A 40,824-nucleotide genomic window follows, 5' to 3' on the forward strand; every position below is an offset into this window, starting at 1 on the left:
ACAGCAGCTTCAACAAGTTGCCTAACCTTTTTCAAAATGTCCTTTACAAAGGGTACACTTTAAAAGTACCCTGTCTTTTAAAAATCAACATGTTTCAAAATTAAAATCATTTGCCTCCAATTTCTATAATAATTTTGATTAAAATAGTTAACATGATATCATCCCTCCTTTTCATTCTATTAATAGCTTTGTAGCTCTTTCATTTTATACAAAATATTCATTAATGACTAATAATTTTAAAATATAATCAGCCTTCTTGCAATTACTTATTATTTATTACGTTATTATCATCTATCAACTCGATTATTTCACACTATCCACTGCTTGTTTAACACTCCCAAACGTACGGAAAGAGGTAAAGTCTATGCCTGCACGCACAACTTCCATTGAAAGATTAGGGCGAATTCCAGTAAACATTACGTGGATCCCAAGCAGCTGAAGTACACTATTAAGTATAAAAACCTGTTCCGCTACTTCAGAATCTATAGTCAAGATACCACTAAAATCAATGATCAAATGCTCTATCGAACGATTCGGTATGGAAGGTACTACATCATTTATTATGTACTGAAAACGGTATGCATCAATGATACCGATTAAAGGCAATACAAAAATGCCCTTTTGGATGGGTACAATTGGTGCAGACAATTCGTTTATCTCTTTTTGTCTTTCTTCCATTAGTGAATCTCGATATGCTTCATATGCGGAAATAGTTTCAATCATACTGATATCTATTAAATAGCTAATCCGATTATTTATTTTCATTATATCTTCAATTGATAATCCATGCTCTATCGAGATTTGTGTGATGTATTCTAAATACAGTAATCGATTTTTAGCAATAGGTTTAATTATCGTAGAAAATTGACTAAACATAGCTGCTTGTTGTTCACCAATTTGTTTACTCCATTTGATTAGTTCGCGTGCAGCAGCTTCCTCTGTTTCCTCTAATGATTCTGCTAGAAGCACTAAAAATTCCATATTATGCTGAATCGACTTCTCCAACATCTCATCCGAAACTGGAAATTCTACGTTATTTATTGCCTTATGGGTAATATCTCTAGTTATTTTTTCCGCATGATCAATTAAATATTGGCCTACTTTTAGTACGTCTTTCATCTAAACTCACCGTCCTCTATAAAGATATAAGCGCTTTTGTCAATTCTTTTTTAGTAATCTTCCAATGAGAAGCACTCCAAACAGCTTCCCCATCTGCTATTAATAGTACTTGTGGCGACTCATGACGTACCCCTAAATCACTTTCTATCTCATTAGATACCGTACGATTCTCAATCACTTTCACTAAGTAAGTTTCCACAGGTGAATCAAACGAAGTAAACTCTTTATAAGCATGTGCGCTCACTGGACAAGTCGTACTATGCTTAAATACTAAAACCGCTTTCTTTTTAGTCTGTTCCCAAATATCTTTCCATTGATCTATCAAAACTATCTCTGTATGTTTTATCATCTAAATCATCCCTTCTAATCGTTTCCATCGAAGTCTTTTATACTATTATACAAGATTTCAACCGTCAAACCTCCTTTTTATTAAAAAAATGCCTACCTTCAAAACTCCTATACTCCTCAATATTAATTTACTATCACTCTTGCTTTTGTTTAATATGAATACTTTTAGGTTATTTACTATATATATACCCAATCATCTTGAGAGGAGCATGGACATGCAAGCAAAAAAACATTTTTTACTTACATCAGCTTTATGTACATCTGTACTTCTTCTTGGGGCTTGCGGAAATAATAATGATGAGCCTGAGGAAAACGGACCTAATGGGACAGCATTCGAGAAAGAACAAGAGAAGACAGTTGACGAATCCATAACACAAGAAAATCCAGATAACGATTTTGGCTTCCGTTATTTCAATCTAAATATTAATATTCCTGACAATAAAGATGCCATACTAGCGGAATACTATGGAAACTCATCAAGAGCTGAAGCACTTTACAAAAATATGCGTGCTGCAGCCGACGTACAAGGAGATGCGGCATTTACATTATTAGAACAAGTTTTTACGGATTTACATTTAACACAGGACATGACCAAAGAAGAAGTGATTGAGAGAGTAGCCATGGCTTTTGATGCGACGGATTATACAAAATTTGAGCTTGAAATTGAATACGAAGATGGCGAAACGATCACCTACTCAGACAGCGACAAATAACGGATACCAAGTCGGAAAGACAGCAATGACTTCGTTATAGCAGATTACCTTGCCGATTCAACGGTACGGAAGCTATCTATAAAAATATTCAAGCTAACACAAATTTACAAGGAGATGCTGACTACCCTATAATAAAAAGCCAAGTCGGAATCCAACACCGACTTGGCTTTTCTTATAAACTTAATCCTCTAGCTTCGCACATACAATTCCAAATATAGTTCCTAAAATTGCACCAGCCATTACTTCCACTGGTTGATGTCCAAGCAATTCATTTAATTCTTCTTCTCGTTTTACATATTCAAAACTTGGAAAATCACCCGATAATGTAATCACTTTGTCTTCCAAATCATTTACAAGCTGTGCAATCTCTCCAGTATGTCTTCTAATTCCTTGTGCATCGTACATAACGATTGCACCAAATACTACCGCAATTGCAGTTTCAGTATGTCTTGCTCCTTTATTGGCAGCTACATAAGATGCAAGGGCAGCCACTCCTGCCGAATGCGAACTAGGCATCCCACCTGTTGTGAAAGCTTGTTTAAAATCCCATTTTCCCGTTAATTTTCTATTCGTAAATAGTTTTAAACCTTGCGCTAGACCAATTGCAGATAACGCAGTGATAATTCCCCGGTTCATCTTTGTCATTGTATTCCTCCAACTTGTTGGTATCTTACTTTTACACTTCCCAACTTAGGCGGAAATAATCGTGAAAGTATATTTTTATTCGTCCATACGTATAATTAAATACCAATTTCTACATAATAGAATTATTAAAGGAGTTATATGACAATTGAAAGGAATTTATTATTAGTGAAAGAAAAATTGTACGACACCCCTTATAATAAACCGCTCATTTATGCATCCTTATTATTATTACTAGCTATTTTTGATTCCCTATTTACCGATTATGGTATTAGAAATGGACATATCTCTGAGGCAAATCCCATAATGCGCTTTATATATGAACGTAATATTTACTCTTTTTACTTGATTAAAATTATTCTTCCTCTTCTATTTATGTATGTTATTGCACAATTTAAACCAAAAAAATATTTACAAATACTAATTGGTGCAACCCTTTTGCTCTACACTTTCGTTTTATTTCAGCATCTTTTTTGGATCTCATTATTAATATAAAATCCAGCAACTTGGAAGCTGCTGGATTAAATCTATTTGTTTTTCTTGCTTTTTTCTTCTTGTTCCCATCGTTTTAAGGAAGGAAAAGGATCATATGCCCATTCTACTCGTCCATTGTATTTATACATGCCGTAATGTAAGTGAGGAGGGAATTTTCCAGATGTTCCTTCCTTCCCATACCCCGAGCTTCCAACATAGCCAATAACATCACCCGGAGCCAGTATATCTCCTTCTTTAATCCCCTTTTCATAACCAGATAAATGGGCATAATAGTGATACGTATTATTTACATCCCTAATACCGACACGCCAGCCACCATAGTCATTCCAGCCCATTGTTTCGACTTTTCCGAAAGTCGTGGATTTTACTGGAACACTGTACGAAGCAAACAAATCCGTTCCCTCGTGCATTCGTCTGCCGCCCCAGCCTCTGGAATCCCCCCATGTGCTTCGATAGCTATAATTATGTTGAATCGCAAGAGGAAATGCACGATCATCTAAATCTAACGTTTCAAACTGTTTATAAATCTCTACATTTGTCATAATTTGTTTGACGGTTTCATCGCGTTGATAATATTCCTTTAATGCCGTTTCAAAATCTTTCTCAGAAACCCCAAACTGATTTAAATATCCTGTTAACGTAGTCATCACATCATCGTCATTTTGCCTATCCGCTATACCATCTTGATTTCCATCCAATCCATGTCCATTAAAAAAGGCAATCGAAGTTAAGTTCGTATCATCAGGCAAAGGATTCAGTAAGCCTGTCCAATAATCATCTGAAAATTGAATAGCAACCACACCATCTCGCTTCGGAATATCATTGCGAACTTCTTGGATATTCCGTTCAAATTGATCGATGGCAGCCAAGTAATACCAAGGCAATATATCGCTTGAATATTTAATATAGTAGTCCATACGCTTTGCTAAAACTTCCTTCCTCGATTGGTTTTCCGCTGCCAAAACAGTCGAAGAAAAACTGAAGACAAAAACACATACAAAAAATGAAAGTTTAGTCCAGCTAATCAAAATCTACCTACCTCCTTTTTCTATATGGAATAGCTTTCCCTCTAAAAGACATTTCATGAATGAATAAAACGAGTATTTTTAACAAATAATGTATTAGGGCAATCACTATCTTTGGGAGAAATTATTCTCTCCACAAAAGTAACTAAAAAAACGACCGTCAAAAACAGTCGTTTAACAAGCATCGATAAAACTTTTAAAAATTTCAATTGAAATCATATCATCTTTTTGTAGCAAGCTCTCTGGATGCCATTGTATTCCCATAATAAATAAATGATTTTTACTTTCAAATGCCTCTATAATCCCATCACTCGCAAGTCCACTTACCATAAATCCATTTGGAATTTTGCGCACTGCCTGATGGTGAAAACTATTCACCTTGAATTTTTCCACCCCAGCAATATTTTGTAAAATGGAACCCTCCATTACATGGACAAAATGAGATGCATGCCAATTTGGTGCTAGCTGATCATGTTGCAAAAGCTGCTCTGTGGATTGCCTATAAATGTCTTGATACATATCTCCACCAGCAGCGATACTTAAAATTTGAGCACCTCTACAAATTCCTAGAACCGGCTTATTCTTCTCCAACATTTTTTTCACAAGCTCGATCTCAAAGATATCGCGCTCAGGAACAATTCTTCCTAAATGTGTATGAGGTTCCTCCCCAAATAAAGTCGGATCAATATCTCCACCACCGGTCAGAAGAAGTCCATCAATCATCTCAACAATCGAATCGATTATATCCTCCTCTAAATTAGGTAGAACGATGGGAATCCCTCCAAACCTTGCAACTGCATGAATATTATCCGTTGATACCGAAAGTACCTTCTCCATCAAATTCGACGAAACACCAATGACTGGTTTCATACAAATCCCTCCAAACCCTTTCCTCCATCATACTCTAAAACCCTTTAGTAAAGTACAACCATCTTACTAAACCGACCAAATTATGTAACACAAAAAAGCCAAGAACTGGTTGGTTTTTTCATCCATGTTCTTGGCTTTATCTCTTACCAATTTATTTATGCATTGCGCATTTCATCTAGTACTCGGTTTACACGTTTTTCCAACATTTTCATGCCGCTTCCGCCCGCTTGGAAATGTCGTAGCTGGCCATCTTTGTCGAATACGTAGTAAGCTGGGACGTATTGGTTTTCAAATGCGTCCGTTAGCTTCATTTCGCTATCTACAAAGATAGGTTGTGTAATATCATGTTCTGCAGCTACTTTTTTGATTTCCTCTAGGTCCACATCTTTTTCTGAACGTGGCATATGAACAGCGATAACATTCAATTCATCTTTATACTGATCACGGAAGTCGTTCACATTTGGCATAGCTTCTTTACATAATCCACAGCTAATTGACCAAAAGTGGATTAAAGTTGGTTTTTCTCCAACTAATTCACTAGTAGAGACTTCTCCATTTAACCATGCAGTAGCTCCTGTTAATTCAGGCATTGGTGTACGTAATTTCATTTGAGGTTCCTCCTTCTACACATGTAAAAAGTTCTCCATGAACGATTCGATACATGGAGAACCATTTTTTATTCATATCAGATTTGCCTTGGGCTTAAAGTGTTTTTTGACCTGGACGCCAGTTTGCCGGGCAAAGACCGCCCGTTTGTAATGCTTGAAGCACGCGAAGTGTTTCATCTACGTCACGACCGATGTTGTTATGGAATACTGTTTGGTATTGCATTTCACCTTCTGGATTGATGATGAATAATCCGCGAAGAGCGATACCTTCTTCTTCTATTAACACACCATAATCACGAGCGACTGCGTGGTTCGTATCTGCTGCTAGTGGGTATTTTAATTCCCCTAAACCATTGTCCTCACGTGCTGTGTTGATCCATGCTAAATGCGTGTGAATAGTGTCAGTAGAGACCCCAATAACTTCCGCATCTAGATCTTCGAACTCGTCGTAACGATCAGACATCGCTGTGATTTCAGTTGGACATACAAAAGTGAAATCCATTGGATAGAAAAATAATACTGTCCATTTATCTTCTTTCATAATATCTTCTAAGTTTACTTTACCGAAAGACTTATCTGCTAATACTGCATCCATCGTAAATCGTGGTGCTTGCTTGCCTACCATACGTTCTGCCATGTAATAAAACCCTCCAAATACTTATTTATATTAATTGCTCACGTTTTCAAGAATACCAAAACTGCCATTACAAATCAATTTTCCACACTCGTATATTGTCGAAAAATACAGTTACTTGTCGTTTTTGTGTCGAATCAAAAGAGAAAAATGTTATTCCCCAAGGATATTCATCCAAGTGGAATAACATCTTTTACCCATTAAACAAGCGATCCGCCTGTTTTACTGTATTTTAGAATCGCTTCTGAACATTTATAAGCTAGAGCCCCGACTGTTGCTGTCGGATTATAGCCACCGTTATGCGCAAAGTTTCCTGCCCCTACTACAAATAGGTTTTCCGCATCCCAATGCTGCAAGAACGGATTTACAACGCTATTATCAGGACTTGCACCCATAATGGTTCCACCAGTATTATGAGTAGTTTGATAACCAACAATATCATAGTCGGTAATCGGGTTTTTACCTTCCACTGTTTTGGCACCCATTTCCTTCATGATATTTTCCGTTACTCCCGTTATATATTTATGCAAAGCTCTATCTTGATCGGTAAAATTATAAGTCATTTGAAGAAGGGGAATTCCATATGCATCTTTATAATTACTATCTAAAGAAAGGAAATTTTCTTTATGTGGCATTGACGCCCCTTGTGTCCCTACAGCTAAGGTGCGAGTAAAATTATAAATAGAGTTCTTTTTAAATTCTGCTCCCCATGTAGGTGTATCACGAGGTATTGGATTTGTTTCAATCGGTCTAGATCCTGTTTGTGTAATCGAAATACTTCCACCATGAATAAAATCTAAATCACTATGATCAAAATTATCTCCATTAAAATCATCGATTGTCATACCTAGCGCCCCTGCACCCATAAACGTATTCATCTGATCATCAAAATAACCGACCGAGCCTGGAAGGATTTGATAGCAATAGTTTTTACCTAATGTTCCTTTCCCTGTAGCAGGGTCATACTGTTCACCTATTTTAGATACCATTAAGAGTTTAGCGTTATTCATCACATAACTCGTTAATACAACCACTTCGGCAGGTTGGATAAATTCCTCACCCGATAATGTATCTAAATATTTTACACCTGTAACTTTATTACCGTTTTTAATAACTTCTACTACATTTGCTCGGAAACGCATCTCAAAGTTTCCAGTCTTCTCTGCTGTTGGTATTACCGTTATTTCAGGAGAACTCTTTGCACCATATTCACAACCGAATCGCTCACAGAAACCACAATATTGACAAGCATTTATCGTTGCACCATCCGGATTAGTATATGGTTCTGATAAATTTGCGGAAGGTAACATGAAAGGGTTATAGCCTAGTTTTTTTGTTGCACTTTCAAATTTCTTTAAGATCGGTGTCTTTTTCATCGGCGGCGTTGGATATGCTTGTGCTCGTTTTCCCCAAAAAGGATTTGTATCATCGCCGGAAATACCGAGTGTTTGTTCATATTTATAAAAATAAGGTTCTAACTCATCGTAAGTAACTCCCCAATCCTGGAGCAAATAATCTTTCGATAATTTATTGGGCCCATACTTTTCATCTGTCATCGTTTTAATTTGAAAATCATACGGCAGGAATCTCCATGAATGACCGTTCCAGTGTGTTCCCGAACCACCAAGTCCTTCACCTAGCAAAAAAGAGCTTAACTGGCGCATAGGTAAAGCAGGCATTTTACGATTATTTCGAATCGTGATTGTCTCTTTCGATAAGTTTTGCATTAGTTCGTATCGAACAGCATATCGATATTCGTCATGAATTTTCAAATAGTCCTCTGTATTTCGAGCTTCCCCTCTTTCCAGACCGACAACCTTCAATCCTGCTTTTGAACATTCAGCAGCAATTATACCACCCGTCCATCCTAATCCAACTGTCACAACATCTACTTTTGGTAATGTAGTAGCCATTCGTAGTACCCCTTTCTCCTCTTACATGCTGCCAAGCGACTTTGGCTCCATTTTTTGAAATTTTTCGTCTTCAATTACACTAATATAGGCCATTTGGTGACCAGGGAATCCTTTCATTTTCCAAGCGTCCATATTATTATTCCCGCCATACATTGGATCTGAATAAGCACCTTCTAATGTTGCAGATCGAAGCATTTTAAAAAAGAAAGCAGCGGTTGTACCAGACATTTTTACTTCATCCTTCGAAAAAGCAGTTAGAATTTCATCCATTTGCTCTCCTTCCAGACTAGAAAATCCATTCTGAAATCTTTTATTTGCCTCTGCTTCTAACTTCTCAATCCCTTGCTTAAAAACTTCGGCACGTGTCAAACGGCTTTGATATCCTTGCGTGGGAGCTCCTACTGCAAAAGGTCCATGCATGTACTCTCTTGAGTTACTTCCATACTGCCCGGCTAATTGTCGGTCGATGAAATAAGGGACCCCTAACTCGATTGCTCCTGGCCCTAAATCATCTTTAGGAAAAATACGCTCAGTCGCATTGGAAAGCACCTCGAAATCACGAGTATTCTTGAAAAACTGGAAACCGGCATTCGCATGCTGTGTATGATCACTTGGACTTGTTCCTTTTGGGGCAGTAGACGTTTTAGTGTCATTGACGTTATAACCAACCAATCCACCGATTAATCCACCACCAATCAAAGCACCAGCGGCAACTCCTGACGTTTTTAAAAAGTCTCTTCTTGTTGTAAGATTTTTATTTTCCTCTGACATACTCATAGTCTCCTTAAAAAATATTTTTCAAAAACTATCTTCTCCAAAAAAGCATTGACAAAAACAACTAAACTCAATCACCTAAATAAATATTTTTCCAAGTTTTTTCTAATAAAATTACAACAACATCAACCAAAAGTGACTAATACATTGTCCTTCTGTATCGGTCGTTGGAAAAATTGTTATACTTTCACTAGAAATTACATCACATCCACATATACCCCATTATCTATGCATTAAACTAATAAGTTTTATTTCTTTTCAAAATCGGTTGTTTTTTCATAATATTAGCGTCAAAAAAAGCCAAGCCATGAACTTAATCATGACTTGGCTTATATTCATTTCATGTAGTGTTAAGATAGTTTAAATCGAGTAACTACTTCTTGGAGCTCTTGAGCTATCTTATTCATGTGGTTGACAGAATCAGCTACTCTTTCTAATTCCGCTTGTTGATCCGCTGCGGAAGCACTTACCTCTTCTGCTGAAGCCGCTGTCTCTTCGGAAATAGCTGAAATACTTTGCACGGACATCATAGCTTGATTTTTATGTTCTAGCATATCGGAAAGTTCCATGACTAATTTGCTAATAGCGGATGCAATAGCATTGGATAAATCGTTATTGTCTTTAAATGCAGTTTCTGTGCTATGAACAGATGCATTTTGTGCATGCATCAATTCTACATTCGAATGAATAACAGCAACTGTTTGTTTGGAACCTTCCATAATTTCCTGTACTGTTCGCTTAATAATTTCTGTTTCACTTTTAGACTGCTCGGCGAGTTTTCTTACTTCTTCAGCTACTACTGCAAAGCCTTTACCATGCTCACCAGCACGAGCGGCTTCAATACTTGCATTTAGTGCGAGCAAGTTTGTTTGTTCCGTGATACTTTGGATAGAAGTAATTACTTGACTAATATTCGCTATGTTCGATGTTAATGATTCTATTTGGTTTCGTACTTTTTCGTTCATTTCATTCGTTTTTTTATTATTTTCACGCAAAGCAACGACTTCATTCATTCCTTCTTCAGTAGTTACTTTTGTTTTATTAGACAACTCATCCATTTGATTGGACAAAGCTGTCAATTCATCTATTTGATTGGATAAGTCGATCATTCGGTAGTTCGTTTCTTCCGTATCTTCCGATTGCTTGGAAGCACCTTGGGCAATTTCAGTTGTTGCCAGCGAAACTTCTTGACTAGATGCAACAATTTCGTCAAAAGCTTCATGCACATCATGTGATGATTTATTTAAGAGTGTCGAAGAATTAAATACAGTTTGAATGGCATCGTTCGTTTTTGCCAGCATATTATTATACGCTAATGCGACAGCACCAATTTCATCGGATTTAATAAGCTTTTCATCTACTTTTTTAGTTAAGTCTCCCTCGGCTGCTGTCTCAATAGACTCCCGTAAAAATTTCAAAGGTTTTAATTGTAGGAATATAAACCATACCGTAGCAATCGTCATTAAAATGACCATTATAATAGCCGAAACAATTGTAAATAACAAAATGTGATTGTACGTTTCTAAAATTTTAGATTTTGGCAACACTAGTTGAACGGACCAAGTATCATCAATTCCATCAAGAACCATTGGTGCGAATGCATTAAAGGCCTGTTCTCCTAGTTGTTTTGAATCCACATATAAGCTATCATGTTTCCCACTATCCAAGTTATTTTTAACCGATTTCCAGTCTATGGCGTCTGCCATATTTGTTCCATCTAGTTTTTTGTTAATACTATTGACTGTCAGCGTTCCATTATCGGTAATAATACTTGCATATCCACCCTCTGGCTTAATGGAATCAACTAAACCACCTAAAAAGTCAATAGATAGATCCGAAGTAATAACACCAAAAAACTTTCCATTAGAAGTAACTAAAGGAACTGATATCGTCGTCATTGAAATGGATGCTCCATTGATTTCATAATCATACGGTTCTGTTAAAACTGCTCTTTCCTCTTTTTTAGGGACTAAATACCAATCTCCCTCTCCTTCTATTTCATATCCCCCTACTTGACTTGTGGATATTTTATCTCCTTCTTTATTTAAATAGGGAACGAACCGATTCTCACTGTCAAAAAGAGTATTAGGGGTACTTGCATCGGCTTTCACCATTCCGCTTTCCAACACTGCCGCAACCCCTATTAAATCTTCATTGTTTGCTAAGTTATTTTCGATTACATCCAATACTTCTTCTGTAGTAAGGTTTCCACTTGCTTGCAGCGTCTCAAAAATATGTTTGGTAGTTTGTAACATATCGTTCGTTTTCTTAAAACGGTCACTCATTTCCAAAGCAGAAAACCGTGCATTTTGAAGCGTTAAATTCTCCGCATCTTGCAAACTTTGATTATATAAAGTTGCGCTTGTTACCACCGTATAAGTGACAAACAAGATTAAAAACAATCCAATGATGAGTGCCGATAATTTCCACGCAATACTCTTTGTCTTTTTCAACTCTTAATCTCCCCTAATTTAATAAGTTTTTATAATAATCAGTGATACATCAAAAAGAATCCAATCATCCTAGGTTTAAATGACCAATCCACCTTCGATTAAAGCATTCTCCTTGTGACTATTTTACTTTCTTTTAACAAAAAATTCAATCGACGTTTGTATTAAAAAGGGGATTTTAAAAACTTATTGTTTGTTATACTTCAATATGGGACGGTAGGATTATACTTCCTTCTGCGACGTTAAGATATCTCCCACAAGGACTGGTAACCACTCTTCTAAATCGGAAAATGGAAAACCTAAACTAGTAGCCTGCTCGTTACTAATTAGCCAAGTGTGAGAAATATTGAAAGGAGAAACATTTATTTCATTTGGCTTAGAAGTTATGATTGCAGAAGTTTTAGTTTTCTCTTCTATCATATCAATCATGTCACGCAATTTTACTTTCCCATTAGAAGTTGCATTTATTGGTCCAGAGAAGTTTGAGAGGCCAATCCATGCTAGGAATCTTCCAGCTTCATCCTCAGTAATAAAATCTATAGCCGCTTCTGGATTTATGAGATGGATCTCCTGATGATCTAGTATTTTTTCTATATGAAAATGGAGACGCTTAGTGTAGTCGTTCAACCCCAATACGATTGGAAATCTAACCGCTACAACTGGAAATGGTGCTTTTTGAAAAAGTGCAGCTTCTGCTTGTCGTTTTCCCTCATTGTACGAAAAGTCCTTTTTTGATCCTTGAATAAGAGGGTATTTAAATGGATTAAAATCTTCCTCCACGAAACCTCTTTCTCCACTCTCATCATTGTAAACAGACTTAGAAGAAGTAAAAACATATTTCTTCGTTTTCCCTCTAAACACTTCAATTGCATCCATTGCTTCTTGCGATGAATAACAAATTTGATCAAAAACAATATCCCAAGTCTCACTTCCGCATTGTCTCTTAAACTCCTCAAAATTCAAACGATCGAAAATGATTCTCTTCACCCTAGTTGAAAAAGAATCTTGCGTGTTTCCTCTCGTCGCAATAGTCACCTCAAAACCTTCTGAAAGTAATGATTCTACTAAATGCACACCAAAAAATCTCGTTCCCCCTAATACCAATGCCTTTCTCATTTGTTCATCCCCTTTGTTTTATAATGAATAAGCTATAAATAATGTGTAGAAGAATACTAGAATCATTTCTAATTATTCAATGAATTCTTTCCACAAATCCATAGGATTCACAGTTCCATCTTCAAGTCTCATATGCAACATCCCTAGTGTTTCTTGTGGTTTTTGTAAATCTTCATAGATTATTGCCGATTTTCCAAGACCTACTGTTTTCGCTTCATCAAGCGTTGCACAATAATAAATCTTTTCTATTCCGGCAAACTTCATTGCCGCAAAGCACATCGGACAAGGAAATCCGCTAGCATACATCGTATAACCGGATAAATCATTTGTCTGTAATAGCTCCTGGGCTCGACGAATGGCAAGAAGCTCAGCATGTCCGCTAATATCATGCTTCATATGCAACTCGTTCACACCTTCAGCGATTATTTCGTCGCGCTTCACAAGTACAGCCCCAAAAGGTTGCCCTCCATTTTCCACATTGTCAATCGCCAATTCTACCGCTCTTTTCATATACCTATTCATCATCAGCATCCTCTCTATGAACACATAGTAGCATAACTCGTTATAAACTATCTTCTTTTACTAAGCAAGATTATGACAGGTGCCTGGCTCACCCATAATAAAAGAAAATTTAAAGTTTCATAATCTAATGAATGGGACCAGCTCTCTTTGTTTTCTAACCATATGTTATGTTATGCCAATCTATTGGCAAATTAATATAAAAGGAGGTGAATTTATATGGCTCTTGCAACACAGGCTTTTACAACTCCCGCTAATACTGTAGTAACAGCAGATACTGCAGCTCCTCCTGGGTCACTTCCAACACCTGCTGTACCAACCGCACCAGGAATGATATCTCCTTTGGTGGATGATAGCAGTGCTTATATTTGGTCTCCAAACGCAGCTGCAAATCAAACAGTTACGTTTGTAAGCACATTTGACTTAGGAGCACTACCAATTTTGTCACTTGCACTACCGGTCACTGCATATTTTGCTTATGCAGCTAATGGCACTGCAACGGTTACCGCTACTTTGGAAGTAGTAAATCTACTAGGAATCGTGACCCTTTCAGTTCCTTTATTCAATGATTCAAACACTGGAGATTCTCAAGATGTGGCGACTGCTTCAGGTGATGCCCTAATTTCCGCTGGCCTATTAGGTACTGCACGTGTTGTAGTTTCTACAACGGTTACTTCCCCTACCTCTGAAGGCAGATATCTTGGACAACTAACAGTCCGTGATTTCTTGCTATAAGCATGTGTAGTGGAACACAAATCTATAAAAAGGAGGTGATTTATATGGTTTTAGTATTACAAGAGTTTACAACTCCAGCAAATACAGTTGTCATCGCAGACACGGCAGCAGCCCCAGGAACTCTTCCAACTCCTGCGGTCCCAACACTACCAGCAATGATTTCTCCACTGATTGATGGAAGCAGCGCCTATATTTGGTCTCCGAATTCTACATCTGACCAAACTGTCACATTTCGCAGTACTTTTGACATTGGTACTTTACCACTTCTAAGTGTTGGTTTACCTGTTAGTGTATTTTACGCTTATGCTGCTAATGAGACCGCTACAGTTACGGCTACTTTAGAAGTAGTGAATCTTTTAGGAATCGTTATATTATCAGTTCCTTTATTCACCGATGCGAATGCAGGAAATCCTCAAAACGTTGCAATTGCATCTGCCGATACCCTACTAGCACTGGGCGTATTAGGTAATGTTGGTCGCATAATAGTGGACACAACAGTAACCTCCCCAACAGTAGTAGCTTATTCTACAAACCCTGGAAGATATCTAGGTCAAATAACAGTTCGAGAAATCGTAGCTCTATAACAAAGATTATTACAGGTGCCTGGCACCCGTCATAGTTTCGTAACAATCTTTAAAAACAAGAAAGGGGCTGTCCCAAAGCCGATTTTTTATCAACTTTGGAGACAGCCCCTACATAATTTTCTTAGAAGTATTCACCGAATGCTCCGTACCCGAAATACACAGTTAACAACGACAAAGCAGCAAAAACTACATATTCTACGGTTCCTCCCGTTCTCGTAGTAATCGGAAGCCGTACTGTCACTTTAAAGGGATAAAGCAATTTAATGCCGTTTTTCGTTGCCATATCCAATATGTAATGGCTGATCATGCCAACCAAAATTCCCACGGTGATTGATTCATTCATGACAAACGAATTTAGAATAATGCCAATAAGAACGAGAAACAATAAACTATGGGTAAATGTACGATGTCCAAATAAGGCTTGAAAAATTTTAGAAACTAACGGAAATGTTCGCCCAATTTTACTACCACCATGGCAGATATCCGGTAAAAGTGCACCAATGATGCCAGCTCCAAGTATCAGAGCAGGTTCATAATTCGAAATTTGAGCAAAAGCAAGACTTGCTGTCATACCGCCAACGATGTGTGTCTTTCCTGTCATGCTAGTAATTCTCCTTTATTTCATGAGTCAAACTATTATTTTACACTATTTAGGTAAACTTTTCATGATACGCAAAGAATACCCGAAAGCCTATGAATGGTAATTCGCATGTTCGCATTCGCCCTTTTGTTACTGGATCCAGCCACCAATAACACTATTTTAAACTTTATAAAAAAGTTCCTTGCAGTAAAACTTCCCCTTGCATGTTTGGTGATTATGAAAAAAGGGTATTATTATAACAATTCATCGAGGGAGTGATAATGATGTTAAATAAAACTAAATATGCCTTATTAGTCGGAGGAATTGCCGCTTTATCTTATGCATATTTCACTAAATTAGAAAATAGAGAACAAGTAAAGACAACATTAAAAAATACAAAAACAAAAATGGCATCCTATGCTGATACTAAAAAACATAAGCCTACTCAAATGAACAAAGCCGGATTCTCAGATCCTCATGATCCAGACGATAATCGTATGGTCGAAGAAGGCGCAATGACAAGTGTTCAATATTTCAATGAAAAAGTGCAAGAACCAGATTCTAAATCGGAAGCTAAAAATGCATTTCCTAAATCCCAACAGAAAAAACTTCCTAAAAAAGCAGAATCTTTACATGATGCTAATAACCAATCACCAGCGAAACAACAAAATACAGACCATAACGCTGAAAATTAGAAGAAAGCAGCTGAGGAAAAAACTCAGCTGCTTTCTTCTGTTTATAATAATCTATTTACTCAATCCCTATAACTTGCACATCGTCAGTTTCCGTAGTTTTCTGCAAAAGCGCTAACTTTGTTTTAGAAGGGGTCTCGTAACGAATAGCGTTACTTTTTTGAACGAACCCGCTTCCTCCTAAACCATAAAGGCCATTCTGCTGTCCTTTATAGCTGTATACACGGTATTCTTCTCCCTTTTTCAAGGTTCGCAAAGTTGTCAGTGATCCATCGTTTTCAATCTTCATCAGCAGTGTATCCTTTAGAATGGTTACTTTGCCAATTTGCCCAATTTTAAGCTCCGTTTTTCCCCACATTACTTTAGAAGTGGCAGCATCCGCAGATACTACGCTTGAAATTGCAAATGTTACGGTGAGTATTAGTAGGAAACTTGCTTTAAATATTTTTGCAAACATGATTTACCTCCTGCAATTCTATTGAAATGTTATCGCAAAATTAATGTCCATTTCAGTTCCGTTATTTATGGTTAAAGGAAGAGTGATTGTTTTTCCCTTCAAATCAGCCAATGTTTTCACTTCCGAAGGGAAGACTTTTTTCAAATCTGCAATCGCTGCCACAGATAGTGGATCTTTGCCATTAACCTTTGATATTCCTAAGTTACTAATAAACGGGGTATAAAATCCTTGTCCTAAAAACTCTACAATACTAATGTCTTCCTTAATAGTAAGCACTAAAGAATTTGCTGCTGTAGATGAAGCTGTTAGATATTTACCTTGCGACGCATTGAGCGCATCCACTAGAGCTTCCACTTTCCGATCCGATAATGCGTGTAATAGAGGATCTACTAATGCTCTTACCTGCTCTACTTCCTCTAATAATACCGCAGTATACATATTTGGACCAGCTTTCGATAAGCTATCTACCAAAGTTGTGATTTCTTCGAAGGCTTGTAAAGCTTTATCCTTTTTACCTGCATTATATAGATCGGTAATTATAGCTAATTTCATGTAAATCGTTACGGGTAACATTAGTTCATCACGTTTTACATCGGCAGGTTTTTTATACTTCTCTAACAATAAATCCCGTGCTGCTTTACCCGAGAAACGATATAAAATAGCCGTTCTATCCTTTAATTGATAAGATAACTTATGGTAACCTTTTTCCACTGCCGCAAAATCAGCTCTTTCTTCTGCTTCTCTAATTTCAGTTAAAATAGGATCTAAATACTTCGTCGCATAGTTATACGCATCAATATAAGAAACTAAACCTTTAGTAATTTTCTCTTGATATAAAACGTCAATCTCATTCAATTTACTTTCTTTTTCTTTGACAGATAGCTTAGATAAAACGATTGAATTTCTAGTAGTTTCATAACTTTTCTTTGCATTATTTAAAGTAATATTCAATGAACCGCTTGATGCAAGCTTTCCTTCTAATGATGGATTTATATATTGCGTAGCTGCTTTATGCAATTCAATCTTCAATGAATGAATAGATTGGTCCACCACATTGTCTGATGTCGCAAAAACATTAGGTGCGAATACTAAAATAGAACTTGATAATAATGCTGCTACTACCGTACTTTTCAATAGTTTTTTCTTCAAAAATTTTCCCCCTAGATGAGTTTATTTGACTTTAAAGTTCATTAATACTTTTGTCTTAAGCGAATTTCCTTCCGTATCAACTAAATCATTCGTTATCATTAACTGATAAGAACCCTTCTTATAACCTTGTTTAGGTGGTGTCACGATAATTTGACGTGGATTATCTTTTGCAACTGCTTTTTCCACAGGAATAAGCTCGGATCCATTTTTCACTACATAAATTGCTCCTGCAACACTTGTTGGATTCGCATTCTTATTTAACGTAACTGTCCATACTTTATTAGATGCAACAGGGTGGGCTTTATCAAATTGCTTGTCCCAAGTGCCAGTCAAGCTTGGAAAAGAACCATTCACGGGAATCGTGTAATTTAGAAAAAATTGTTCTGCCAAAACTTGATAACCTGCTTCATTAGGGTGAATATCTTTTGGATTTTCCAAAAAAGAAGCTCCCTTTTTATCAAAAGCAGATGCTACTTCCACAAAATGTATCCCTTCACTTTTGGCAATTGTCGCTAACCGGTTATTCATGATGTTAAAAGCAAGTTGCAACTGTTGTTTAGATGACCCGTCTTCTAAATGTGGCAATGGAAAAAAGTAACCAAATAAATAAATGTCTGCTTCTGGACTTAATGACTTTACTTGCTGAATAGCGGAAGTCAAATTGCCCTCCACCTTATTTAACAATGTAGTAGCTTTCGTCAAATCTGTGTTAATACTTTCATCCAAGGGGTTATACATCTCATCTATAAAGTCGTTGGCACCACTAATGATCGTCACAAGCTCTGCCCCTTTTAAAGATTGCTGAACCTCGGACCGTTTTAATGTTTCCAACAAACCAGCACTAGTTTCACCGGACATCGCATAATCTTTTGTAAAAGATGCTAATCTATCTTTCTTGGCGAGCTCTTCACTAATAATATCGGTGAACCCCCTACCAACCTTCTCTCCATACGGCGTGTGTCCCGATGCCAACGAATCCCCCAACGCTACATAATCGATTTTCCTATCCTGTGCCTGTGCTGTAGAAATGCCCACACTGAAGACAACAAGTGTAACAACTAAGACAAACGATAATATTTTCCTCAACTTTATTTCCTCCTTCATCCATCCTATACTATGCATGTATAACCAGATCAATTCTAAAAACTGAACTGAGATTTGTTTTAATACTAGCTTTTCTCTTTCATAGATACAACTTTATTTTAGAATAAAAATAAATAATAGAAACCGAAAAAAAGCCTATCAACAGTATTAATTAGCTGTCGATAGACTAGGTGTAATCATTTTAAGTAACCTTTCTCTTTATAATACTTTTCAGCACCAGGGTGTAATGGAGCTGTAAGATTGGAAAGAGCATTTTGTGGATCATAAACGGATAGGGAAGCATGAATATTGATTAACTTATCAGTATTTTCATTAATAGTTTTAGTAATTTTATAAACAGTTTCCTCATCTAAGTCGCTATTTACTGTTAATACATTTCCCATAGAGGCAGTTTGGATTTCCTCATCACCATTTACCACGTCTTTGTAAGTACCGGCTGGAATAGTATTTTTGTCCAAACCAAATTGTTCTAAATAGGAGATTAGCTCTTCAGACATAGGTAAAATTTTAATTTTTTTACTTACTGCAGCTTCAGTAATGGAAGCAGCTGGTAAAGACAGTTGAGAAAAGACAGAATCGATATTTCCATTCCTTAATGCATCTGTTTGTTCCTGATAGCTACCATGAATAATTTTCCCTCCAGCAGCTTTAATACCATCATAGTCGGTATTATAAAACTCCAAAACTTTTCTAAACACCCACTCATCTGAATTATTTACAGGTGTTACTGCAATACTTACATTTTTCAAATCTTCAAATACTTCATCAATCGAATTAAAGGGTGACTTTTCATTGATTACAAAATGGAAATGATTCGTTCCAAAGCCGTTACCAATAATCGATACTTTATCATATTTCTTATCAAAAGGCTCAGTGCCCTCAATACCAGCTTTGATAAATGGAGGCTGCATCCAAGCTAATTGAGCCTCATTTTTAGATATAAAAGGCATATTTTGGAGCGAACCTCCAGGAATAGTACTAATATTAATCCCATCTTTCTCTTTAATTAGAGAACTAATCCCCCCAGCCATCGTATACCATCCGCCGCCTTGTGCACCCGACGCCCATGTCAAACTCTTGCCTCCACTAGACTCTGCACTTTCACTATTACATGCAGTCAAAATAACCGAAAACACAAAAAGTATTAAGATTAATAATTTACTTTTCATCCTTGCTCCCCCTTCCAAGATTACGCTTTTATTAAACTACTTTCTTTAAGTTCCAGACTTGACTCTCTCTTACTTTTCAAGAAGTTGAAGATGAATATACAAATAAGTAAAACGATGCTAAATACACTTACGTATACATTTGGTGTGATACTAACTAAAGCAACAAATGCGGTTAGTAACCTTAATGGCATAGATAATTTTACGAAGAATACCCCGATAATACTGGAGGCCAATGCAATAACACTTAAAGCTGCAATTAGGAATATCCAAGCACTTTCCCAAAAAGTAAATCCATCTTTTAATAGTAATGCGGGATTATAAACGAAAATAAAAGGTACTAAAAAACCAGCGAAAGCATACTTCACAGAATATAAAGCGGTTTTCATAGGTGGAGAGTTAGCAACATTAGCGGCTGAAAAAGCTGTTACACCTACTGGAGGAGTAATATCCGCTAAAATGGCAAAGTAAAAAATAAATAAATGTACTGTCGTCAGCTCAATACCAAATCCGGTAAGCGCTGTAGCTGAAACTGTTGCTGTAATTACATATGCCGCAGTTGTAGGGATACCAGCACCCAATATAATTGTAGCAATCATTACAAGAATAAGAGCTAACCACATATAACCCATCGAAAACTGTGTAATTATTCCTCCAAGAGTCAAGGCTAGTCCAGACTGGTTTATTACTGTTACAATGATACTGGCTCCTGCCAAAGCAGAAATAATAACTGTACCCATTTGAACTGCATATATAAAACTTTCTATTAACTTTTTAAAATTCAATCTATTCACCTTTGTCAAGGACCATAGTATCAGCATCGAAACTAAACCATACGCAGCACTATTTGAAGGTGAGGCTCCATTAAATAAGAAATAGATCAATACGACAAATGGAATTATATAAGGTAACTGGATTAATACTGACTTAACAGTAGTAGATTTATCTGTAGAAGGCTTTAAATTCATAGAAACAGCTTCAAAATGGACCATAGCGAGCACACCTATGTAATAGATCAATGCTGCTAAAATTGCCATCTTTATGATTTCTGTATATGGAGTAGCCGTCATTTCAGCCATAATAAATGCCCCTGCCCCCATGACTGGTGGTAACATCGGCCCTCCGGCACTTGATACCGCTTCAATTGCACCAGCTTTTACTGGTGAATAGCCTATTTTCTTCATTAAAGGAATGGAGAAACTTCCAGTTGCATAAATATCGGATACAGAGCTTCCACTTATACTTCCAAATAACGCACTTGAAAAAACAGTGATTTTTGCAGGTCCCCCTCTATAACGACCAGCGAGTAAAACGGAAACATCCATAAAGAAATTTCCTACGCCAGAATAAACCATAATGGCTGCAAAAATAATAAATATAAAGATAATGTTACTAGAAATACCAGTAAGAAATCCATATATGCCATCATGAGAAGACAAATACATGATCTCGACAATACGTTCTAATCCTAGTGAACGTGTTGTAAATGAACCAGGTAAAAAAGGTCCGATAAATAAGTAACTAAGCAATACGCTAACTACAATAGCAAAGGATAAAGAGACTGCTCGTCTACTAGCTTCGATAACAAGCACGATTAATGATAAGCCTAAAATAAACTCAGCCGTTGTTAATTCTGTTACTTGCTCAATTCTATTAGATATCCTCTCATTATTTAAAATTAAGTATAGACTTGGAAAAAGAGATATTACAGAAAATATCCAATCTAGTATACTAGGATTGGTACTAGAATTTTTCTTATTAGCAGGAAACACTAAAAATACTAATGGCAACAATAGTAAAACATGTACAGAACGTTGTAGTCTAGGTTCTAGGGTTCCAAAAACAGCAGTATAAACGTGAAAAAAAACAGTAACAGATGCCCACAAAGCAATTAAAATTATTATCTTCCCTCGTAATTCACGCATAGCATACCCCCCTTTTCTTATATCTGTCTATATTTTTATAGGCTGAATAAATTAAGGACTACCAATCATGAAAGTTCTATAGATAATTCATTTCCTTAAGATTGGTAGCCAATAATTTAAGTTGTTGCACTACACTGATAATTCCCGAGAAACAATTGGATATTTATATTAAGAACTTGAGACGCTTAGTTTAGTTGCTACCTGCTCTAAATCCGTAATTAGATTCAAAGTAATTGCTCCTGCTGATTTTAAAATTTCTTGTTTCTTACTAGCAGTCTCGCTCTCATTACTAATAATCGCGCCGGCATGTCCCATTCGCTTATCTTGAGGGGCATACATTCCAGCTATAAAAGAAAAGACTGGTTTAGTCATTTGCTTGATAACTGAAGCGGATTCAAGCTCATCATTTCCACCAATTTCACCAACATACACAACAGCTTTAGTATCTGGATCATTTTCAAATAACCTTAATACGTCTGCATGTTGCATACCAACCACAGGATCGCCACCTAAACAAGCTACAGTGCTTGTTCCTAATCCATTTTCTTTCAACATTTCGATAACCTCATAGGTCAAAGTTCCACTTCTTGAAACAATACCTATATTCCCAGGTTTTAGAATGGAATCATGTATATCACTTATATTAGTCATGCCAGCTGTAACGACCCCTGCGGAATTTGGTCCAAAAACCATCGTTCCATGAAGTTTCGCATATTGAACAAATTCCATACTATCGTGTACAGGAACTCCTTCTGAGTATATAACGATTACTTTTATGCCCGCATCCACAGCCTCCAAAACTGCTTGTTTAACTAATTTAGGCTGCACACTGATAAATGACGTGTCTGCCCCCGTAAGATTCACTGCTTTCTGTACACTGTCATATACGGGAACTCCAAAAACAACCTGTCCTTCTTTTCCTGGCGTAACACCACCCACTAACGGAGTGTTATAAAATAGCATACGTTCAGCGAAAGATTGACCAACTTTTCCTGTAATACCTTGGATAATTACTTTTGAATTAGAATCTACAATTATCGCCATTGGTTTTAACCTACCTTTATGTCCAGTAGTTTTTTAGCTTCAGGTAAAGATTTAGTTACTAAAATATTGTTATATTGTTCCAAAACCTTGCGAGCACTTTCATAATCCCTTCCGTTCATACGTATAACTATTTCTGCTTGCTCATTTCCTAGTTCTTTTGCTATTGCATTAGCTAAAACACTACAGCTAGCAACCTGAAAATAGAAGTTGAAAAAATAACGACGGGGTTTAAGCTTCTTTAACTCACCTAATAATCCTTGTGCCCCAATTTCATCATGAATGACATGGCCTCCTAAATCGACCAAAGCGAGAATATCATGCCCACTTTCACTCAGCATATCAAAAGTAGCCATCCCTAGTCCTGCACCACTAGTAATTACTGCCGTATCTCCTTCTAATAAGACACCTACAGTATTTAGTGCAAGACACTTTCCTTCGAACTCATTCATACTTCTTTCCAACAATCTGAGATCAGACACGTTTACCTCATTGTCTAGTATAATTTTAGCATCACCTGCTATAAAATCACCATTCGACATTAAAAACAACGGATTAATTTCCACTAAGCTCGCTTCTCGCTCTTTGAATACTTTCCATACTTTAGTTAAAAGGTCCGACAGTTTTGAATCATTCAATCCAGTGAATAGCGCCGCCTGTTTTAACATATATGGTTGCAATCCTATTAATGGATTAATCGGAAGCAATAAAAGATTTTCTTTATTTACTACTTCGATATCCACTCCGCCAAATTTGCTTATTAATAGTACCGGTATTTTGCGGTTTCTATCTATTGATAGAGAAACATAGATTTCACTTTCAAAATCCACTGGTGTCTCCATATACACTTCAGCCACATTTTCCCCTTTTAGAGTCATAGATTGTAATTTATCAACTGTATTTTCATATTGAGATGGTTCATCGACTTTAACGATACCACCTAATTTTCCTCTCCCACCAGTAAGAACTTGAACCTTAGCTATTAAAGGATATTGAATATCAACAGGTAATTCTTTACTTAAAAAGCCTTCTGGGACGGGTATTCCGTATTTACGCAAAAGTTGCTTACCTTCATATTCAAATAATTTCATATTTTAAGACCCCTGTTTCACTTTTCTTTTTTCAAAGAATTCAATCATCTTAGCTTGCGGTTCCCCTGAACTATAACCAATTGTGTGTGCTTCCACAGCATAATTCATACAAGTATTAAACTCATGTTCACTTAACTGATTGAATCTACGTTTATTAATTGCAATTGCAGTTGGTGGTTTATCTGCTAATTCTTTCGCTAAATTTCTACTAGCATTTGTTAAATCAGCGGCTGGTACAATTCTTGTAATTAGCCCATAGCGTTCTGCTTCTATTGCTTCTAATAGACGTCCTGTTAATATTAAATCAATAGTTCTAGATTTACCCATGACTTCCCAAAACATTGTACTTCCAATGACACAAGGTAATCCTACATTTACTTCTGTCATTCCGTATTTAGCTGTATCAGAGGAAATACGAATATCTGCCAACAAAGCGAGTTGCAATCCAGAACCAGTTGCAAAGCCATTTACAGCAGCAATAATAGGTTTTTTTACTTTGCGAATGACTCTATATAAATTATCAAATTCATTGATCCAATTTTCTGCCTCTTCTTCATTTAATTCTTGGCTTTCTGACAAATCTTGACCAGAGCAGAATGATTTACTTCCAGCTCCCGTAATAATAATTACCTTCGTATCTTTATCCAAATCAGCATTTTGAAAAGCTTGTGCGATTTCAACTTTTGTATTAGTACTTAAAGAATTGTAAGTATTTTCTCTGTTAATTGTGATTGTAAAAATACCGTCCTCAAGATTGCATAAAATGTTTTCGAACATAATTTTATTCTCCCCTTGTATATGATATTATAAGTTTGACAACTTATGATACTTATAATAACAAGTTAAAATACGATAAGTCAATATTTTTAGAAAATTTTAATAATGGAGTGATGTTTATGAGAAAGATATCCGCTCATCAAAGGATATACGAAGCAATAATTGAAGATATTAATTTAAATAAGTATTTAAGTGGGGATGTTTTACCCTCCGAAAGTGAAATGGAAAAGTTATTCGCAGTAAGTCGAACTCCAATTAGACAGGCCTTGAAACAACTTGAAAACGACGGATATATATATAAACAGCAAGGAAAAGGATCTATAGTAGCGGATCGCAAACCTCAAGAGGATTGGATTAATATGAGTGGCTTTAGAGAAAGTTATAATTTAGAATGGGGTAAAATATCTGCTAAAACTATCGATTTACAAATAAAACACTCTAGTGAGTATTCATCGCTTTTCAATACAACATCAAATGATGTAATTTATTTACAAAGAATAAGATACTTAGACGAAAAACCTATCTTTTATATGGAGCATTATATTAGTATAGATATACCTTATAGTATATTCGAGGAAAACCTTCACTTTAGTTCTATTCAGCAACTATTAGTAGAGCAAACTAGTATTCGATTGATAACAGCGGAAGATACAATTGAAGCTGTTATTGCAGATGAATTTTTGAGTGAGCAGTTACAAGTTACAAAAGGAACCCCATTATTAAGAGGGTCTCGAATATCCCAAAGTGACACACAAAGAGTTTTTAATGTAGATATATTTTATACGTTAACAGATAAATGGAAATACAAATCAACATACAGTTACAATTAATCATAACGTTGCTTTTAAAAAAACTAGAGTTGGTGCAAAAGTTGTCTCCTGCATCTCCTCTAGTTTTTTGGGTTTTCGGAACTATTTATTACTTACTCTTCTAGTTTTTATTCATCTCACTAGTCCCGGTAATCTCAATTCCATTCAATGCCTGCGTAGCCAATCGATCCGCTTCAGCATTTGCTTTCCTAGGTACCAATTCATACTCCGGCTGAATGCCTAAGTCGTTCATCTTCGCTTCGATCCTGTCTGCCCAACTAGAAAGATCCTTCTCGACCACTGGCCATTCTTCATTCAAATGGTTAATAACAACCTGGGAATCACCAACGAAACGTACCGGTAGATGATGAACTCCTAGCAGTTCAAGCTCCTGCAAACCCAAATAGAACGAGGCATATTCAGCTTCATTATTCGACACAAGACCAGTTGCGAATGCATTCCGTCTTAGTCTGAATGACTTTCCACTCTGCTCATAATAAATAACACAGCCTAGGCCAGAGTTGTAAGTTGCGCGGTCAAAACCGCCATCAAAATAGACAGTTACATTATGCGGCTCAGTTTCGATTCCTTTCAAATACCCCTTCAACTCTTTTAGCGTCCAGGAACTATCGAAACGATCAATGAAAATTATACTTTTTGCTCGACCTGTTTTCTCCAAGTCCTCTCCAACCAATACAGCTTGAGTGGCCGCCATCTCTTCCGAGCGAAAAGTTGTTTCCACACCCTTTGGTGTCCTATAAATCCATTCGATTAAAACGTTCATCAGCAAACCTCCAAACTAAATATAGCTTACCCAATCCAATTCATTTTTTAAACAAACACAAAACAGACAGGAAAAAAGCGCAATCCTAAAAGGACTACGCTTTCTTCTTTCCCCTAAATGGGAATACACTCGGAAAATTTGTTCATATTGCTTCGTTAACCGTTACTGACAATTTAATCATACATCTCGTCAGTGCAGTTCACTTCGTCTGATATGAAACCATCAGACATCAAGGTGCACTTCCACAAAAAACTTTTCTTACACTTGCAGTAAATCACGCTGGATCAGAACCTAAATATATCGGTTCCCGACGAGAGTGCCTTTCGCCAGTAAAGCAAATTTTCCGCCAAGGCTGTGCAAATCATCCTTTGGAGTTCCTTGTAAACTCATAGTTTACCAGTCCTTTCCTTCGGTAGTTCCGCCTTGTACTATTTATATACCCCGCTTAAAAATAGATAAACATCTTTTTATAAAATTTTTTAAAAATCTGTTCCGCTACTTTCTGACACCGATTCTGACATTTATTAATAAATTAGAAAGAGCACTTTATGTAAATAAACATCAAAGGAGAAAATGTCATTAATCGATATAAAAAAAGTATAATTGGGCTTCTTTGCCTTCTAACCGCAGGGTACTCTCAAGCTTCGTTAGTTAGTGCCACTGAAATAACATCGTATATACCTACAGAAGAAGGGGTTCAAATAGGTATCAGTGCTCCAGAAATTACTTCAGCAAAAGTATCTGAACAACCAAATGCTATCTATCAATTATCAAATGATAAAAAATCTATCTCTTTTAGCACATCGCTTTATAGCTCGATCATGGAACTTTCCTTTAAATTTCAGCATGAAGAGTCTATTTCACTTTATGAGGACGCATTGAAGAAAACGCATAACGCAGGAAATATTTATAACAAAAATCATAAGTCTACTGGAATATTTTTTATAGAAGACGTTAAAAAAAATGGAAGTATTACATCAAAAATAAAAGATAACAATACCCTGCTAGTAAATATAGAACCAAATAGTATTTCAGAACCTGTTCTAGTCCATGTAGAAATTACTGCCTCCACACTTTCCAACTACTTTTCGGACACCGCGTTTATCAATAGAAGTGGAATAGATACGCTTAGCTTAATCCCTAAGTCATCCCTTACTCTCACAGATAATCTTGCTATTGCAAACGTGAAAAAAATAGATGCTTGGGATAAAATATTCACAACTTACTCAAACAATGAGAAATGGGCAAACACAGAAAGTCTAGAAAATCAATTTGCTTGCCATTATGACTTTGCCAAAAAGAAAGATTCATGGAATTTAGAGCCGTATAGACCGAATGTCGGCTACTTTGCCACCGTCCTGGCAGCATGTAATCCTTGAAACTGGTCCTCTACCTGTAACACACGAATCAGGACCTCCTCTTTCTATGTCCAATCTCTCTAGTAACAAAACCACATAAATAATAAGCAATAATAATTCCAACCAAATCTATCCCCACATCAAACAATCTGCCATTGCGATTAAAGTATAATTGGAGAATCTCGGTAAAAATAGCAAACAGACTAGTGACTAAAAACGCAATACCTGCTCTCTTCCACCAATAAAAATATAATGAGTACAATAAAGCAAAGGTAAGCATGTGACCCGTCTTTTGTATAATATAAAATTGACTTGTTAACTCGATATCACTCGTAATAAGTAAATCCATGAAATTAGGGGATGCCTCAAAACTAAACTGTACAACTTGTTCATACCAAAAAACATAGGCGTCTGAAGTAGTGGTTGCAATTAATATCCAAACACTCAACGAAAAAATAAGCAAAGGATACAACAGGAGAACCACCCTTTCTTTTTAAATATGCTATTCCCATCCCTTATTTTGATTTAATTATCCATTTGTGCATAACCTACAGATTAGTTGGTAGTATTTTAGTATATTTTATATGTACAAAGTATTTAAAGAAGATTTTCTCTAAGTATTTTAGTCATAGTTACATCCATCTGGATGCGAATGAAAGGAAGGATAAAGTAATTTAGCAATAGAGAATTTATACTAATCGAAAACCCTATCAAAACTGTTTTAAGTACTGTTTTTTATTTTCTTGTATCGCGTTAATGTAAAAAGGAAGTTCAAGGAATTCAAAAATAAACAAAGCTTGCATGTAAACTTCTTGGATATTTTTAAAAGGAGCATTTTTCTTTTCCAAGCATTGCCCTTTATAGTACAAAAATTGTCCAGCTAAAATGAAAAAGCATGTCTCTTTCGATTTTTGTATACCTTGATTGGCTGTTTCAAGTGCGGCATCAATATCATTTAATTCATACTGAACTTTACATTTATTAAATAACACAGTAATAAGCGTTTCATAAATTTTTGAATCACTATAACTTTTATTTAAATGTTCTTTTAAGATTTTATTGTAGTAATATAAGCTTTTTTGGCTCTCGCCATTCGCGCCGTAGATATTTGCAATTGCATTATTAATTTTGATGTGTAAAAAACGAAACTGGATAGTAGTTTGATTGGAAAAGTTCAATATCCTTTTCAAGTTTGTTATGCATTCTTCGGCAGAGATAATTTTTAATTCATAGTGAGCTGTATGTAATAAGTATTCTAAATAAAGGTTCAACCAAATATTTTCTGAATCCTTTTCATTTCTATTTATGATTGCAATAACTTCTTTATAATTATGCACTTTCAAGTGAAATTCTATTTTTTTAATTAAGCTTTCACTTTCAAACACATTTTTATGAAATAACATTTCAATAAAATATTCGATAGGGACTTGTAACTTTAAAGCGATTTTTAATAAAGTATCTATTGCTGGATAAACTTCTCCTGCTTCAATTCGACTAATCGTCGACTGTGTACAAATATTTTTGGCAAGTTCATTTTGGGACATGCCCAGTTCAGTTCTAAGCTTACTAATTTCTAGGCCAAGGTATTTCATTTCCAAAAAAATCACCTCATATTATTATGAAAAAGGAAGGTATAAACAATGAAAAAATTAAAAAAGGTATTAGTTGTTCTTTTCGTTTTATCTGTAGTTCTTTACACAAATTTAGGTAATCAGACAGTTCAGCCTAATGTAGAAGGTACAGTTAAAGCTTTAGATTTACCATTCATCTATTAATTTTATTAGATTTTTCAAATAGTTCAAGAAAAACATATTTCCCACTTAAAGAAAGCTAGTTGATCTATCTTTTATAAAAAATAGATCAACTAGAATTTCAATGTATAAGGCTCCAGACTAAAACATATAAGGAGAAATAACATGGAAACTAAACCTACTCTTCGTCAGAATAACCCATCAACGCTTGGACAAAGCACTAATATCAACCATTCCCTCCCATTATCTAAATCTCTATCATTGGAGTCTAGTCTTCCCTATGCAATCGAGCAAAACCAATTAGAATTGTATTATCAACCAAAGATTTATGCAAAAACAAACCAAATTATTGGTGCGGAGGCTCTTATTCGATGGAATCATCCGATATGGGGTATAATTTCGCCCAACGAATTTATTCCGTTGGCAGAAAAGACGGGGTTTATAAATGAGATAGGAAGATGGGTGAAACACGAGGCATGTACGCAAAACAAAGCATGGCAAGTAGCGAAACTTCCGATGATTCCTCTTTCGATTAATTTATCTGCTTCCCGTTTTTTAGACAGAGATTTAATCTCGAATATAGAAAAAACATTGAAAGAAACAAATCTGGAGGCCGGGTACTTGGAAATTGAAATAACAGAAACGTCTCTGTTAGAAAATGAAGAAGTGGTTTTTTCTGTGTTAGATGGGTTGAGAGATTTGGGAGTTAAAATTGCATTGGACGACTTTGGTACTGGGTACTCCTCTCTTTCTTATTTAAATCGCTTTAAAGGTAAGTTAGATATCCTAAAAATCGATCGCTCCTTTATTCGTGATTTAAGTGGTTCACATGAAGAGGATTCAAATTTTATCGTAAATATGATTATCCAGTTATCACATCAGTTGAAGATGGATGTGATTGCAGAAGGTGTAGAAACAATGGAACAACTTAAGGCACTCCAAAAGTATAATTGCAACACGATTCAAGGATACTTGTTCTCTAAGCCCCTGCCTGCGAAAGAATTTGCAAAACTTCTTCAGCAAGCTAGACTAGAGCCAAATATGTAAGTGTCAGATACAAGTAAAATTGCATCTGACACAAGGTCATATCTTATTCAAAACGTAGCGCTTCACTCGGATTCATCCTTGCTGCTTTCAAAGCGGGGTAAATACCAAATAGGCTGCCAATTCCAAAGGACGTATACAAAGCAAGCTTTACTGCCCATATCGGTAGTACGAGTGTAAATATTTCTATGTTGTTGTTCCACACTTCAATAAATGCGTATCCCAGTCCCATTCCGACTATCCCACCAATCAAACAAAGAAGCAGGGTTTCAAAGAAAAACTGACCCATTATTTCAAATGTAGTGGCACCTAGCGCTTTTCGAATACCGATTTCCCTCGTACGTTCCCTTACAGACATTACCATCACGTTCATAATACCAGTTCCACTGATCAAAAGTGCCGTTACGGTAATTCCAAATAGCATCATCTGCAAAATAGAGGTTACCTTACCAAGAGCACCAAGCATCTGTTCCTGCTTCACTACACTAAAGTCAATATCAGAATGCTGAGCCCTTATAGCGTTAAATACCTCTCCATCCACTATATCTACTGCTTCCATATTAGAAGCTTCCACTACCATTTTCGTTAAATTTTTCATATCTGTCGTCGTTAATGCTGTTTCGATTGGCATGATGACATTATTATCCGTACTCGACCCTAGGGTTGCATTTGGTGCGAGTACGCCGATTACTTCAAACGATTCATCGTTGATCGTCACTGTTTTTCCGACCAATGACGATAACTCTTGTGCTGAAGCACTCCCTCCGAGCAATCTATCTAATGCTCGTTTCCAAAATGGTTTCGGTTCTACCTCTTTAGTATTTCCATCTTCGTTTTCTATCGCTTCTTCCTGATCTCCAAGTAGTGCATCGTGAATATTATTGCCTAGTATAATAACTTTTGCTTTCGCTGTCTGTTCTTCTTTTGTAAAAAAACGTCCCTCAGAAAGGCTGGCGTGTTGAATACGGATATATTGATCCGTTGTACCAACCAAAACAGATTGTACTTGTTTATCTTCATACTTAGTAAAGTTTACAGTTTCAAGATGAGGAGTAACTGATTTGACATTCGGAACATCCCCTATTGCTTTTGCATCTTCATAGGTTAGTGTACTAGGTACACTCGTCAAACCTCTCAGTATGTCTTTTTGTCCGTCTGCTGTATCTAACACTCGACCAGGGAGCACTAAAATTTGCTCCGCTCCCAAACTACCCATTTGTTTCATTAGCGTGTCTTTTACCCCAATGGCAATCGCCGTTAGCACAATGACTGCGAACATACCGATTACTATGCCCATCATCGCAGACAAGATGCGGAATCGGTTTGACCATAAACCGAAGCAAGCGAGTTTAAATGCGGTTAAAAGCCTCATACTAGCACCCCATTTTGTAAGTGTAGAATGCGATCCGCCCGCTCTGCCACTTCTATATCATGTGTAATAACAATAATTGTTGCTCCTTGTTTGTGCATGCGGTCAAATATGCTTAAAATATTTTCCGATGTTTCTTCATCTAAGCTTCCCGTTGGCTCGTCAGCCAATATTAGTCCCGGCTCATTTACAAGAGCCCTTGCAATGGCAACCCGTTGTTTTTCTCCGCCAGATAATCTATTAGGTTTTTGATTTTTCTTATGTAAAAGTCCCATTTCCTCCAATAGAGCAAGCACACGAGCTTTTTTTCTTCTTAAACGTTTTCGACCATAAGTTAATGGGAGCAATACATTTTGATATACTGACAAGTTCGGGATTAGTTGAAAATGCTGAAATACAAAACCAATTTCTTCATTTCGGAGTCTCGAACGACGACTTTTACTCATCTTTTCTACAGGCTTTCCTGCCAGCTCATAAGTACCGTTGTCCAATAGATCTAGCGTACCAAGTAAATTTAACATTGTACTTTTGCCAGACCCCGATTTCCCCATAATCGCAACATACTCTCCCTTTTCTACTAGCAAATCCACTCCACGCAATATCTCTGTCTTTCCACTAGCTGAGCGATAATGCTTACGAACATCACGGAGCTCAATCATTCTATCCCCCCTGTTCTCTATGTAAAAAACTTACACAACAAACTTTTCTCCCGTCTTAATCGTTTTCCGAATTATTACGACTCCCTTTTCCCCTTTCCCCTACAAATAAACTTGTAATTCTCAAAATAGTCTTTTAGACTTTCGCCGCACTCTTCTTTTGACACGGTGAAAAACAACTTTAAGTATCAGTCAAATCCAAATAGTTGACTTGAAATTATGCAGGTGTAATATTACTTTTGACAGAAGAAATACAAACAAAGGAGCGAAATAAAATGCATTTTAAAAACATCACGGTCGCAGGAAGTGGCGTGTTGGGAAGCCAAATCGCGTTCCAAACAGCATTCCATGGTTACAATGTAAGTGTTTATGATATTAATGAGGAAGTGCTGATAAAAGCTAAAGAGCGTCTTACTAGTTTAAAAGATGTGTATGCAACCTTTTTTGAAGACTCACAAAAAGCAGAGGAAGCAATGGCGCGCTTTACTTTTAGCTCAAGCTTAGCGGAGGCTGTACAAAATGCGGATTTAATAATAGAAGCTATTCCTGAAATTGTGGATATTAAAAAGAACTTTTATACGGAACTTGCAAAAGTTGCGCCTGCCAATACAATTTTTGCATCAAACTCATCTACGATGGTGCCAAGTCAATTTGCAGAATATACTGGTCGTCCCGCTAAATTCTTAGCTCTCCATTTTGCTAATGAAATTTGGAAAAACAATACAGCAGAAGTAATGGGACATGCAGGCACCGATGAAAATATCGCTCTACAAGTAATTGAATTCGCAAAATCAATCGGCATGATTCCACTGCACGTTAAAAAAGAACAGCCTGGATATATTTTAAACTCTCTATTAGTTCCATTTTTAAGTGCGGGACAAACATTATGGGCTACGGGAGTTGCTGATCCAGAAACAATCGATAAAACATGGATGATTGCAACTGGTGCTCCGATGGGACCTTTTGCAATTCTGGATGTTGTTGGCATTCAAACGGCGTACAATATTGTTCAAGCCGAGGCACAAGTCGATCCTTCTAAGCAACCAATTGTTGAAAAACTAAAAACAGAATTCCTTGACCAAGGAAAAACAGGACAGGGTTCGGGAGAAGGTTTTTACAAATACCCAAATCCTCGTTATCTAGATGCCGATTTTCTAAAGGCATAATCTTCAGAGACAAGAAAAAATGCACCTCGTGTTAAACACTTGAGGTGCATTTTCTTTATTCTTTTATATATTTTTATAGACACCAGTCATGAATAATGCTTGCTTCAAAGAACTAAATGTAGGAATATTACTAAAATCCAGTCCTAACTGAATAGAAGTCTGCGCTATTTCTGGACGGATACCCGACATAAAAGTTTCGATTCCTAGTAAGTTCAGAATCTCCATTAATTGAAACATTTCATTGGCAACCATCGTATCCATTATAGAGACCGCCGATATATCAATAAAAAGTTGCTCTATGCCAAGGACAGAACATTTTTGCGGCACTTCCTGGAGCAATGATTTTGCTCGATTTGTATCGATATCGCCAACAATTGGAAGAACTCCTACCTTTTCTAAAATGGGTATAACTGGCGTACTCAATTCATTTATCAAAGTTTGTTGGGCAGTCATTCGATTATGGGAAAGTTTATAATATCTTTCAGAAAAATGATATACAAGTTTATCAAAAACCGTATTATATAATATACTCCATTTAATAATATTTGTTTTTGTCACCAACTCATCGTGTTCTTTTGCAAAAAGATCTACATATCCCCATATTGTTTCACGGGTTTTATTCAGCGCTTCAATGACCTCATGTATCGGGGTATTATTTTCAATTCTACTTTTAGCTACCGTCTCCGCCCATAATACTAGCTGTTCATTTAGGGATCCCTTTTCCTCTAAAAATGCAGAGGCAACAGTCTTGATCGTTAGGGCATGTTGCTCCATTAAAATTTTATCTATTTGCGGGTTCGGATTATTGGAATAAAAAGCCCCAGTAAAATTGTTTTTTTCTGCAAACCATCGTTCCGTAATATTTCTTGAATTATCTATTAGGTATTCATAAAGTTGTTCATTAATCGAAGTCAATTTGTTCCCTTCTTTCTTAGTGGATACATCCTCTTTTTTAATTATAAATGTTCGGTAAGAGAAAGGGTACTTCAAATGCTGAGATGATTTGTAATGACAAATTTTATCCCAGTATAAGGATCTGAATTGTTTTTAGCTTTGTTCCATAAAAAGACTCCTTAATTAAGAAATTAAGGAGTGATCACAAACTCCCTATTATGAAAATACTAGAAAGTTTGATTCTTATTGTCTTGCGTTAGAATAGAGTAAATAAAATTCTGATCTATTGAAAGTTTAGAGTAAAGTTTACCTTTAATTCCGAATCACCTTTAACAGTAATTTGAAATGTAGCTGTTTTCCCCTTTAAATCCGCAAGTGAATCTGCTCCTGCCGGAAATGTAGATGCTATATACTTTATAGCTTCCATTGAAGTGGGTTTGGAACCATTTACTTTCGTAACCCCTAATTGTGTAAGAAAAGTCGGGTAGAATCCTGTTCCTAAAAACTTTGCAATCGCTAAATCTTCTTTTACCGTAATAGTTACTGAATTAGAAACAGTTGTTGAAAAAGTGGCGGTGTCACTTTGAGTCTTATTCAGTTCAGTTACTAAACTTGCGATTTTTGCGTCTAATACTTGTTGTTCTGATGGTGCAGCTTGACTCACTACTTCTCTCACTTTAGCAACTTCGTTTAACAAAGTCTCTAAATATGTATTGGATGAAGCACTAGGTAAACGATCTAACAAGCTTTCAACCTGAGCAAATTCAGATAGAGCTTCTACTTTTTTTCCATTAGCCAATAAGTCGTTAATCGCTACAATTTTCATGTAAATAGTAACTGGCACCATTAGTTCATTGCGTTTTGCATCAGCTGGTTTCTTGTATTCTTCTAATAGTAAATCCCTTGCAGCTTTGCCAGAGAAGCGATATAAAATCGCGGTTCTATCTTTTAATTGATACGATAATTGGTGATATGCTTTTTCGATAGCAGCTAGATCTTTTTTTGCCTCTGCCGCTTTAATGTCATCCATAATTGGTGTTAAATAGTTGGACGCATATGTATAAGCATCGATATATGGTATTAATCCATTCGTAACTTTTTCGGTGTATAGGGCATCCATTTCTTTTAGCTTCGTATTCTTTTGCGCAGAAGTTAGATTTGAGGCTAATACCTCACTTCTAGTCAGTTGATAATTTTTCTTCGCGCTGTTTAAAACGGGTGATAATGCACTGCTTGGTACAAGTTTCCCATTTAGTGATGGATTGATATAATGAGTTGTTGCTTTGCCTAACTCGGTCTTCACCTTGTCTACGGATTGCTCAACCGAAGTTGCCCCTAATGCCACTGATGAAAACGATAAAACTGAAGTAGTTAGCAATACTGCTGCCGTTGTTTGCTTTAGTATACGTTTGCTCATTTTTCTCCTCCTCTTTTGTGGGTAAGTCGCTAAAAAATATTGTTCTATATTTTACAACTATTCAATCTTACTATTGAATTGACTATACGTAAAGGAGCCTTCCCACTGACGTCCCTGTGTAAGACTCAACTTCGATAGTATTCTGAATTGTTTCTCACACAGGGAAACAGCCCACTTGTTTTAGAACTGCGTCTTATACAGGGATATTTGGAAACTTCCAATCTTTTTTCAAGGACCTTTTTCTTATTAAAATCCACAACTTTTTTACCAAAATTAATTTAAATTGCCATTATTTAAGTTTTTTTATGGAAAAAAGTTCTTTGGAATATTTTATCTGCTATAATTTTAATTATACACATATGATGCAAAACAAAGAAAATACATTAATTACTTACATATGTGGAATTGAAAGGAAGATACGATGAAGAAAAGAACATGGATTATTGCAATTATTTCTCTTTTTGTTCTAGCCGGAGGAGCATCTGCTTTTTATCTGGCGAAGAAAACTCCGAAGGAACAATATTTTTATTCGGAAGTTAAAACGATTCAACATTTCCAAGACCTGATTGAAACTCGCTATGCAAATGAGATGGATTGGGCAAAGAAAAGTACGACATCTACTACTGATAATACATATGAGTTTTCAGGAGAATATTCGGGAGATACTAATCCCCAAATAGAACAAGTACTTAATAATTCTAATTTAGCTTTACGCATGGCAACTGACCCAAATAAGCAAGAAGTAGAAACCGAGATCAATGCAACAATTCTTGGAGTGGATGTTGATCCTATTAAAGGATATATCACGACGGAAGAAATCATTTTAGAGCTTCCTTTTTATGATCAACTACTGCAATTAAAAGATAAAGATTACGGAAATTTAATGCGTACCTTTGATCCAAGTTACTCTGGCAGCGAAAAGCTCGGGTTAGAGAATTTCCTTGGTAAAGATAGTATGCTATCCGAAGAAAACAGAGAGTATTTGAAAAAAGAATACTTGATGTATCTGTATGAATCTTTGCCAGAAGAATCATTTACCGCAACAGATGAAACAATTGAGGTAAATGGGAAATCTACTAAAACAGAAAAAGTAACAATGTCACTTACCGAAACCCAAGTGAAAAAGATTTTAACGGATGTACTTGAAAAAGCAAAGAAAGACCCAAAATTTAAAGCAATGGTTGAGGAATATTTGGAAAGCTCATTCGAACAATTCACTGCTACTAGTATGACAGATGAGACTTTTAAATTTGATGAAGTAATGGAAAATCTTATTACCTCAGTAGATAAAATCGACCTTCCAGCCGGTATTAACTCTACTATCTGGCATAATGCTGATTTAATCGTTAAAAGAGAGTTTAATATGGAAATAGCAGACGCTGGAGCATTGAAAATTATTGGTACACAGTCACTAGAGGATTCCGCACAAAACTGGGATTATACAATTAGCATGGACAATGATCCATTGCATTTTACAGGAGATCTTACTACATCAAAGGATGGTACTTATAAAGATAAAATCTCGTTATTAGACGATAACAAGGTTGGCATTGTCTATAACGGAGAAGAAAAAGTAACTGGTGACGATCGCACATTTGAACGTACATTTATAGTGGAAGATGAATATCAACCAATGGAGTTTGCATGGAGTGGAAACTCTGCCTATAAAAAAGATTCTATGAAAGCAAATCATGAATTCTCAATTCAATTAGATAACAGATCGAATGCTATTATAAATATGAAGCAAGCTAGTAAAATTATTAAAAAAGTAAATCTACCATCCAAATCAGAGAAAATGGTGAATATCGGAACGATGGATGCGGAAGCCCTACAACAACTAATGATGGAAGATATTTACCCGGAGTTGGAACGTTGGGGAATGAGCATAACCGAACAGTTAGAGCAAGAATTATACTAGGCAACATCTAATTTATAGAAATGAGTGAGTGCATCTTGATCGCTTTGAAAAAGATTGCCTTCTTTACGACTCAATATGGTAAGAGTATTCAGAAGAAGTGGAAATCACTTCTTCTGCTTTTTCTTTTTCCTATTTTTCTGTTAGCCTCCATACTTGGAATTGTAGTCTCCCTTTTTATACCATCAGCACAGGCACCTATCTCCATTGCATTAGTGGATGAAGACCAAACAGAAGAAACGAATATGTTACTGGAATTTATGTCACTTTCCATAGATAAAGAAGAAGGCATCGAAATTAGTCCCATGTCAAAAGAGACTGCAAATCGTAAAATAGAAAACAATGAAATAAGTGCGTACATACTGTTCCCAAATGGGATGACTAAAAAACTGTATAAAGGGAAATCTGTTTCGCTAACGATAGTAGGTAACCCTTCCAAAACGATAGATAGCTTCATTATAAAGGAATTAGCAGAAAGTATGACGCGTTATATTTCCTCTGCCCAAGCTAATATACTCACCGTCTATGATTATGCAAGTAATGCATATATCCCAGAAGATGAATTAGAAAAACTCCTCTTTGATACATTCATAGATTTTACTTTATATACACTGGGAAGCGGTCAAATATTAGACCAAGAAGTCATTACTAATATAACAACAACTTCCCCTACGAATTATTACGTGATAGCTGGTTGGTTTAGTGCATTTACTATCTGGTTATTTGGAAGCTATTCATTGTTAAGGAAAGATACGCATATTACCTTGCGAATTCGTTGGAAGTTACTTGGTGTAACACACTGGCATACAATTGTTTCCCAAATATTCATTTCCCTTCTAGTAGGCATCGTATTTGCTAGCGTCGCTTTTATTCCAATTATGAGGTTTTTTGCTGTTGAGTTATTTATGCTCGATTATTTCCGGTTGTTTCTCTTCATTTTATTGTACGGAATTCTTGTGTTAGTAGGATTAGCTTTAATAGACTTATGGATTAGCTCCAAAAAGGCAGTACTACTCTTTCAGTTTTTCTTTGTTTTCATCTTAATTGTTTCAAGTGGAGCATTAGTTCCTACTATTTATTTTCCCTTATTGTTAAAAAAACTACTTCCCTTTCTCTTTTCCTTTGAAAGTTTTACGTGGATTGTAGATATTGTGCTAGTTGGGCGAAACTATGCGGACTTTACGTTGTTAGGAATTCAATTGTTGATAGGTCTAATCCTATTGTGGATATCTACCCGATGGAAAGATAGGTGGAAATGATGAAAGGTATTCTAGCTATACAAAGGATGAGACTTCGAAAAGAATGGAAGCCTTTATTGACCTGGCTCTTACTACCGCTCCTTTTGACAGTATTAACGTTTAGTACGTTACACAAATTGGGAGATGAATCAAAAGTTCCCATTGGTCTAGTTGTAGAAGAGGAGTCCCACCTTTCCAATGCGTTAGTTCAACGAATAGTAGATACGGATTATTTACAAGTTACTAAATTAGATCTTCAAGAAGCAACGGATCAATTGGAAAAACATGAACTGGACAGTGTATTTGTCATTAAAGAAGGATACGAGGAAGATATTTTGTCCAATCGTCGGTCTCATCTCCTTCAGGCATACTCTTCTAATAGATCTTTTGCCTACTTTGCTGTTGCAGAGTCCATCAGCTCCTATGTGCAGGAAGAAGCAACTCGCATGAAAGCTGCATTTGAAATAAAAGAGCTTTATGAAAAATATGGTTCCAGTGAAGAATGGGATATGCAAGAAATTGTTGATACAAGTAAAGAAAAACAAGCCAACAAACAGCTAATTACTACTAACTTTTCGTTTCAATGGACACCCTCCGAAACGATCAATCCAAGCACCTCCCTACTTTCCGTTTGGGGGATATGGGCTTTTTTCCAAACACTTACTACTTTATTTATCTTTGATTGGATAGTGAAAGCTAATAGTAAGTTAATCCGTGTACGTTGGACCTTCACAAAGACTTCGTTAACTAACTATATTGTTTGGAATCTCTTATTTTATACGGTGCTCCTGTACATGATGGATATTATTACTGTGTACGTTCTCCATTACTGGAATCTAGTATCTCCAAGTACACAACTGTTCTTTGCCCTGTTCGGTTTTCGAGTAATGATTAATATGTTAGCTGTTGTACTTGCCAAGAATTTCACTAATATCTTTTCTTACTATATTAGTGCTATTGCTGTCTCTCTCCTATTAACCATATGTGGGGGTGCTTTTATCCCTATCGATTCCATTATGCAAAGATGGCCTTGGATAGAATTATTTAGCCCTGTTTATTCATTGATTCATCGAGAAATTGCTTTTGGATTTTTAGGTCTTCTCGTCGTCATTTTACTAGTCGTTCTATTTAAAGGAGGTAGCCTACATGCTACAAGTACATTCACTAGAAAAAAGATATCATAAGCATAAAATATTAGAGGATGTAAATCTCCAAGTAAGTCCAGGAGAAGTTGTTGGTTTAGTAGGAGAGAATGGAGCAGGTAAATCAACTCTATTGGAAATTTTAGCAACGGTACAATCGCAATCTGGGGGCAACATTTTCTTAGAAGAGAGGTCTTACGCAACTGACATTAAAAATATTCGAAAGCTGATTGGATACGTTCCTCAAGAGATTTCTTTATGGGAGGAATTCACTGTAGCAGAAAACTTTTTATTCTTTGAAAAGCTATCATGGAAAAGAAGATCATTAGAAGCGTGCAAGCAGCTTTGTCTCGATATGCAATTAGACAAATGGGATGAACCAGTAGAATCTCTGTCGGGTGGGATGAAAAGAAAACTAAATCTCGCAATTAGTCTTATTCACGATCCTATATTAATCCTACTGGACGAGCCAACCGTAGGAATAGATATGAAATCCAAAGAAGAGATTGGAAACTATTTAGTGAGCTTAGCCAAAAACCAAGGAAAAATGATTATTTATACGTCTCATGATATGACAGAGATTACCTCCTGTTGCGACCGCATCTACTGCCTAGGCAAAGATCCTTTTTACTCTGATTTACTCAAGGCTAAGGGAGTTACTGTGGAGAAATTGGGATATTGATTTTTCATTGTCCCTACTATGTTAAATAGATAGACAACAAAGTTAAAAACCATTGTTTTCAGGGTAAATAAG

Annotated in this window: 42 protein-coding genes and 1 pseudogene; 14 read left to right on the top strand and 29 right to left on the bottom strand. The window is 36.2% G+C overall.

Translation table 11 applies throughout. The features are described from left to right. Positions 1–303: 303 nt before the first annotated feature. Together FS486_RS18740 and ytxJ are read right to left on the bottom strand one after the other, a co-directional pair. A complete protein-coding gene (locus FS486_RS18740) occupies positions 304–1,119 on the bottom strand; it encodes an STAS domain-containing protein (RefSeq protein WP_144513789.1) in 816 nt (271 codons plus the stop codon). A gap of 16 nt (positions 1,120–1,135) precedes the next feature. After that, entirely contained in the window at positions 1,136–1,468 is a 333-nt protein-coding gene (ytxJ, locus tag FS486_RS18745; RefSeq protein ID WP_144513791.1) for a bacillithiol system redox-active protein YtxJ, read from the bottom strand. A 214-nt stretch (positions 1,469–1,682) separates the two neighbouring features. Between ytxJ and FS486_RS18750 the strand changes: the two genes are divergently transcribed. Further along, the gene (locus FS486_RS18750) at positions 1,683–2,180 is read left to right on the top strand and encodes a YusW family protein (protein ID WP_186321518.1); all 498 of its coding nucleotides are present in this window, start codon (positions 1,683–1,685) and stop codon (positions 2,178–2,180) included. Positions 2,181–2,360: 180 nt separating this feature from the next. Here the strand turns inward: FS486_RS18750 and FS486_RS18755 are convergent, their stop codons facing one another. Next, a complete protein-coding gene (locus FS486_RS18755; RefSeq protein ID WP_144513795.1) occupies positions 2,361–2,825 on the bottom strand; it encodes a divergent PAP2 family protein in 465 nt (154 codons plus the stop codon). Between the two features lie 138 nt (positions 2,826–2,963). Here FS486_RS18755 and FS486_RS18760 point away from each other — a divergent pair, with 138 nt between their 5' ends. Further along, positions 2,964–3,317 carry a DUF5658 family protein gene (locus tag FS486_RS18760; RefSeq protein ID WP_144513797.1) on the top strand — a complete coding sequence of 118 codons (354 nt, stop codon included), beginning with the start codon at positions 2,964–2,966 and terminating at the stop codon, positions 3,315–3,317. 32 nt (positions 3,318–3,349) lie between these two features. Here FS486_RS18760 and FS486_RS18765 read toward each other — a convergent pair whose 3' ends face one another. The 10 genes and pseudogenes from FS486_RS18765 to FS486_RS18805 all read right to left on the bottom strand — a co-directional run bounded on the left by FS486_RS18765 (position 3,350) and on the right by FS486_RS18805 (position 13,232). Further along, positions 3,350–4,345: a M23 family metallopeptidase gene (locus tag FS486_RS18765; protein ID WP_260858165.1), complete on the bottom strand. Its 996-nt coding sequence runs from the start codon at positions 4,343–4,345 to the stop codon at positions 3,350–3,352. A gap of 171 nt (positions 4,346–4,516) precedes the next feature. Beyond that, entirely contained in the window at positions 4,517–5,212 is a 696-nt protein-coding gene (locus FS486_RS18770) for a gamma-glutamyl-gamma-aminobutyrate hydrolase family protein (protein WP_144513799.1), read from the bottom strand. Positions 5,213–5,367: 155 nt separating this feature from the next. Then, complete coding sequence (locus FS486_RS18775; RefSeq protein WP_144513801.1) at positions 5,368–5,820, bottom strand: TlpA disulfide reductase family protein; 453 nt, start codon at positions 5,818–5,820, stop codon at positions 5,368–5,370. A gap of 94 nt (positions 5,821–5,914) precedes the next feature. Next, a complete protein-coding gene (locus FS486_RS18780; protein WP_144513803.1) occupies positions 5,915–6,457 on the bottom strand; it encodes a peroxiredoxin in 543 nt (180 codons plus the stop codon). A gap of 197 nt (positions 6,458–6,654) precedes the next feature. Beyond that, entirely contained in the window at positions 6,655–8,367 is a 1,713-nt protein-coding gene (locus FS486_RS18785; RefSeq protein WP_144513805.1) for a GMC family oxidoreductase, read from the bottom strand. 21 nt (positions 8,368–8,388) lie between these two features. Then, positions 8,389–9,138, bottom strand: a complete 750-nt coding sequence (locus tag FS486_RS18790; protein WP_144513807.1) for a gluconate 2-dehydrogenase subunit 3 family protein — start codon at positions 9,136–9,138, stop codon at positions 8,389–8,391. 353 nt (positions 9,139–9,491) lie between these two features. Next, a complete protein-coding gene (locus tag FS486_RS20750; RefSeq protein WP_395940888.1) occupies positions 9,492–10,442 on the bottom strand; it encodes a methyl-accepting chemotaxis protein in 951 nt (316 codons plus the stop codon). Further along, positions 10,443–11,426: pseudogene (locus tag FS486_RS20755) on the bottom strand (PDC sensor domain-containing protein); the annotation flags it as partial. It abuts the gene before it with no gap. A 387-nt stretch (positions 11,427–11,813) separates the two neighbouring features. Then, entirely contained in the window at positions 11,814–12,707 is an 894-nt protein-coding gene (locus FS486_RS18800) for an NAD-dependent epimerase/dehydratase family protein (protein WP_144513811.1), read from the bottom strand. Between the two features lie 72 nt (positions 12,708–12,779). Continuing rightward, the gene (locus FS486_RS18805; protein WP_313957013.1) at positions 12,780–13,232 is read right to left on the bottom strand and encodes a nucleoside deaminase; all 453 of its coding nucleotides are present in this window, start codon (positions 13,230–13,232) and stop codon (positions 12,780–12,782) included. A gap of 213 nt (positions 13,233–13,445) precedes the next feature. On the opposite strand from FS486_RS18805, the gene FS486_RS18810 reads away from it, so the two are divergent. Both FS486_RS18810 and FS486_RS18815 read left to right on the top strand, forming a co-directional pair. Continuing rightward, a complete protein-coding gene (locus FS486_RS18810; protein ID WP_144513813.1) occupies positions 13,446–13,961 on the top strand; it encodes a hypothetical protein in 516 nt (171 codons plus the stop codon). 44 nt (positions 13,962–14,005) lie between these two features. Beyond that, positions 14,006–14,545 (top strand): hypothetical protein, encoded by a 540-nt coding sequence (locus FS486_RS18815; protein WP_144513815.1) that lies wholly within the window; start codon positions 14,006–14,008, stop codon positions 14,543–14,545. Positions 14,546–14,666: 121 nt separating this feature from the next. On the opposite strand, the gene FS486_RS18820 is transcribed toward FS486_RS18815, so the two are convergent. Further along, entirely contained in the window at positions 14,667–15,146 is a 480-nt protein-coding gene (locus tag FS486_RS18820; protein WP_144513817.1) for a metal-dependent hydrolase, read from the bottom strand. 263 nt (positions 15,147–15,409) lie between these two features. Here FS486_RS18820 and FS486_RS18825 point away from each other — a divergent pair, with 263 nt between their 5' ends. Further along, the gene (locus FS486_RS18825; protein ID WP_144513869.1) at positions 15,410–15,820 is read left to right on the top strand and encodes a hypothetical protein; all 411 of its coding nucleotides are present in this window, start codon (positions 15,410–15,412) and stop codon (positions 15,818–15,820) included. Positions 15,821–15,875: 55 nt separating this feature from the next. Here the strand turns inward: FS486_RS18825 and FS486_RS18830 are convergent, their stop codons facing one another. The 8 genes from FS486_RS18830 to FS486_RS18865 all read right to left on the bottom strand — a co-directional run bounded on the left by FS486_RS18830 (position 15,876) and on the right by FS486_RS18865 (position 24,527). Continuing rightward, positions 15,876–16,274: a hypothetical protein gene (locus FS486_RS18830; protein ID WP_144513819.1), complete on the bottom strand. Its 399-nt coding sequence runs from the start codon at positions 16,272–16,274 to the stop codon at positions 15,876–15,878. A gap of 18 nt (positions 16,275–16,292) precedes the next feature. Continuing rightward, the gene (locus tag FS486_RS18835; RefSeq protein ID WP_144513821.1) at positions 16,293–17,423 is read right to left on the bottom strand and encodes a hypothetical protein; all 1,131 of its coding nucleotides are present in this window, start codon (positions 17,421–17,423) and stop codon (positions 16,293–16,295) included. A gap of 21 nt (positions 17,424–17,444) precedes the next feature. Continuing rightward, on the bottom strand, positions 17,445–18,509 hold the full coding sequence (locus FS486_RS18840; RefSeq protein WP_186321519.1) for a GDSL-type esterase/lipase family protein: 1,065 nt from the start codon (positions 18,507–18,509) through the stop codon (positions 17,445–17,447). 194 nt (positions 18,510–18,703) lie between these two features. Beyond that, a complete protein-coding gene (locus FS486_RS18845; RefSeq protein ID WP_144513824.1) occupies positions 18,704–19,696 on the bottom strand; it encodes a TAXI family TRAP transporter solute-binding subunit in 993 nt (330 codons plus the stop codon). Between the two features lie 20 nt (positions 19,697–19,716). Then, entirely contained in the window at positions 19,717–21,618 is a 1,902-nt protein-coding gene (locus FS486_RS18850; protein ID WP_144513826.1) for a TRAP transporter permease, read from the bottom strand. A 168-nt stretch (positions 21,619–21,786) separates the two neighbouring features. Beyond that, a complete protein-coding gene (gene sucD, locus FS486_RS18855; protein WP_144513828.1) occupies positions 21,787–22,662 on the bottom strand; it encodes a succinate--CoA ligase subunit alpha in 876 nt (291 codons plus the stop codon). A 5-nt stretch (positions 22,663–22,667) separates the two neighbouring features. Next, positions 22,668–23,750, bottom strand: coding sequence for an ATP-grasp domain-containing protein (locus tag FS486_RS18860; RefSeq protein ID WP_144513830.1), 1,083 nt, complete (start codon positions 23,748–23,750; stop codon positions 22,668–22,670). A gap of 3 nt (positions 23,751–23,753) precedes the next feature. Continuing rightward, a complete protein-coding gene (locus FS486_RS18865) occupies positions 23,754–24,527 on the bottom strand; it encodes an enoyl-CoA hydratase/isomerase family protein (protein ID WP_144513832.1) in 774 nt (257 codons plus the stop codon). 119 nt (positions 24,528–24,646) lie between these two features. Here FS486_RS18865 and FS486_RS18870 point away from each other — a divergent pair, with 119 nt between their 5' ends. Then, positions 24,647–25,357, top strand: coding sequence for a GntR family transcriptional regulator (locus tag FS486_RS18870; RefSeq protein ID WP_186321520.1), 711 nt, complete (start codon positions 24,647–24,649; stop codon positions 25,355–25,357). Positions 25,358–25,457: 100 nt separating this feature from the next. Here the strand turns inward: FS486_RS18870 and FS486_RS18875 are convergent, their stop codons facing one another. Continuing rightward, on the bottom strand, positions 25,458–26,120 hold the full coding sequence (locus FS486_RS18875; protein WP_144513836.1) for a reverse transcriptase-like protein: 663 nt from the start codon (positions 26,118–26,120) through the stop codon (positions 25,458–25,460). A gap of 878 nt (positions 26,121–26,998) precedes the next feature. On the opposite strand from FS486_RS18875, the gene FS486_RS18880 reads away from it, so the two are divergent. Further along, positions 26,999–27,499: a DUF2599 domain-containing protein gene (locus tag FS486_RS18880; protein ID WP_186321521.1), complete on the top strand. Its 501-nt coding sequence runs from the start codon at positions 26,999–27,001 to the stop codon at positions 27,497–27,499. A 28-nt stretch (positions 27,500–27,527) separates the two neighbouring features. Here the strand turns inward: FS486_RS18880 and FS486_RS18885 are convergent, their stop codons facing one another. Together FS486_RS18885 and FS486_RS18890 are read right to left on the bottom strand one after the other, a co-directional pair. Beyond that, entirely contained in the window at positions 27,528–27,950 is a 423-nt protein-coding gene (locus FS486_RS18885; protein WP_260858166.1) for a VanZ family protein, read from the bottom strand. 238 nt (positions 27,951–28,188) lie between these two features. Then, the gene (locus FS486_RS18890) at positions 28,189–29,070 is read right to left on the bottom strand and encodes a helix-turn-helix domain-containing protein (RefSeq protein WP_260858168.1); all 882 of its coding nucleotides are present in this window, start codon (positions 29,068–29,070) and stop codon (positions 28,189–28,191) included. A gap of 48 nt (positions 29,071–29,118) precedes the next feature. Here FS486_RS18890 and FS486_RS20515 point away from each other — a divergent pair, with 48 nt between their 5' ends. Both FS486_RS20515 and FS486_RS18895 read left to right on the top strand, forming a co-directional pair. Beyond that, entirely contained in the window at positions 29,119–29,253 is a 135-nt protein-coding gene (locus FS486_RS20515) for a hypothetical protein (RefSeq protein ID WP_260858167.1), read from the top strand. A 141-nt stretch (positions 29,254–29,394) separates the two neighbouring features. Then, positions 29,395–30,276: a putative bifunctional diguanylate cyclase/phosphodiesterase gene (locus FS486_RS18895; RefSeq protein WP_144513845.1), complete on the top strand. Its 882-nt coding sequence runs from the start codon at positions 29,395–29,397 to the stop codon at positions 30,274–30,276. A 43-nt stretch (positions 30,277–30,319) separates the two neighbouring features. Here the strand turns inward: FS486_RS18895 and FS486_RS18900 are convergent, their stop codons facing one another. Together FS486_RS18900 and FS486_RS18905 are read right to left on the bottom strand one after the other, a co-directional pair. Next, positions 30,320–31,645: an ABC transporter permease gene (locus FS486_RS18900; RefSeq protein ID WP_144513847.1), complete on the bottom strand. Its 1,326-nt coding sequence runs from the start codon at positions 31,643–31,645 to the stop codon at positions 30,320–30,322. Beyond that, positions 31,642–32,301 (bottom strand): ABC transporter ATP-binding protein, encoded by a 660-nt coding sequence (locus tag FS486_RS18905; protein WP_144513849.1) that lies wholly within the window; start codon positions 32,299–32,301, stop codon positions 31,642–31,644. Before FS486_RS18905 ends, FS486_RS18900 begins: the two co-directional genes overlap by 4 nt. A 272-nt stretch (positions 32,302–32,573) precedes the next feature. Between FS486_RS18905 and FS486_RS18910 the strand changes: the two genes are divergently transcribed. Continuing rightward, a complete protein-coding gene (locus FS486_RS18910) occupies positions 32,574–33,464 on the top strand; it encodes a 3-hydroxyacyl-CoA dehydrogenase (RefSeq protein WP_144513852.1) in 891 nt (296 codons plus the stop codon). A gap of 63 nt (positions 33,465–33,527) precedes the next feature. Here the strand turns inward: FS486_RS18910 and FS486_RS18915 are convergent, their stop codons facing one another. Next, positions 33,528–34,379, bottom strand: coding sequence for an STAS domain-containing protein (locus FS486_RS18915; RefSeq protein ID WP_144513854.1), 852 nt, complete (start codon positions 34,377–34,379; stop codon positions 33,528–33,530). A gap of 262 nt (positions 34,380–34,641) precedes the next feature. Further along, positions 34,642–35,775: a hypothetical protein gene (locus FS486_RS18920; RefSeq protein WP_144513856.1), complete on the bottom strand. Its 1,134-nt coding sequence runs from the start codon at positions 35,773–35,775 to the stop codon at positions 34,642–34,644. 421 nt (positions 35,776–36,196) lie between these two features. Between FS486_RS18920 and FS486_RS18925 the strand changes: the two genes are divergently transcribed. The 4 genes from FS486_RS18925 to FS486_RS18940 are packed head-to-tail and all read left to right on the top strand — an operon-like array spanning position 36,197 to position 40,752. Then, positions 36,197–37,693 carry a DUF6583 family protein gene (locus FS486_RS18925; protein ID WP_144513858.1) on the top strand — a complete coding sequence of 499 codons (1,497 nt, stop codon included), beginning with the start codon at positions 36,197–36,199 and terminating at the stop codon, positions 37,691–37,693. Positions 37,694–37,728: 35 nt separating this feature from the next. Next, positions 37,729–38,949, top strand: a complete 1,221-nt coding sequence (locus FS486_RS18930; protein ID WP_186321522.1) for an ABC transporter permease — start codon at positions 37,729–37,731, stop codon at positions 38,947–38,949. Next, positions 38,949–40,112: an ABC transporter permease gene (locus tag FS486_RS18935; protein WP_186321523.1), complete on the top strand. Its 1,164-nt coding sequence runs from the start codon at positions 38,949–38,951 to the stop codon at positions 40,110–40,112. Before FS486_RS18930 ends, FS486_RS18935 begins: the two co-directional genes overlap by 1 nt. Continuing rightward, positions 40,075–40,752: an ABC transporter ATP-binding protein gene (locus tag FS486_RS18940; RefSeq protein WP_144513864.1), complete on the top strand. Its 678-nt coding sequence runs from the start codon at positions 40,075–40,077 to the stop codon at positions 40,750–40,752. The genes FS486_RS18935 and FS486_RS18940 overlap by 38 nt, the downstream gene beginning before the upstream one ends. Positions 40,753–40,824: the final 72 nt, after the last annotated feature.

This window comes from Bacillus sp. FJAT-22090, assembly GCF_007676755.1.
Lineage (GTDB): Bacteria > Bacillota > Bacilli > Bacillales_A > Planococcaceae > Psychrobacillus.

Excerpts from the sequence above, each read along its gene's own strand:
- FS486_RS20750 (WP_395940888.1), bottom strand. The coding sequence starts at position 10,442 with ATGCTGGCAAAAACGAACGATGCCATTCAAACTGTATTTAATTCTTCG.
- FS486_RS18860 (WP_144513830.1), bottom strand. The coding sequence starts at position 23,750 with ATGAAATTATTTGAATATGAAGGTAAGCAACTTTTGCGTAAATACGGA.
- FS486_RS18785 (WP_144513805.1), bottom strand. The coding sequence starts at position 8,367 with ATGGCTACTACATTACCAAAAGTAGATGTTGTGACAGTTGGATTAGGA.
- FS486_RS18770 (WP_144513799.1), bottom strand. The coding sequence starts at position 5,212 with ATGAAACCAGTCATTGGTGTTTCGTCGAATTTGATGGAGAAGGTACTT.
- FS486_RS18935 (WP_186321523.1), top strand. The coding sequence starts at position 38,949 with ATGAAAGGTATTCTAGCTATACAAAGGATGAGACTTCGAAAAGAATGG.
- FS486_RS18920 (WP_144513856.1), bottom strand. The coding sequence starts at position 35,775 with ATGAGCAAACGTATACTAAAGCAAACAACGGCAGCAGTATTGCTAACT.
- FS486_RS18760 (WP_144513797.1), top strand. The coding sequence starts at position 2,964 with ATGACAATTGAAAGGAATTTATTATTAGTGAAAGAAAAATTGTACGAC.
- FS486_RS18925 (WP_144513858.1), top strand. The coding sequence starts at position 36,197 with ATGAAGAAAAGAACATGGATTATTGCAATTATTTCTCTTTTTGTTCTA.
- FS486_RS18910 (WP_144513852.1), top strand. The coding sequence starts at position 32,574 with ATGCATTTTAAAAACATCACGGTCGCAGGAAGTGGCGTGTTGGGAAGC.
- FS486_RS18820 (WP_144513817.1), bottom strand. The coding sequence starts at position 15,146 with ATGACAGGAAAGACACACATCGTTGGCGGTATGACAGCAAGTCTTGCT.
- FS486_RS18845 (WP_144513824.1), bottom strand. The coding sequence starts at position 19,696 with ATGAAAAGTAAATTATTAATCTTAATACTTTTTGTGTTTTCGGTTATT.
- FS486_RS18790 (WP_144513807.1), bottom strand. The coding sequence starts at position 9,138 with ATGTCAGAGGAAAATAAAAATCTTACAACAAGAAGAGACTTTTTAAAA.
- ytxJ (WP_144513791.1), bottom strand. The coding sequence starts at position 1,468 with ATGATAAAACATACAGAGATAGTTTTGATAGATCAATGGAAAGATATT.
- FS486_RS18865 (WP_144513832.1), bottom strand. The coding sequence starts at position 24,527 with ATGTTCGAAAACATTTTATGCAATCTTGAGGACGGTATTTTTACAATC.
- sucD (WP_144513828.1), bottom strand. The coding sequence starts at position 22,662 with ATGGCGATAATTGTAGATTCTAATTCAAAAGTAATTATCCAAGGTATT.
- FS486_RS18775 (WP_144513801.1), bottom strand. The coding sequence starts at position 5,820 with ATGAAATTACGTACACCAATGCCTGAATTAACAGGAGCTACTGCATGG.
- FS486_RS18940 (WP_144513864.1), top strand. The coding sequence starts at position 40,075 with ATGCTACAAGTACATTCACTAGAAAAAAGATATCATAAGCATAAAATA.
- FS486_RS18780 (WP_144513803.1), bottom strand. The coding sequence starts at position 6,457 with ATGGCAGAACGTATGGTAGGCAAGCAAGCACCACGATTTACGATGGAT.
- FS486_RS18875 (WP_144513836.1), bottom strand. The coding sequence starts at position 26,120 with ATGAACGTTTTAATCGAATGGATTTATAGGACACCAAAGGGTGTGGAA.
- FS486_RS18890 (WP_260858168.1), bottom strand. The coding sequence starts at position 29,070 with ATGAAATACCTTGGCCTAGAAATTAGTAAGCTTAGAACTGAACTGGGC.
- FS486_RS18815 (WP_144513815.1), top strand. The coding sequence starts at position 14,006 with ATGGTTTTAGTATTACAAGAGTTTACAACTCCAGCAAATACAGTTGTC.
- FS486_RS20515 (WP_260858167.1), top strand. The coding sequence starts at position 29,119 with ATGAAAAAATTAAAAAAGGTATTAGTTGTTCTTTTCGTTTTATCTGTA.
- FS486_RS18755 (WP_144513795.1), bottom strand. The coding sequence starts at position 2,825 with ATGACAAAGATGAACCGGGGAATTATCACTGCGTTATCTGCAATTGGT.
- FS486_RS18825 (WP_144513869.1), top strand. The coding sequence starts at position 15,410 with ATGTTAAATAAAACTAAATATGCCTTATTAGTCGGAGGAATTGCCGCT.
- FS486_RS18905 (WP_144513849.1), bottom strand. The coding sequence starts at position 32,301 with ATGATTGAGCTCCGTGATGTTCGTAAGCATTATCGCTCAGCTAGTGGA.
- FS486_RS18830 (WP_144513819.1), bottom strand. The coding sequence starts at position 16,274 with ATGTTTGCAAAAATATTTAAAGCAAGTTTCCTACTAATACTCACCGTA.
- FS486_RS18740 (WP_144513789.1), bottom strand. The coding sequence starts at position 1,119 with ATGAAAGACGTACTAAAAGTAGGCCAATATTTAATTGATCATGCGGAA.
- FS486_RS18750 (WP_186321518.1), top strand. The coding sequence starts at position 1,683 with ATGCAAGCAAAAAAACATTTTTTACTTACATCAGCTTTATGTACATCT.
- FS486_RS18810 (WP_144513813.1), top strand. The coding sequence starts at position 13,446 with ATGGCTCTTGCAACACAGGCTTTTACAACTCCCGCTAATACTGTAGTA.
- FS486_RS18900 (WP_144513847.1), bottom strand. The coding sequence starts at position 31,645 with ATGAGGCTTTTAACCGCATTTAAACTCGCTTGCTTCGGTTTATGGTCA.
- FS486_RS18850 (WP_144513826.1), bottom strand. The coding sequence starts at position 21,618 with ATGCGTGAATTACGAGGGAAGATAATAATTTTAATTGCTTTGTGGGCA.
- FS486_RS18800 (WP_144513811.1), bottom strand. The coding sequence starts at position 12,707 with ATGAGAAAGGCATTGGTATTAGGGGGAACGAGATTTTTTGGTGTGCAT.
- FS486_RS18870 (WP_186321520.1), top strand. The coding sequence starts at position 24,647 with ATGAGAAAGATATCCGCTCATCAAAGGATATACGAAGCAATAATTGAA.
- FS486_RS18895 (WP_144513845.1), top strand. The coding sequence starts at position 29,395 with ATGGAAACTAAACCTACTCTTCGTCAGAATAACCCATCAACGCTTGGA.
- FS486_RS18805 (WP_313957013.1), bottom strand. The coding sequence starts at position 13,232 with ATGATGAATAGGTATATGAAAAGAGCGGTAGAATTGGCGATTGACAAT.